Below are 57671 nucleotides of genomic sequence, written 5' to 3' on the forward strand. Positions count from 1 at the left end.
ACACATCTTGACCGTTCCGGACACCGCGCCCGGTGATCAGAGCCTTACCCGGAAAGGCTCAATGGGTCAGAGACTGCGACAGCGACGAGTCCAGGATCGACCGGGCCGACATCACCAAGGAACTCGGCGACGTCCTGTGGTACGTGGCGACCCTCGCCGCCTACCTCGACCTCTCACTGAACGACATCGCGACCGACAACCTGGCCAAGCTGGCCAGCCGCCAAAACCGCGGCGTACTCGGCGGCAGCGGCGACAACCGCTGACCCGGCCCGTCCACCGTACGGCCCGGGCGCGAGCCGTACGATCAGCGTATGGTCACCCGGCTGGCATGGGTCTCCGCGCACGAGGCACGCGGACACGACGAGGACGAACCGCTGGCCCTGCCGGCGCTGCGGCAGGCCGGCATCGCCGTCGACGAGGTGGTGTGGACCGACCCTGCGGTGCGGTGGGCCGACTACGACCGGGCCGTCCTGCGCTCGACCTGGGACTACCCGCAACGGCTCGGACAGTTCCTCACCTGGCTGGAAACCGTCGACCAGGTGACGGATCTGCGTAATCCGCTACCGATGCTGCGGTGGAACCTGGACAAGCACTACCTCGCCGACCTCGACCGGGCCGGCGTACCCGTCACACCGACCACGTTCGTGGAGCCGGGACACCGTCCACACTTCCCCGCTGGCGACTTCGTGGTGAAACCGGCCGTCGGCGCGGGAAGCCGGCACGTCGCCTCGTACCGGCCGGCGCAGCACGACGAAGCGTACGCCCACGTGCGCCGACTACACGCCACCGGCACCAGCGTGCTGGTCCAGCCACGACTCACCTCGGTGGCCGACGACGGAGAATGGCCCCTCGTCTTCTTCACCGGCAGGTACAGCCACGCCGCGAACAAACGGGTCGTGCTGCCCCACACCGACCCGGTCGACGACCTGTTCGCACCGGAAACCAGCACGCCACATGTCGCCGACCCGGAACTGATCGCCGTAGCTTGCAAGGCCGTCGACACCGTCACCGGCTCGTTCGGCGTCCCGCTCTACGCCCGGGTCGACCTCGTCCGCGACGACCACGGCCGGCCATGCGTGCTGGAACTGGAACTGGTGGAGCCCTCCCTGTTCCTGCCCCAGACCACACCGGCCGCGCTTGAGCGTTTCGTCGACGCCCTGCAGGCCGACTGACGCCCGCGTCACCCTCCGCCGCTGCCCAGCCACACGTTGTCGCCGATCCGGACCGGCTCCGCGGACTCCCACTTGTCCCGGCGTGCACCGGCCGCGAACGGATGCGTCGGCGTCAACAACTGCACGTTGCAGCCAATCTACACATCGTCACCGACGGTGATAGCCGCCGCGTCCAACCCCACCAGACCGAAGTTGACGAAGATACCCGCCCCGACGCCGATGTGAACGCCGTAGTCGACCCGCAGCGACATCTCGACCAGCTCCGGATCGTCGGCACGGTACCGGCACCAGCGACCATCCGTCCCGCATCAATCGCCCGTCACCGCCAGAGCCCACCAGCCGACCGTACGCCACACAGCCGGAACACAAACGGCGAAGCAGCCGAAGGCACACCTGCAGCCACCACCACGGCGGTACCCGCCAGGCCGGCAACTACACTTCGGCGGCGATGGACACCCCGCCGCCGGACACCGAAACCACGACCCGGCCCTGCGCACACTGCGGCGCACCCGTACCGCAACGGGCAGCCGCCGGCCGCCCCTTCCGGTACTGCCGCGACAACGACGGAGCCTGCCAACGCGCCTCCCGCGCCAACCGGATGCGCCGCCGCGATGCCCCCGGCCTCGCCGGCCAGATCGCCCGCAGCTGGGAACTCGTCGACCGCCTCGACCAGATGGTCGGCACCCTCACCGAGACACTGCACGCCGAACTCTCCCCGGCCGGCGTCGACCGACGCGTCGCCGAAGTCCGGGCCGAAGCCGCCGCCACCCTCGCCGCCGCCCAGGCCGAACGCGACGACGCGCGGCAGACAGCCGAAGCCGCCACGACAGCCGCAACCCAGGCACAACAGACTGCCGTGCAGGCCACCGCCCGAGCGGAAACCGCCGAGACGCGCGCCGAAACGGCGACCGCCGAAGTCGCGGCGGCCCGCCAGCAGGCCGCGCAGGCACGGACGGAACAGGCCGCCGCGCAACAACGGGCCGCCGCCGCCGACGCACTGCTGCGGCAGGCCGAACACGACCGCGACACCATCCGCGAACAACTGGAACAACTGACCCGGCAACGCGACGACGACCGACGCGTCATCGACGAACTCACCCGGGAGGCAGCAGCGGCCACCGCAGCAGCAGCCGACGCCAGCGACGCCGCGCGCACCGCCGACGACCACCGCCAGCAGGCCGACATCCGCGCCGACCGGGCCGACGCGCAAGCCGAGGCCGCCCGGGCAGACGCCGCCCAGGCGCACGCAGAAACTGCCGCCGCGCGCGAGGCGCTACACCAGGCGCGCGCCGACATCGACCAGTGGCAGCGGCGGGCCGATGCGGCGCAGCACGATATCCAGACCGCCCGCGCTGACGCCGACACCGCCCGCGCGGAGACCGCCGCCGCCGTCGCCCGCGCCGACCAAGCCCGACACACTGCGACAGAACTCGCCGCCGCGCTCGACACCGCCCGGGCCGAACGTGACAACGCCCAGGCCCGGGTCACGGAACTGTCCCGCCAAGTCAGCGACCTCGCCACGGCGCTGGCAGCGCTCAGCACCGCCCGCCGGCCGGTCGACAACCACCCGGCGGCGCCCGCACAGTGACCTACATCGCATCCACATCGTCACCGATGTGCCAGACTTCGTTAACGCCATGTTTCACCCCGGCGGCGACGGCGTCCGCGCACCGGTGACACGGCAGCAGCGAGCATCGGCCGGATACGCTCACACACGTCCGGACGCGGGGCCTGCCGCTACCAGGCAGCGCCCGTCGACAGCGGGAATCGCCCGCCCCGTACACATCGTTACACCTGAAGACCAGCACCACGACCGAGGGGATAGCCGATCATGGGCGAGCGCATGCTGCGCGGAAGCCGTCTGGGAGCAGTCAGCTACGAGTCCGACCGCAACACGGAACTCGCGCCGCGCCAGACCCGCGAGTACCTCTGCGCCAAAGGCCACCAGTTCGAGGTCCCATTCGCCGTCGACGCGGAGGTGCCGGTGACCTGGGAATGCAAGTTCGACGGCAGCGTCGCCCGGCTGGTCGACGGCAGCGAACCGGAGCAGAAGAAGGCCAAGCCGCCACGCACCCACTGGGACATGCTCCTGGAACGGCGGTCGATCGCCGAACTGGAGGACATCCTGGCCGAACGTCTGCAGGAGGTCCGTAACCGGCGCGGCGGCGTCTGACCACCCCGGCCCCGCCCGACCGGTCGGCTGACCAGACACCAACGCCCCTGACGCCGGATACGGCGTCAGGGGCGTTGTCGCGCTCCCGCACCCGGCGTGCCCACTCACCGCGGCGGATCGACAATCTCCCCTTCGATCGTCGGACCGGCCGCGGCACCCTGCTGCGCGGAACCGTCCGCAGACCCCGTCGGTGGCCGGTCCGACGCCGGCGGCGGCGGATACACCCGCACCCGGCGCGGCCCGAACATCTCCCCGGCCGCCGCCGACGACATCCGCCGCTCCGCAGCGACCTGAACCCGCCGCCGCACCACCCGCCGCACCTGCGGCACCGCCAACACACCACCGAACACGCCACTGACCAGCCCCGGCGTCGCCAACAACACACCGGCGACCAACCCGAGCAGACCGTCACTGACCTGCTCGCCGGGCGGGCGACCGGACTGCGCCGCCGCCCGGAAACTCCGCCAGGCACGCATCCCTTCCCGACGCAGCAGCGCCATACCCGCCAGGGAAGCGGCCAGCGCCAAGAGCAACGTCCACCCGTAGCCGATCTGATGGGCGATCAGCAGGAAAACGGCGACCTCCAGAACCAGACCAGCCGCCAAGGCCAACGGGATCAACCGCACTCCCCGGCGCATGTCACCTCCTGCGAACGTGGCGTCACGTCACCTGTCCAGGATGACACGCGCCGTCGTCACGGCCAGCGCGCCGAAGCCGTGTCGCGAGGCCGGCCGGTCAACCCGTCCCGGCGGGCCCGAACCCCCCAGACGGTCACCCGCCACAACGCCTCCCGCACGATCGACGCGCTCATCTTGCTCGCGCCCTGCTCGCGCTCCGTGAACGTGATCGGCACCTCGACGATGCGGAACCCCTCGCGGTGTGCCCGCCAGGTCAGCTCCACCTGGAACGAATAACCCTGCGACGACACACTCGCGTAGTCGACCTTGTCGAGCACCGCGATCCGGTACACCCGGTAACCACCGGTCGCGTCCCGCACCGGCATACCCAGCGCCAACCGCGTGTACAGGTTCGCCCCCTGCGACAGCACCCACCGGTGCCGGGGCCAGTTCACCACCTCACCGCCCGGCACCCACCGGGAACCGATCACCACGTCGGCGTCCCGTGCCGCGTCCAGCAGCTGCGGCAACTGCTCCGGAGCATGCGACCCGTCAGCGTCCATCTCGACCACCGCGTCGTAACCACGCTCCCGCGCCCAGCCGAACCCGGCGACGTAGGCCGCGCCGAGACCCTGCTTACCCGGCCGGTGCAGCACATGCACCCGGCCGTCGGCCGCAGCCAGCTCATCGGCGACCGCCCCGGTACCGTCCGGCGAGTTGTCGTCGGCGATCAGCACATCGACCTGGGGCACGGCGTCGCGGATCCGGGCGGTGATCAGACGTACGTTCTCCGCCTCGTTGTAGGTGGGAACGACCACCAGCACCCGACCGACACCCGGGTAGCCCTCCGGGCCACCGCCCGCCGACACCGCCTCGCTCACCGTACCTCCGTATCCGAACTGACCACCCGCCGCCGCAGCCACACCGCGGCGACGAGCACCACGCCGGCGAACACCACCAGCACCGCTTCGGGCCAGAACCCCATCCGAGTCGCAAGAGTACGCGTCGCCCCGAGCTCGAGCTCACTCACCACGGCGGCCGCCGTGTTGAACCGGGTCGGCTGCGACACCCGCCCATTCTGATCGACGAACGCTGATATGCCAACGGTCGACGCCATCAATCCGGCCCGACCATGCTCCACCGCCCGCAGCCGCACCATCGCCAACTGCTGCGCCGCCTCGGCCTCATTGAACGTCGCGTTGTTCGTCTGCACCGCCAACAGCTGCGCACCACCGGTCACCGTGTCGCGAACCAACCCGTCGTAGGCCACCTCGAAACAGATGACGCCGCTGACCGCCACCGGACCGACCCGCAGCACACCCGGCTGCGAACCGGCCACGAAATCGGCCCGGACCAGATCCACCTGATCGGTGACCATCCGCGCCAACCGCCGAAACGGAACATACTCCGCGAACGGCACCGGATGCCGCTTCACGTACACCTGCTCGACGGCGCCACCGGAACCCGGCTCCCACACCAGACTCACGTTGCGCACCTCCCCGGCACCAGGCCCGTACGCCAACGCCCCCACCAGGATCGGCACCCCGACAGCCGCCGCAGCCTCATCGATACTCGCCGCCGCCCGCGCGTCACGCATCGGATCCACGTCGCTGGCGTTCTCCGGCCACACCACCAGATCCGGCGCCGGCACCTCACCAGCCGCCACCCGCCGCGCCAACCCGACCGTGCCCTGCACATGGTTGTCCAACACGGCCCGTCGCTGAGCGTTGAAATCCAACCCCATCCGCGGCACGTTGCCCTGCACGACCGCCACCACCACCGAACCCGACGACCCGCCCCCCACCGGCACCAACCCACCCACCAGCAGCACCAGCACCGCCACCCCGGAACCCCCGGCCACCAGCGCCAAACCCCGCCACGAACGCCACGAACGCCACACCCCCGCCGCTACCGCCCCACCGGCCACCGCCACCACGAACGTCACCAACGGCCCCCCACCCACCGCCGCCCACGACAACACCGGCGAATCACCCTGGCTGAACGCCAACCGCCCCCACGGGAACCCACCGAACGGCGTCCGACCCCGCAACGCCTCCTGCCCCACCCACAACAACCCGGTCACCACCGGCCACAGCACGCCCCGGCGACGATCCACCACCGGAGACACGAACGCCGCCGACGCACCCAGCAACGCCAGGTAACCGGCCTGCAAGCCCGACAACAACACCCACGGCAAACTGCCCGTGTGCAGATTCGTCCAACTCAGCAACGGGGCGAAGAACACCAGCCCGGCCACGAACCCCAGACCCGCACCCGCCCGCAACCGACGCCGATGCACCGCCACCGACAACGCCGCCACCCCCACCGGGGCCGCCAACCACCAGCCGTACGGCGGAAAAGCCACCAACAGCGCCACACCCGACAGCACCGCCAGACCGATCGCCCACGGCAACCCCAACGGGCCGTCCACCGCCGCGAGCGCCACCGGCCGCGACCGCTCCGGCACCACCGCCGCATCCACCATCGCCACGTCGAGCCCCACCCGCCAGGCCACCACCCGCGGCAGCCACCGAACCGTCCGACGAAGGCTACCGGCAATCCCGCCCATCCGACGACGACAGCGACGGTCGGCGACGCACCGGCCGACAAACGAGAAATCGGGGCGCGGCCGATCGGCCGCGCCCCGCGCTCCCAGGCCCCTCCCCCGCCGATGCGGCAGGACGACCGTACGGTGACCTTCGGACCGGCCAACCGGGAACTGGCTGCCCCCGACGGACCGTTGTCTACTGGCCCCGCACGACCACCTGCCCGTACACCGGAAAGTCGCGGCCGGTTCGCGCCGCCTCGCCGACCCTCGCCCACTGGACCTGGCCGATGCGGACACCACCCGTGGCAATCCACGAGCGGCACAACCACACTGCGACAACAGTCGCTCGGCCAGCGGACGAAGAAACGAAGCGAACAACAGCCGCTTCCCGTGGTAGGACTCAAAGACGGTACGCGGGCCACCCCCGGTGCTGTCAACCCGGCCCAGGGACATCGACCACCGCCACCGGCGTGTCACCACCGGCGTGTCACCGGCCGCCCCGCTCACCCCACACCGGCCGCCCGATCCGCCGCCACGAAGATCTCCCGACCCCGCAGCACCGTCCGCAGACACCGCGGCAGCGGCGTCGGATCCGCCGGCCCGCGCAGCGCCGGATCCTCCGCCACCAGGACCGGCAGGCCGTCCGCCGACACACCCGCCGGCGTCTGCCACACCGCGAACGTCGCCGCCGCGCCCAGCGCCAACGCCCCCTCCTGCGCGGTCTGCACCACTCCCGGTGGCAACGCCCGCCAACCGCCCCTGGTGTGCGCGGCGAACGCCGACCGAACCGCCAACCGCGACGCCGGATTGAAATGCGAAACCGCGGCCCGCACAGCACCCCACGGATCCAGCGGCGTCACCGGCGAGTCCGAACCGAACGCCAACGTGACGCCCACCCCGTGCAACGCACCGAACGGATTCGACGCCAACGCCCGGTCCACGCCCAGCCGGGCCGCGTACATCTGACCCTCGCCACCCCACAACCGGTCGAACGCCGGCTGCACACTGGCCACCACCCCGAACTCGACGAACGCCCCGATCACCCGTTTGTCGACCAACTCGACGTGCTCCACCCGGTGCCGGCCGGCCCGCAGCCGGTCCACCCCGACCTCGCCGGCCGCCACCGCGAAGCCGTCCACGACCGCCGCCACCGCCGCGTCACCGATCGCATGGAACCCGCCCTGCACCCCCGACCGGACACAGTCCACCAGATGCGCCGCGACCTGACCGGCGTCCAGGAAACAACTGCCACGGCCGCCGCCGTCGACGTACGGCTGCGACAGGTACGCCGTCCGCGACCCCAACGCGCCGTCCGCGTACAGGTCACCACCGGCGGCCACCGCACCCAGCTCCCGTGCCCGGGCCGCGCCCAGAAACTCCCCCCAGTACCCGTACACCTCCGGCAGGCCGTCGCCCGACATCGCCAACACACCGACGAAGTCGGACTCCGACGACGTCTGCGGACCGCCGCACTCGTGCACCGCCGCGATACCCGCGCCGGCCGCCGCAGCCAACGCGGCCCGCTGCGCCGCCGCACGCTGCGCCGGCGTCAACGACCCGAACGCCAGCGCCCGCACCGCGTGATGGTCGTCCTCACGCACCCAACCCGGCGGATCGGAGCGCTCCGCCAGACCCGGCACCGCCGCCAGCATCTCCGACGACACCAGCGCCGAATGGATCGACGCCTGAGACAGGTACACCCGCCGTCGGCCCGACGCCGCCGACAACTGCCGCGCGTCCGGCGGCACCGGCCGCTGCCACGTCGACTCGTCCCACCCGTGCCCCAGCACCACCGCGTCCGGCGGCAGCCCCGCCGCGAAGCCGGCCACCCGGTCGACCAGCTCGGCCGGCGAACGCACCGACGACAGATCCAGGCCGGACAGCACCAGACCGGTGTCGGTCGCGTGCACGTGCGCGTCGACGAAGGCCGGGGTCACCAGCGCGCCGGCCAGGTCGACCACGACATCCGCCCGTGGCGCGTCCGCGTCCGTACCCAACCAGCCGATCCGGCCGCCACGCACCAGCAACGCCGTCGCTCCCGGCACCGCCGGGCAGTACAACCTGCCGTTCCGGTACAGCACCACGGGCAGCCCGGCCTCCGAACCCACCGTACGAGTCGTCATCAGCTCAGTCTGCTCCCCACCTGCGCAGGAGACGGCACCTGGCCACCAGAGCCACCGATTGACAACCGAATCACCACCTGGCACCTAGCAAGACCGGAAGACTTACGGCAGACTAGTCAACACACAGGAAATTATCCAGGAGTGCGGTACGCCCCACCGGACGCACCGAGCCAGGAGGACCGATGCCGCAACCCATCTCGGCAGACAGCCCCGGAACCACCCCGACGCTGCCCCAGCCGTACGATTACCAGCGCCGCGAACTCGTCGAACCCGACTGGACCCGACTACCCGGCTGGCGCGACGTCACCCCCGACCAGTGGCAGTCCGCCCAGTGGCAACGGGCCCACTGCGTCAAGACCGTCGCCCAACTGCACGCCGTCCTCGGCGACCTCGTCGACGACGGCTTCTACGCCGAACTCGGCGCCGATCAGAGCCGACACGCCACCATGTCCATGCTGGTCACCCCGCAAATGATCAACACGATGGTGCCGGGCGGCGCACCCGACGGCGACTCCCTGCGGGCCGACCCCATCCGGCGCTACATGCTCCCGCTGGCCAGCGACCGCCGGACCGACTGGCCGTCCCACCCGTACGCCAGCCGCGACTCCCTGCACGAACACGACATGTGGGTGGCGGAAGGACTGACCCACCGCTACCCGACCAAGGTCCTCGCCGAACTTCTCGCCACCTGCCCGCAGTACTGCGGGCACTGCACCCGGATGGACCTGGTCGGCAACTCCACCCCGACCATCGACAAACTCCGCCTGACCCTCAAGCCCACCAACCGCTACCAGACACACCTCGACTACCTGCGTGGACACCCCGGAGTTCGCGACGTCGTCGTCTCCGGCGGCGACGTGGCGAACCTCCCCTGGCGGCATCTCGAAAGCTACCTGCAGAGCCTGCTGGAGATCGACAGCATCCGGGACATCCGGCTCGCCACCAAAGCGCTCATGGGCCTACCCCAGCACTGGCTGCAGCCCGATGTCGTGGCCGGCCTGGAGCGCGTCGCCCGCACTGCCGCCAGCCGCGGCGTCAACCTCGCCATCCACACCCACGTCAACCACGTGCAGTCACTCACCCCGCTGGTCGCCCGGGCCGCCCAGACCGCGCTCGACGTTGGCATCCGCGACGTCCGCAACCAGGGGGTGCTGATGCGCGGGGTCAACGCCGACCTGCACAGCCTGCTCGACCTGTGCTTCGCGCTCCAGGGCGAAGCCGGGATCCTCCCGTACTACTTCTATCTCTGCGACATGATCCCCAACGCCGAGCACTGGCGGGTCCCGGTCTGGACCGCGCAGCAGCTGCAGCACGACCTGATGGGTTATCTACCGGGCTACGCCACCCCACGGATCGTGTGCGATGTGCCGCTGGTCGGCAAACGTTGGGTGCACATGCTCACCGAGTACGACCGCGAGCACGGCATCTCCTACTGGACCAAGAACTACCGCACCTCACTCGACGGCACCGACGACGACCTGCGACGGCGGTACCCGTACTACGACCCGATCGACACGCTGCCGGAATCCGGACAGCGGTGGTGGTCCCGGCAACGGACGACCACCACCGGCTGATCCGGCCCGCTGGTCGTCAGCCGCTGAACGCGTCCCGTACGTTGCGGCCGGCGTCCTTCGCGTGCTCCCCCGCGTCCTTGGTCCGGGCCTTGCTCGCCTCGGCGGCGCCCTCGGCCCGCATCTGCTCGTTGTCGGTCGCCGCGCCGTAGCGCTCCTTCGCCTGGCCCTTGAGCTCCTCGGCCTTGCTGCGTGCCTTGTCGGTCATGCCCATGGTCGATCACTCCTATCGCGGTACTGACCGGACGGTTTCCGTCCGTGCTTCCTGCATGCCCGGTGTCGTGGGCTTCAAACGGTACGGCGGTCAGCGTGATTGCTGGGTCGTTGAGGTACGGGATGGCGTCAGACTCAACGCCTAACGCATCCTAGGACAATAGGAAGAGAGACTTCCCGGCAGCCGAGCCGAGAGGACGCCAGGCGGCAGACTCAGACGAGTTTCGGCGGACGCGACTCATACGGGGTGGACAGCACCACCGTCGTCCGGGTGGTGACGTTCGCCGCCGTCCGGATTTCCTGCAACAGCCGTTCCAGATCCGCCGGGCTCGCCACCCGGACCAGCAACAGGTAGAAGTCCTCCCCCGCCACCGAATAGCAGGAGTCGATCTCCGGCAGATGCGACAGCCGTTCCGGGGCGTCGTCCGGCTGGGACGGGTCAAACGGCCGGATCGCGACGAACGCGCTCAACGGCAGCCCCACCGCCTCGTACGACACCCGGGCGGTGTAGCCGTTGACCACCCCACGCTGCTCCAGCCGGCGCACCCGCTGATGAACCGCCGACACCGACAGGCCCACCCGCTCGGCCAGCTCGGTGTACGACACCCGGCCGTCGGTGGTCAGCGCGGCGACGATAGCGCGATCGGTCTCTTCCACGGCGAGAAACCTACCGTCACCGGGCCAGTGCTCGGGAGATCACCACCCGCTGGATCTGGTTCGTCCCCTCCACGATCTGCAGCACCTTCGCCTCCCGCAGGTACCGCTCCACCGGATGGTCGGCCACGTAGCCGTACCCACCGAGCACCTGAACCGCGTCGACGGTGACCTTCATCGCGACGTCGGTGGCGAACAGTTTCGCCTTGGCCGCCTCGACGGCGTACGCCCGACCGGCGTCGCGCAACCTGGCCGCGGCCAGGGTCACCGCCCGAGCGGCCGACACCTGGGTGGCCATGTCCGCCAACAGGAACCCCAGCCCCTGCAGGTCGATGATCGGCCGGCCGAACTGCTCCCGCTGCCGGGCGTAACCGACCGCGTGGTCGAGCGCGGCCTGGGCCAGCCCGACCGCACAGGCGGCGATCCCCAGCCGGCCGGCGGCCAGCGCGGACATCGCCACACCGAAGCCGGAGCCCGCGGCACCGACCAGGTGGTCCGCCGGCACCCGGGCCTGGTCGAACACCAGCTGGGCGACCGGGGAGGAGCGCAGGCCCATGGTGCGCTCCGCCGGCTGCGGCAGCACGCCGGCGGTGCCGGCCGGGACGAACAGACACGAGACGCCCCGCGTTCCCGGTCCGCCGGTGCGGCAGAAGACGTTGTAGAAGTCGGCCACCGCCGCATGGGTGATCCACGCCTTCGTCCCGGTCACCACGTAGTCGTCGCCGTCACGAACCGCCCGGGTGGTCAGCGCCGCCGCGTCCGACCCGCCCTGCGGCTCGCTGAGGCAGTACGCACCCAGCAGCTCACCGCCGAGCATCTCCGGCAGCAGCTTCCGTTGCCGGTCGGTGCCGTACTCGGCCACCGGATAACACGACAACGTATGCACGCTGACCGCCTCGGCGACCGCCAACCAACGGCTGGCCAGCACCTCCAGCACCTGCAGATACACCTCGTAGGGCTGGCCCGCGCCGCCGTCGGACTCGGCGAACGGCAGGCCGAGCAGACCCGCCCGGCCGAGGGTGCGGACCACCTCCCGGGGGAACTCGGCCCGTACCTCGAATTCGGCGGCCCGGCCGGCCAGCTCCCGGTCGGCGAGCTCGGTGGCCAACTCGATCAGGTCGTATGCCTCGGGCGTGGGCAGGACTCGTTCGACGGTCATGGTGAGTGCGCTCCAGAGTGGTGAGCGGGCCGGCGCCGGCCCGCGGTGGCAGGCTGACGGTGCTGATCGACACCCAGCAAGCTTAACGTTCGTTTGGCTGCGTCCTGTTGTGGACCAGCCCCAGGACACAACCCACCACCGAGCGGGTCCGCGCGACATCGGTGAGCAGCGCGGTGTGGTCAATGACCTGATCCACCGCCCCCAGCACCGACAACGCCCGCAGCTCGCGGTCACCGATCGCCGACCACAGGGCCCGGGCGAACCTGGCCGCGTCGAGCACCAGGAACGGCCGGTCCCGGAACGGCCGTACCGTCGGCTCCACCGGCGCAGCCAGCGCGAGCTGGTTGGTCCGCACCGCCAGCAGCTCGTACGCCTGGCACAACCGTCGCTGCCGCACACTCCACCCGGTCGCCGACAACGCCGCGGCCAACGTCGCACACAGCCCGTCGTCGTCCGGCAGCCGGGCGAACGCGCTGCCCAGCCACTTGTGGTACGGCGGGTAGCAGCGGCCGACCAGCAACGCCAGCCGCATCAGGTCCCGCACGATCCGGGCGGTCATCACCGCGCCGCCGATCTCGTCGCCGACTTCCCCGCACCGGCCGACGAACGGCTCCTCGCTGGCCACCCGGGCCCAGGCGGCGGCCAGCACGTACCGCCAGATGTCCGGTGGGTACCAGGCGAGAACCGCACGGCGACCGGTAAGCCCACCGACCGGCCCGGCCGACCGGGTCACCACGTCCGGCAGGGCGTCGTGGAACACGTCCCCGGCGGTGAACTCGGCGAGCCGTTGGGTCGGGGTGGCGAGCCAGTCCAGCCGGCCCGGCCCGTCGGCCGGATCGAAGCCCAGCACCCGCTGGCACCAGGCAGACACGTCCGTCACCGTCACCCCGTGCCGGGCACCGTCGAGCGCCGGCACCCCCAAGGTGCGGTCGGCGTCCGGCGCGAACCTGGTCGGGAAGCCCAGAAAGGTCGCCGGCAGGTCCTCGGTGACGGCGGCGCACACCTGGTCGGCCAGGCCGGCGTCGGCGCAGTCGAGGAACACCTGCACCCGCGGGCCCCAGTCATGGTCGCGGGAGCGTTCCGTGTCGAACCCGAACAGCTCCGAACCGGTGTCCATCCGGGCCGCGGCGTAGCGCAGCCGGGGGAACCGAGCGGCGATCGCCGGCGCCACCACCGCGTGGTGAAACCGGCGGCTCAGCTCCAGGCCGGGCAGGAAGCTCATGTCGGCAGCCTGCCGCACCGGCCCGACGGCCGTGCCGGACAACCAGCGGTGTCACCGGGCTGTGCGAGGCTGTAGCGCGTGAACCGATCCGACTCTCTGCTGGCCGTCGACGCTCCGAGCCTGTACTTCCGGGCGTACTTCGGGGTGCCCGAGTCCGCCGCCCGCACCGCCGACGGCGAACCGGTCAACGCCGTACGCGGCTTCCTCGACATGCTGGCCGCGCTGATCACCCGGCGGCGGCCGGCGCGGCTGATCTGCGCCCTCGACCACGACTGGCGGCCCGCGTGGCGGGTGCGGTTGCTGCCGTCGTACAAGGCACACCGGGTCGCGCCCACCGGCGGGGAGATCGTCCCGGACACCCTGGTGCCGCAGCTGCCGGTACTGCGGGACGTGCTGTCCGCACTGGGGGTGCCGGCGGTCGGCGTGGCCGGCTATGAGGCCGACGACGTGCTCGGTACGCTCGCCACCCGCCAGGCCGGCCCGGTCGAGGTGGTCTCCGGCGACCGGGACCTGTTTCAGCTGGTCGACGACGACCACCCGGTCCGGCTGCTCTACGTCGGTCGGGGGGTGGCCAAGCTGGAGGACTGCGACGGCGCGGCCGTCGAGCAGCGCTTCGGCGTACCGCCCGCCGGGTACGCCGACTTCGCCGCACTGCGTGGCGACCCGAGCGACGGCCTGCCGGGAGTGCCGGGCGTCGGCGCCAAGACCGCCGCGCGGCTGCTGCAGCGGTACGGCGATCTTGCCGGGCTGGTCGCGGCACTGGACGACCAACGGTCCGGGTTCGCTCCCGGTCTGCGGGCCCGACTGGCGGCCGCCCGCGACTACCTGGCGGTCGCGCCGACCGTGGTACGGGTGGCCAGGGATCTCGATCTGGCGGTCGAACCGGTGCGGCTGCCCGCCGCACCGGCCGACCCCGACCGGTTGATGGAGCTGGCGGACCGGTGGAACCTCGCGGGTTCCTGCCGGCGGCTGGTCGACGCGATGGCACAGGGCGCCGGCGGGTCCGGCGGTGCGGACGCTAGCGGTCAGGCGTTGAACCCGTTGTAACCGCCTGACCGGCTCGACGCGTTCTGCTCACCGCTGGTGTTCGAGCCGCTGCGTAACGGGGTGAACCCATTCGGCCGGGCCGGGGTCGGTGGCTGTGGGGTACTACGCCGCTCGGCAATCCGCGCGTCGAGGTACGCCGCCGCCGCCCGGTCCTCCTCGGTCGGGGCGGACAGGACCGCGTACACCAGGCCGATCACCACGAGCAGCACCGCCACGCCGATCGGTACCAGCAGGGTTGCCGCAGTCGCCCCGTTGAGCACGCCGGTCGGCTCGTGCAGGTGCACCGACATCGCCGTCATGCCGGTGAAATGCATGCCGTTGACCGCGACACCCATCAGCAGCGCGGACCCGGTCATCGCCAGCGGCCGGCGGACCGTGACCGCCAGCCACAGCGCCACCGTTGCCGCGATCACCGCGATCACCACGGAGAGCGTCACTCGGCCCCGCGCGTAGTCGATGTCGCCGTTGAGCCGCATTGCGGCCATTCCGGTGTAGTGCATCGCGGCCACGCCCAGGCCGGTGATGACCCCGCCGAGCAGGATCTTCACCAGCGACGGCCGGCCGAAGCCGACCAGGAACAGCCCGAACGCGACTGCGGCGATCGCGATCACCGCGCTGGCGATGGTGATCGCGATGTCGTAGCGGATCTGGGTGCCGGCCACGCTGAAGCCGAGCATCGCCATGAAGTGCATGGTCCAGATGGCGGTGCCACCGATCGCGAACGCCGACAGCGAGAGCCACCAGGCCCGCCGGCCCGGGGTGTCCGACTCCCGGACCCGCACGGCGCAGATCAGTCCGAGAAACGAACCGAGCACCGACAACGCGTAACTCAGCGTTGGCGTAATGAAGCCATATTCAAAATGGTTGATATCTGCCATGTCCACCCCTTCGGCCCGAACCACAGGCTGGTACTCCCCGAACCGATGGTGAGCAGCGAAAAGGGTCTTCGCAAGCGATCGTTTGGTTGTTTCGTCGGGCCGTGTCGACATTGTGATGCACCACCGGTACCGGTGATCACGGCACGCTATTCGACCGTCAACCGACAGTCACCCCGCCGTCTGGTACGCCAGCACGCCGCGCTGCAGCGCGGACACCGCCTGCGCGGCCGTCCGCGCCAGCTGCGGCGACGCACCCCGGGCCTGGGCCAGCTGCCCGAGCATGTCGGCGACCTGCCGGGCCCACCGGACGAAGTCCCCGGCCGGCATCTCCCCGTCCAGGCTGTCCCCACTGGCCAGCACCTTGGCCAGCGGCTCGCCCCGGGCCCACCGGTAGATCGGCCAGACAAAGCCGAGATCCGGCTCCCGGGTCGACTCCAGGCCGGCGGCCGCCTCGTCGGCCTCCAGGCTGGCCCAGATCGCAGTGGTGGCGTCCACCGCCACAGCGACCGCCCCCCGCGGCAGCGCCGCCCGCTCGTCGACGTCACGGCGGGCCTCGTACACCACCACCGACACCGCGGCGGCCAGCTCCGCCGGCGCCAGACCGTCCCAGACACCTCGGCGCAGGCACTCGGCGACCAGCAGGTCGGTCTCCGTCCAGATCCGGGCCAGCATCCGCCCTGCGTCGGTCACCGTACCGTCGGATGTCAGGTAGCCGCGGTCGGTCAGCAGACCGCAGACCCGGTCGAAGGTCCGGGTCAACGATCCGGTCCGGCCCGCCACCCGGGCCCGCAGCTCGTCGGTGTCGCGGGCCAGCCGGTGCCGTCGTTCTGCCCAGCGGGCATGCTCCTCCCGGTCCGGACAGCTGTGGCAGGGGTGCCGACGCAGCTCGGCCCGCAACTGGGTGATCCGGTCGTCGTCCCGGTCACCGCGCGCACGCCCCCGGCGGCGTCCGCCGTGGCGACCCAGGCCCGTCCCGGCGACCGCCGCCGCCAGATCCCGCCGGGCCGCCGGTGACCGGTGGTTGAAATGCTTTGGCACCCGGATCCGGGTCAGCACTTCCGCGGGGACGGTGAAGTCGCCGACCGACACCCGGCCCGCCCACCGGTCCTGGGTCAGCACCAGCGGGCGGGGTTCGCCGAACCCGCCCGCCCCAGGGTCCAGCACCACAGCCAACCCGGCCCGCCGGCCCGACGGCACCCGGATGACGTCACCGACCCGCAGCCGCTCCAGCGAGTCGACCGCCGCGGTGCGCCGCTGCTGCTGACCCTGCCGGGCCAGCTCCCGCTCCCGGTCGGCGATCGCCACCCGCAGATCGAAGTACGCGTCGAAATCGCCGAGGTCGCAGCGCGTCTCGACGCCGTACGCCTCGATGGTTTCGGTGTTGCGCTGCGCCTGCCGGGCCAGGCCGACCACCGACCGGTCCGCCTGGAACTGGGCGAAGGACGACTCGAGCAGTTCCCGGGCGGCGTTGAAGCCGACGGTGCCGACCAGGTTGACCGCCATGTTGTAGGACGGTCGGAAACTCGACCGCAGCGGGTAGGTCCGGGTCGAGGCGAGCCCGGCGACGTGCCGTGGATCGACCTCCGGCGACCAGACCACCACCGCGTGGCCCTCCACGTCGATGCCGCGCCGGCCGGCCCGCCCGGTCAGCTGGGTGTACTCGCCCGGGGTCAGGTCGACGTGCGCCTCCCCGTTGAACTTGACCAGCCGCTCCAGCACCACGCAGCGGGCCGGCATGTTGATCCCCAACGCCAGCGTCTCGGTGGCGAACACGGCCTTGATCAGGCCTCGGACGAACAGGTCCTCGACGACCTCCTTGAAGGCCGGCAGCATGCCGGCGTGGTGCGCGGCGAGACCGCGTTCCAGCCCGTCCAGCCAGCCCCAGTAGCCGAGCACCGACAGGTCCTCGGCCGGCAGGCTGGACAGCCGCGCCTCCACCAGCCGACGGATCTCGGCGCGCTCGTCCGGGGTGGTCAGCCGCAGACCGGCGGCCAGGCACTGGGCGACGGCGGCGTCGCACCCGGCCCGGCTGAACACGAACAGGATCGCCGGCAGCAGACCTTCCCGCTCGAGGCGTTCGATCACGTCCGCCCGCAGCGGGGGACGCCAGCGCGGGCCGCGACCACCGGACCGGCCCCAGCCTGGCCCGTGGGTACGGCCGTCACCGAGTTCCAGCCGGCGCAGCATCTCCCGGCTGTAGCGCAGCAACTCCGGATGCACGTCATGCTTACGGGCCGCGTCAGCGTCGTGGAACAGGTCGAACATCCGCCGCCCCACCAGCATGTGCTGCCACAGCGGGACAGGGCGGTGCTCGCTGACCACCACCTCGGTCTCGCCACGGACGGTGACCAGCCAGTCGGCGAACTCCTCGGCGTTGGACACCGTCGCGGACAGCGACACCAGGGTGACCGACGACGGCAGGTGGATGATCACCTCCTCCCAGACCGCTCCCCGGAACCGGTCGGCGAGGTAGTGCACCTCGTCCATCACCACGTACGCCAGGCCGTCCAGAGTGGCCGAGCCGGCGTACAGCATGTTGCGCAGCACCTCGGTGGTCATCACCACCACGGGCGCGTCGCCGTTGATCGCGTTGTCCCCGGTCAGCAGCCCCACCTGGGCGGCGCCGTACCGACCGACCAAGTCGTGGTACTTCTGGTTGGACAGTGCCTTGATCGGGGTGGTGTAGAAGCACTTACGCGGCGGGCCGCCGGCCGACGCGGCACCGGCGCGCAGCGCCAGGTGGACCGCGAACTCGCCGACCACCGTCTTACCCGCCCCGGTCGGCGCGCAGACCAGCACCCCGCTACCCCGTTCCAGGGCCTGGCAGGCGGCCCGCTGGAAGTCGTCCAGGTCGAAACCGAGATCGAGGGCGAACTCCCCGAGCGCGGGAAAGGCGGCGGCCTGCGCGGCCCGGCGGCGCGCTGCGGCGTACCGCTCGGCGGGGCTCGACATACCGCAAGATTAATCGCAGCCGGCCGGCAGTGTCCCGGTCAGGGCCCTCGTCACTCGCGGGCGCCGCCGGTCGGGCGGCGGCGCCACTCGGGTTAGGGCAACCTACCGGGCCGCCGAGCCGGCTCGATAAGGTGCAGGCGTGCCGGATCATCCCGAACGCCCCCGCCCCGACGTATCCGCCGGTCCCGGGCACGAACCGGCCGACCGGCCACGACGCCGCCCAATCGAGGCGGTCCTGTTCGACTTCCACGGCACCCTCGCCCAGGTCGAGGACCCGGTCCGCTGGGTCACCCAGGGTGCCGAGGCGTGCGGGGTGGCCCTGGACCGGGGGCGGGCTACCGTCCTCGCCGACCGGCTGCTGACCGCCGGCCGGGCAGGCGGGCCACTGCCCACCCGGGTCCCCCCGCAACTGGCCGAGGTGTGGGCCGACCGCGACCTGTATCCGCAGGCGCACCGGGCCGCGTACACCGGGCTGGCCGCGACGGTCGACAGCGGGGTGGACGGCCTGGCCGAGGCCCTCTATCAGCGGCTGCTCGGCCCGGACGGGTGGCTGCCGTACGCGGACACCGCCGCGACGTTGCGGGCCCTGCACGCCGCCGGGGTGCCGGTCGCCGTGGTCAGCAACATCGGCTTCGACATCCGTCCGCACTTCACCGCCTGGGGCCTGGCCGACCTGATCGGCGCCTGGGCGTTGTCCTACGAGGTGGGCCGCTGCAAACCCGACCCGGCGATCTTCCTGCGGGCCTGCGGGATGCTGCGGGTCGATCCGGAGCGGACCCTGATGGTGGGCGACACGCCGGCCGACGCGGGCGCCGTACGGGCCGGCTGCGCGGCGCTGGTGCTGCCGGCGGCCGACCCGGGCCGGGCCAACGGACTCGCGGCCGTGCTCGACCTGGCCACCGGCGAGCCGGACCGGTGATCACCGCAGCAGCCGCAGTGCTCCCGGCACGGCGGTGACGGTCACCGGCAGCGGCCCGAGCCGTTCGCCGTCGGCGTAGCAGACCAGGTCCGGCGCCTCGATCGTCACCTGGCGGGCCCGGAGACTGCGCACCATCGGGTGGTCGACGTGACTGCCCCTTCGGACCTGCGGTTTGATCCGGATCAGCGTACGGCGGGAGACCGGCCCGGCCACCACCACGTCGAGCAGACCGTCGGTCGGGTCGGCCGCTGGGCAGATCCGCATCCCGCCGCCGTAGCTGGCGCAGTTGCCGACCGCGACCAGGACCGCGTCGAGCTCGTCCGGCTCGCCGTCGCACATCATGCGGTAACGGCTCGGCCGCAGCCGTGCCAGCTCGACCAGGATCGCCAGATCGTAGCGGCGCGGCCCAGCCGGCCAGGGCATTCGATTGGCCCGCTCGTTGACGACCGCGTCGAACCCGGCGGCCAGCACCGCGCCGAACCACCGGTCCGGCCGGCCCGGTGCGGACACCCGGGCCAGGTCGACGGGCCGGCTCCGACCGGCGGCCAAGGCGGCGGCGATCACCGCCGCCGCACGGGCCGGATCGGCCGGGAAACCGGTGCCGGCGGCGAAGTCGTTGCCGGTGCCGGTCGGCACCGGACCCAGCGGGATGTCGGTGCCGGCGAGCGCCTGCAGGGCAAGGTGCACGGTGCCGTCGCCGCCGAGGGTCACCAGTGCGGCCGCGCCGCCGGCCACCGCGGCCCGGCAGGCGCTCGCTGCCTGGTCGGCGGCGACGGCGGTGAGCAGCCGCACCGGCCGACCGGTCGCCGCCAGCAGGTCACGGACCAGCGGCAGGACGGCCGAGTGCCGGCCACGGCCGGCACTCGGGTTCGTCAGCACCGCGACCGCGCCGGGCACGACGGCGGACGGACCGCCGGCCGGACCGGTCACGTCATGTCGTCGTAGCGACGCTCGATCGGCAACGGTTTCGGCACCGGCTGGGTCGGCACGACCGGGGTGACCGTCTCGGTGCGGTCGGCGACCGACACCGGCTGCGGGTCGTCGTCCAGCGGTGACGCCTCGTCGTCGTCCAACCCGGCGTAGACCTCCTTGCCGCGGCCACGACGCTTGTCGTTGAGGAAAGCCACCCCGACCGCGACGAAGTACAACAGCGCCAGACACAACGCCAGCAGGGTCATCCCGAACGGACCCGGGTCCGGACTGGCGATCGCAGCGAACGCGAAGCAGACGAAGACCACCGCACGCCACCAGCTGAGCAGACGTCGCCCGCTGACCACGCCGGTGAAATTGAGCATCAGCAGCACCAGCGGGAACTCGAACGCGACCCCGAACAGCAGGATCATCGTGGTCACGAACGAGATGTACCGGGTCACCTCGAGCTGGGTGGACACCCCGGTGACACCGGCCTCGAGCAGGAACGCCAGCCCCTTGTCGACGACGAAGTAGGCCAGCGCCGCGCCGGCGACGAACAACGGCGCGGCGATCGAGACGAAGACGTACGCCCACTTGCGCTCGTGCCGGTGCAGGCCGGGCGCGATGAACGCCCAGAGCTGGTAGAGCCAGACGGGTCCGGCGACGATCAGGCCGAGCCAGAGCGCCAGCTTCAGCTTCAGGACGAGGCCGGCAGCCGGGGACAGCTGCAGGAATTCCCGGCAGGTGCCGTCTGCGGTTGTCTCGCCTGTGCCGGGCAACTCGCAGTACGGCTGCTTGAGCAGCTGGTACACCGGATCGGCGAGGAAGTAACCGACGATCAGCCCGACGACGATGGCCAGCGAGGCCCAGAACAGTCGGGTACGCAGCTCACGGAAGTGCTCGATCAGGGTCATCGAGCCGTCGGAGGCACGGTCGAACTTGCTCGGACCGCGCCGACGCAGGGCGAAGCCCACGGCAGGAGACCTTTCCGGTCAGTTGGCGTCGCGGACGCGCTGCGGCTGATCGGCCGTCGGGGCCGGCGGTGGCTGGTAGCCCGGCTGGTGCACGCTGGTCGGCTCGATCACCGGCTCGGCCTGGTACGGCGCACGGCCGTGCTGAGCGTCGGCCTTCTCGGCGAGGTCCTTGTCGTCGTCGGCGAGGCTCTTCGTCTCGGCCTTGATGATCCGCAGGGATCGGCCGAGCGACCGCGCCGCGTCCGGCAGCCGCTTGGCGCCAAAGAGCAGGATCAGCACGACCACAAGTACGGCGATGTGCCACGGCTTCAGGGCATGCATGGCATAGCTCCAGTCGGTGCGTCGGTGGTGACGAGCCCATCGTACGTGCGTTCGCCGGGTCCGCCACCTGCCAGACCGGGTCAATCTGGCGGGGTTCGGTGGAGTCTCAACCACGATCAACTGACTCGTCAACCACGGACGGCGCAACGCTGACCGGCGCTTCGCAGGCACTGGACGAACAGGCCAGGCCGGCGTGACCGGCTGGTCAGCCGCAGCCGTCCGGCCGGTCCCCGGGCCGTCCGGGCCGTGGACCCGTGGCCGCCAGGCTTTGCTCCAGCTTCGCCAGCCGCAGCTGCAACTGCTCGGCCTGCGCAGCCAACGCCTCCGCTTCGTCCTGGCGGCGCTGCAGGGCGAGCGCGGCACGGCGCAGCGCCGGCAACCGGGTCAGCACCGGACGGACCGCCGCGACGAGCACCAACAGCGCGCATCCCAGCACGGCGAGAACGATCCAGGTCAGCACCTGAGCAGACTAGCCGCTAGCGGACAGGTCCGCAGCCGGTGCACCACCGGGAACGGCGTACGCGGCAAGCGCGGCGGACGCGGCCGCGTGCACCTGCGCGACCAACTGCGCCGGAGCGACCACCGTGACGTCGGGGCCCAGCCCGAGGACGAACCGGCGGGCCCAGGCCAGGTCGGTGACCCGCATGGTGACCAGCCACTCGCCGTTCGGTTCGACCCGGACGTCCTCGCACGGGTAGTACTCGGTGATCCACCGGCCGCACCGGCCGACCCGCAGAACCACCAACGGTAGGCCCGGCGTCGGTTGGAACGCGGCCTCCCGGGGCTCGTGCCGACCGGCCTGCGGCGGTACGGCGGCCGGCTGGTCCAGCTCGACCAGGGCGTCGACCCGGTCGGCCCGGAACAGCCGGACCGCCTCGGCCCGCCGGCACCAGGCCTCCAGGTAGCCCCGACCGCCGATCATGAGCACCCGGATCGGGTCGACGACCCGATCCGTGGTTTCGTCGCGGGCCGCCGTGTAGTAGGTGATCCGCACCGCCCGGCCGCTCTGTGCCGCCGACCGCAGCCGGTCCAACCGGGCCGTGTCAGCGGGCAGGCGTACCGCCACCGGGGCACCGGCCGACTCGCCCGCCGCGTCCTCAATTTTGGCCAGCGCACGCTCCACAGCGTCCCGGTTGGCCAGCCCCGGCGTCTCGGCCAGCATCCGCAGCGCCACCACCAGGGCGAGGGCCTCGTCCGGCGTCAGCCGCAACGGTCGGTCGATGCCGGCGTCGTAGGTGATCGTCACCCGGTCGCCATCGAACGCCATGTCGATCAGGTCGCCCGGACCGTAGCCGGGCAGCCCGCACACCCACAGCAGCTCTAGGTCCTCCCGCAGTTGACGCGCGCTGGTGCCCAGGTCGGCGGCGGCTTGGGCGATCTCCACGCCCGGCCGGGCCAGCAGGTAGGGCACCAGGTTGAGCAACCGGGCGAGCCGGTCGGCGGAGGCCCGCGAGCCGGTCGGTCGGGACGTGGTCACCCTCGCACCTCCGCACCGGCCGGCTGGTGCGCCACCACGATCTCCTTCAGCCGCTGGATCACCAGCTCGCGCAGCTCCGGCGGATCGAGCACCCGCACGTCGGCGCCGTACCTGGCCAGCTGGCCGGCGAGCGCCTCCGGCTCGGCGTAGCGCAGGGTCAGCTGGTCTCCATCGGGGCCCGGGACGCAGGACTCCGCACCGCGCCGCAGGCCGGCAGCCCGGCCCGGCCCGGCCAGCACGGTAGCCACGCCGGTACGTTCGACCGGGTCCGACCAGCGGGCGACGTGACTGATCAGGTCGACGCCGGTCGGCGGGGAAAAACTGGCGGCCCGACCGGTGAGCCGCACCGCGCCCACCACCCGGGACAGGCGGAAGCAGCGGGTAGCCTCGCGGTCCTGGTCGTGGCCGACCACGTACCAGCGGCCCCGCCAGCAGACTACCCCCCAGGGCTGCAGCCGCCGCCGGGTGGGGGTGTCGCCGCTCGGCACCCGGTAGTCGAAGGTCACCGGACGCCGGTCACGGGCCGCGGCGGTCAACGCGGCGAACGCCGGGTCGACCGTGACCACCGGTTCCACCCCGAGGGTGGCCTGCGGATCCACGTCGATGCCGGCGGCCCGCAACTTGGCCAGTCCGGACGAGGCGGCGGCGGCCAGCCCGGCATGCTGCCACAGCCGGGCGGCGATGCCGACCGCGGCGGCCTCCTCCGGCTCCAGCGGAATCTCCGGCAGCGCGTACTCGCGGTGGGCGATCCGGTAGCCCGGTTCGCTGTCGAAGGCGCTGGCCGCGCCGGTCTCCAGCGGCACGCCGAGGTCGCGCAGCTCCGCCTTGTCCCGCTCGAACTTGCGCTGGAACGCCTCGTGGTCACGGACGTCGGACGGATCGTGTTCGTAGCCGGGTACGGTCGCGGCGATCTGCGCGGCGGTCAGGAAGCGCCGCGTCGACAACAGGCAGATCACGAGATTGACCAGGCGTTCGGTCCGGTTGCGGGACACGGCACGACGCTAGCAGTGTCGGCGGTGCAGCGACCGCCCCGCCCGGCCGCTGCACGGGGGCGCAGGTTAGCGTGCCCGGCATGGTGCGATGGCGTGACGGCATGGTCACCGCGGTCCGGCGGCGGTGGCGTGGGGCGGTCGAACTGGACGTCGCCGTCGACGGGGAGCCGGTGCGCGCGGTGGCCTATCCGGCGCTGGTCGGCGAACCCGAACCCGGCGACCGGGTGCTGCTGAACGTCTCGGCACTGCTGATGGGGCTCGGCACCGGCGGGTACGCCCTGGTGGTGGCGGTGCCGGACCGGCTGCCGCCGGACCCGCCGGGCGGGCGGGACCGCTCCGACGGGCATCTGGTGAAGGCCCGGTACACCCCGCTGCAGGCGATCGTGTGCGGGGTCGACGAGGAGGCGTCACCGCACCGGCAGGTGCTGGTTGACGCCGAGGACCTGGCCGGGATGCCGGTGGTCACCGCCGACCTGCACTCGGCGCTGCCGGCGATCGTCGCCGGCGTCCTCGCCGACCGGCCTCGGCTGCGGGTCGGGTACGTGATGACCGACGGCGGGGCGCTGCCCGCTGGCTTCTCCCGGACCCTCGACGGGCTGTCCGCAACGCTGGCCGGCACGGTCACCGTGGGCCAGTGCTTCGGCGGCGATCTGGAGGCCGCCACCGTGCACAGCGGGCTGCTGGCGGCCCGGCACGTGCTGGCCGCCGACGTGGCGGTGGTCTGCCAGGGTCCGGGCAACCTCGGCACCGGCACCAGATGGGGTTTCTCCGGCGTCGGGGTGGGCGAGGCGGTCAACGCCGCCGCCGTACTCGGCGGGCAGCCGGTCGGCGCGCTGCGCATCTCCGCCGACGACCCTCGGCCGCGCCACCGCGGCCTGTCGCACCACAGCAGCACCGCGTACGGGCGGGTGGCGCTCGCTCCGGCGGACCTGGTGGTCCCGGCGGACCTGCCGGCGGAGATCGCCGACGACGTGGCGACCGCGTTGGGTCAACTGGTGGCGCCGACCGGCCGGCACCGTGCGGTACGGGTCGCCACCGACGGTCTCGACGCGGCGTTGCGGGCCAGCCCGGTGCCGCTGCGGACCATGGGCCGGGACCTGGCCGGCGACCACGCCTACTTCCTGGCCGGCGCGGCCGCCGGCCGGCACGCGGCGGCGCTCGCCAGCGGTGACGGCTGACCCGGCGGCACCGGCTCAGCTGACGATGATCAGGACCACCCAGGCAGCCAGGATGAGCGCCAACCCCGTGGCGAGCACCCAGGTGGGCACGGTGTACTCGCCGCGCCGGTTGCGGGCGATCTCTGCGGCGATCTTGTTGCGCCGCCGCTCGAGCCAGGTCTCGGTCCGGGGAAACGGACTCGGCCGGCCGGTGGCGGACGGCGGCGGCGGCGGCGGCGCGGGATCGTCGCGGGTGGGGTCAACCATCGTCCGTGAGCCTACCGTCACATGCTCGCAATCAGCCGCTCCACCCGCTCGTCGTAGGCCCGGAACGGGTCCTTGCACAGCACGGTGCGCTGCGCCTGGTCGTTCAGCTTGAGGTGGACCCAGTCGACGGTGAAGTCCCGCCGCTTCTCCTGGGCGTGCCGGATGAACTCCCCACGCAGCCGGGCCCGGGTGGTCTGCGGCGGGGTCTCCTTGGCCTCGAAGATTTCCGGGTCGGTGGCCACCCGGTCGACCTGGCCGCGCCGCTCCAGCAGCGCGTACAGCCCGCGGCCGCGGCGCAGGTCGTGGTACGCCAGATCCATCTGGGCGACCCGCGGATGGGACAGCGGCAGATCGTGCTTGCGCTGATAGCGCTCGATCAGCTTCAACTTGGTCACCCAGTCAATCTCCCGGGCGACCGGGTCCAGGTCGCCGGTCTCGACCGCCCGCAGTGCCCTGCCCCACAGCTCGACGACCCGTTTGGCGGTCTGGTCGCCGCCCCGGCGTTCGACGAACTCCGTCGCCCGGGCCAGGTACTCCTGCTGAATCTCCAGCGCGCTGACCTCCTTGTTGGAGGCTAGGCGGATCTTGCGCCGGCCGGTGATGTCGTGGGAGACCTCGCGGATCGCCCGGATCGGGTTCTCCAACGACAGGTCCCGCATGACGACGCCGGCTTCGATCATCCGCAGCACGATGTCCGCGCTGCCGACCTTGAGCAGCGTGGTCACCTCGTTCATGTTGGAGTCGCCGACGATGACGTGCAGCCGGCGGTACCGCTCGGCGTCGGCGTGCGGTTCGTCGCGGGTGTTGATGATCGGCCGGGACCGGGTAGTCGCCGAGGAGACGCCCTCCCAGATGTGCTCGGCCCGCTGGGACAGACAGTAGACCGCCCCGCGCGGTGTCTGCAGCACCTTGCCTGCACCGCAGATGAGCTGCCGGGTGACCAGGAACGGGATGAGCACGTCCGCCAGCCGACCGAACTCGCCGTGCCGGGAGACGAGATAGTTCTCGTGGCAGCCGTACGAGTTGCCGGCCGAGTCGGTGTTGTTCTTGAACAGGTAGATCTCGCCGGCGATGCCCTCGTCGTGCAGCCGCTTTTCGGCATCCACCAGCAGCCCTTCGAGGATCCGCTCGCCTGCCCGGTCGTGCGCCACCAGGTCGGTGACCGAGTCACACTCCGGCGTGGCGTACTCCGGGTGGGATCCGACGTCGAGGTAGAGCCGGGCCCCGTTGCGGAGGAAGACGTTGCTGGACCGCCCCCAGGAGACCACCCGGCGGAACAGGTAGCGCGCCACCTCGTCCGGCGACAGCCGCCGCTGGCCGCGGTAGGTGCAGGTGACACCGTACTCGGTTTCGAGCCCGAAGATTCGCCGTTCCATGACCAGACATTAGCCGCCCCGAGGGCTCCGTGGTCAGTCTCGGGCGACCTGTCAGACGAACTACGCCCGACAGGTCGCTTTCGCGCAGAGTTATTGGCCAGATGCGTACGGCGACTCGCCGGCGGTGAGCCGGGCGACGAACTCCCGACAACGGCCGTAATCGGGCAACAGGCCGTCGGCGCGGGCCTGGGCCAGTGTCGGGGCCGCGTCGTCGCGGGCGGACAGCTGTGGCGCGGCGACCGGCCAGTCGATGGCCAGGTCGGCGTCAAGAGGATGCACGCCGTGCTCGGCGCGCGGGTTGTAGGTGGTCGAGCAGAGATAGTTCAGGGTGGCGTCGTCGGACATCGCGCAGAACCCGTGACCGAGTCCTTCGCTGAGGTAGACCGCGCGGCGGTCCACGTCGTCTAGCCGCACCGCCGTCCATCGGCCGAACGTCGGTGAACCGACCCGCAGGTCGACGACCACGTCGACCACCGCGCCCCGTACGCAGCTGATGTACTTGGCCTGGCCAGGCGGCACATCGGCGAAGTGGATGCCCCGAACGACGCCGCGCGCCGAGACCGACAAATTGCCCTGGGCCAGCCGCAGCGGGTGCCCGACCGCCCCGGCCAGGTGGTCGAAGCGGTACCATTCCAGGAACAGCCCACGTGGGTCACCGTGCTGCTGCGGGGTGACCTCCCAGGCGCCCTCGACCTCGAGTTCCCGAATCTTCATCACGCCTCCTCAGCCGGTACGGCGTCGGACAACCGGTGGTCGTGGCGCTCCTCGAGCAGGCTTAACAGGTAGTCGCCGTAACCGCTCTTGGTCAGCGGCTCGGCGAGGGCACGCAGCTGACCGTCGTCGATCAGTCCGGCGCGCCAGGCGGACTCCTCGATGCAGCCGATCTTCATGCCTTGGCGTTCCTCGATCACCCGGACGAACTCAGCGGCCTGCATCATCGAATTGAACGTGCCGGTGTCCAGCCAGGCCGTCCCTCGGTCCAGCACGGTCACCGACAGCTGACCGGCCCGGCGGTACGCCTCGTTGACCGCAGTGATCTCCAGTTCGCCGCGGTCACTCGGTTTCAGCCCTGCGGCGATCTCCACCACCTGGTTGTCGTAGAAGTACAGTCCGGGCACCGCGTAGCGCGACCGAGGCTGCTTCGGCTTCTCCTCGATCGACAGGACCCGGCCGGCGGCGTCGAAGTCGACCACGCCGTACGCCTCGGGGTTGGCCACCGGATAGGCGAAGATCAGGCCGCCGGTCAGGTCGGCGTGGTCGGACAACTTCCGGCCCAGACCGATGCCGTGGAAGATGTTGTCGCCCAGGATCAGCGCGACGGACTCATCGCCGATGAAGTCCGCGCCGAGCACGAACGCCTGGGCGATGCCCTCCGGCCGGGGCTGCGCCCGGTAGCTCAGCCGCAGACCGAACTGCGCGCCGTCACCGAGCAGTCGCCGGAACTGCGGTTGATCCTCCGGTGTGGTCACAACCAGGATCTCCTGGATGCCGGACATGATCAGGGTGGCGAGCGGGTAGTAGATCATCGGCTTGTCGAAGATCGGCATGAGCTGTTTCGACACAGCGCGAGTGATCGGCCAGAGCCGAGATCCGGTACCGCCGGCGAGTAGGATTCCACGCACGGCGGGAGCCTACCGGCCTGAACACCCACAGCAACCGTCAACGGGCTGCCTGTACGGGCCGGTCGCGGATGTCGGACCCTTCGTCCGACACCTGCTGGGCCGGTCGTGCACCAGTCCATTACCGGTCCCGGCGGGCACATCGTCGGATAGCCGTCACCGGCGATGCCCGGTCGACGGTACCGGTGTCCCGTAGACTCCCGAACCTGTGAGAGTCCTCGTCACCGGCGGTGCCGGCTTCATCGGTTCCGAATTCGTCCGGATGCTGCTCACCGATCCGAACGCCCCGGTCAGTCCGGCTACGGTAACCGTGCTGGACAAGTTGACCTATTCCGGCAATCTCGCCAATCTGGCCCCGGTCCGCGACGACCCACGGCTGACCTTCGTCCAGGCGGACATCTGCGACGCCGACGCCGTCGACCGGGCACTCGCCGGACACGACATGGTGGTGCACTTCGCCGCCGAGTCGCACGTCGACCGGTCGATCACCGGTGCTGCGGAGTTCGTGACCACCAACGTGGTGGGCACCCAGACCCTGCTCGACGCGGCGCTGCGCCACGGGGCGGACCGGTTCGTGCACGTCTCGACCGACGAGGTGTACGGGTCGATCGACGAAGGGTCATGGACCGAGGACTGGCCGTTGTCGCCGAACTCGCCGTACTCCGCGTCCAAGGCCGGCTCCGACCTGCTGGCCCTGGCCTACCACCGGACACACGGCATGGACGTCGTGGTGACTCGCTGCTCCAACAACTACGGGCCGTACCAGTTCCCGGAGAAGGTCATCCCGCTGTTCGTCACCAACCTGCTGGACGGCGGTACGGTGCCGCTGTACGGCGACGGCGGCAACATCCGGGACTGGCTGCACGTGCGGGACCACTGCGTGGGCATCGCGCTGGTCGCCGCCGGCGGGCGCGCCGGCGAGGTGTACCACATCGGCGGCGGGACCGAACTGACCAACAAGGAGCTCACCGCCCGGCTGCTGGACGCATGTGGGGTGGGATGGGAACGGGTCGTCCCGGTCACCGACCGCAAGGGGCACGACCGGCGCTACTCGCTGGACATCGGCAAGATCTCCCGTGAACTGGGCTACACCCCGAGTGTCACGCTGGACGAAGGACTGGCCGGCACGGTCCGCTGGTACCGGGAGAACCGGTCCTGGTGGGAGCCGCTGAAGAAGCCCGTGGCGTCGTGACCGCCGCCGACCGGTGGCTGGTCACCGGTGCCGGTGGGATGCTGGGGCGGGATCTGCTGGCCGCGTTGGCCGACCACCGGGACACCCGGTCGGTGACCGCGCTGACCCGTACCGATCTGGACATCACCGACCCGGTGGCGGTCGCTGCCGCAGTCGACGGGCACCAGCTGGTGATCAACGCCGCAGCGTGGACCGACGTGGACGGCGCGGAGGAGGCAGAGGACGCCGCCACCGCCGTCAACGGCACCGCCGTGGCGCATCTGGCCCAGGCGTGCGCCGACCGTGGGGCGCACCTGGTGCACGTCTCCACCGACTACGTGTTTGCCGGTGACGGCACCTCCCCGTACCCGGAGGATGCCCCGACCTCGCCGGTCAACGGCTACGGCCGCAGCAAGCTCGTCGGCGAGCAGGCCGTCGCCCGACTACTGCCGCAGCGCGGCTACGTGGTGCGGACCGCGTGGCTCTACGGAGCGCACGGACCGAACTTCGTCACGACCATGCTGCGGCTGGCCGGTGAGCGCGAACACCTCGACGTCGTCGACGACCAGCATGGTCAGCCGACCTGGTCGTACGCCCTCGCCGGACAGCTCGTCGCGCTGGCCGGGGCGGCGGTCGCCGGCACGGCCCCCGCCGGGATCTACCACGGTACGGCGAGCGGGCAGACGAGCTGGTGTGGGCTGGCCCGGGAGGCGTTCGCACTGCGCGGCCTCGACCCGACGCGGATCCGCCCCACCACCAGTGCCAACTTCCGCCGGCCCGCCGCCCGGCCGGCGTACTCGGTGCTCGGACATCGGCGTTGGGCGCTCGCCGGGCTACCGGTCATGGCAGACTGGCGGAGCATGCTCTCCACCGCGTTGCGCGACCCGGCGTTCGGCGGCTGACCTCCACGGGCCACCGGACCAGCCGGCAGGACAGGCACGCCGCGCCAGAGGCGGCCCGGATTTCCCAGGCCCAGGAGAGAAACCGACATGTCGGAAATAAACCCTGAATCCAGTACGCCGTCCGACCTGCCCCGGGTCAGTGCCGTCGTGCTGGCCTGGGGCGCGGAACCGCTGCTGCGCCGATCGGTGGAAGCCCTGCTCGCCTCGGTGAAGATCGACGTCGACGTGGTGTTGGTCGACAACGGATGCACCACCGACGATGTCACCGTGCTGCGGGAGGTACCCGGCGTCACGGTGGTCGGCGACGGCAGCAACGTCGGCTTCTCCGCCGGCTGCAACATCGGCGTGGCCGCTGCCGACGGCGAGTACGTGGCGCTGGTCAACGGCGACGCGGTGGTCGAGCCGACCACCCTCGCCCGGCTGGTGGAGGAGCTCACCGACCCAAGCATCGGCATCGCCGCCGGCGCGGTGCGCCTGGCCGACGAGCCGGACCTGCTCAATTCTCGCGGCAACGAGGTGCACGTGCTCGGGTTGAGTTGGATCGGCGGATTCCGCGAGCGGGAGACCCGCACCGAGCCGACCGAGACCGCCGGCGCGATGGGCGCCTGCCTGGTGACCCGGCGGGCGCACTGGGACCGGCTGAAGGGGTTCGACCCGCACTACTTCGCCTACCACGAGGACGCGGACCTGTCGATCAGAACCTGGCGGGTCGGTCTGCGAGTGGTCAACGTACCGGACGCGGTAGCGCTGCACCGCTACGAGTTCAGCCGCAACAGCTTCAAGTTCTACCTTGTCGAACGCAATCGGGTGATGTTCGTGGCCACGACATGGGGCGCCCGGTCGCTGGTGCTGCTCGGCCCGCCGTTGCTGGCCCTGGAGTTGGCGATGCTGGCGCTGGCGGCCCGGCAGGGTTGGCTGGCCGACAAGCTTCGCGGCTATCGGTGGCTGTGGCAGCATCGGGACCATCTGCGGCGACGTCGGGCGCGGCTGCAGGCCGAGCGAACCGTCCCGGACCGGGTGTGGATGCGGGTCCTCACCGATCGGCTGGACACCCCGCTGATCAACCCGCCGGGCAGGACGGTGTTCAACGCCGTGCTGTCCGCGTACTGGCGGACGGTGCGGCGCTGGGTGTGACGCACCGGGCCGAGACGCGGCCCTGGCGCGGCACACCTCGCGCCCGGTCAGTCCTGTTCGGTGGTGCCGGAGTCGCCGGCAGGGTCCTCCAGGTCGGCGGAGGCAGCCGAGGAGGTCGGCTTCTCCGGCGTCGACTCGGGCACCCGGGGACCACCGGACCCGCCCGCTTCTGCTGACGAGGGCTCGTCCGCCGAGGCGGCGGCACCGCCGTCGAGCAGTGCGGTCAACGCGGCACCGGTGATCCGACGGAAGGTCCGGCCACGGCGGCGGCGGTCGAGCACCGCCACCTCCAGCTGGTCGGCGGCGATGCTGCGGGTCGCGCCGTTCTCGCCGCCCACTTCGGCCAGGGCCCGCACCGCGAGCCCGACGGCGTCGGACAGCGACATGTCGGGACGATGGTCGGTCCGCAGCACACCGGCGATCGTCTCGGCATGGCCGCCCATCGCCATCCACCCCGGCTCGTCGGTGACTGAGCCGTCGTAGGTCAGCCGGTAGATCTCGTCAGCGGCCGGCTCCAGCCCGACCTCGGCGACGCAGATCTCCACCTCGAACGGCTTCGACTGCTCGGTGAAGATCGACCCAAGGGTCTGCGCGAACGCGTTGGCCAGCGCCCGCCCGGTCACGTCGCGACGGTCGTAGCTGAGGCCGTTCAGGTCGGCCATCCGCACCCCCGCCCGGCGCAGATTCTCGAACTCGTTGTACCGGCCGACGGCGGCGAACCCGATCCGGTCGTAGATCTCGCTCACCTTGTGCAGGGCGCTGGACAGGTTCTCGGCGACGAACAGCACACCGCCCTCGAAGCTCAGCACCAGCGCGCTACGGCCCCGGGCGATGCCCTTGCGGGCAAGCTCGGAACGGTCCCGCATGATCTGCTCGGGCGAGGCGTAGAACTGCATTGCCACGGCGGCGGCTCTCCTTCGACCAGGTGGTAACGACTACAGCGGACGAGACAAGTCGGCGTTCGCGGGTTCAGCCGCCCGGATTCTCGGTACGCGCGGCGACGACCGCCTCGGTGATCTGGGCCAACTCGGCGTCGGTGAGCCGGTGGGTGCCGACCGCCGTCGCGGTCATCACCACCGGGAAGATCCGGCGGGTGAGGTCCGGGCCGCCGGTGGCGGTGTCGTCGTCGGCGGCGTCGTACAGCGCCTCCACTGCGAGGCGGACCGCGTCGGCGCTGCTCAACCCGGAACGGTACCGCTTCTTCAAGGCCGCTTTCGCGAACAGCGATCCGGAGCCGATCGCGTCGAAACCGGTGGTCTCGTACGGACCGCCGGTGACGTCGAAGCTGAAGATTCGGCCGGCCCCGGCCGGATCGGTGGCGGCCAGGTCGAACCCGGCGAACAGCGGCACCACGGCCAGCCCTTGCAGCGCGGCACCGAGGTTGTTGCGGATCATCGACGCGAGGCGGTTCGCCTTACCGTCCAGGGAAAGGACGGCGCCCTCCATCTTCTCGTAATGTTCCAGCTCGACCTGGAACAGCCGCATCAGCTCGATGCCGGTGCCGGCGGTGCCGGCGATGCCGATCAACGAGTAGGCGTCAGCGGGATGCACCTTCTCGATGTCCCGGTTGGCGATCAGGTTGCCCATCGTCGCCCGGCGGTCACCAGCCATCACCACGCCTTCGGCGGTGACGAGCGTGACGATCGTCGTGGCGTGCGGACCGACGTCCGCGGACAGCCCGGGCGGCAGTGGGCGGCGCCCCGGCAGCAGATCCGGTGCGGCCGACGCCAGGAACTGGGTGAAGGAAAACGTTCCCGCGTTGATGAACACGTCCGGAGAGCGTCCGGCTGGATCGAATCCCGCTGCCACGTGGTCCCTCTCTGCAGAACGTGATCGCCTGACCGGGCCGCCGTGCCGGCACGGTGCCGGTCGAGGCCACCGGTGTGTTGGAGCAGACTAGCGTGCGCACCCGCTGGGTGCGATCTTCACCGCCGGCGAGCTACTCGCCGCCCTTCTGAACGTAGCCGCGGACGAACTCCTCAGCGTTCTCTTCGAGCACCGAGTCGATCTCGTCGAGCAGGTCATCGACGTCCTCGGTGATCTCGGCGTGCCGCTGCGCGGCCTCCGGATCCGTCTCGGTGACCGTCTCGTCGACTTCCTCGGCCCGGCGGGACTTGCCGGACTGGGACTGACCGCCGCTGTCACGGGTAGCCATCAGGTGCCTCCTCCACACGATCGCCTAGGTGAAACTTACCTCGCGGTGGCGACGGAACCGGCCCGCGTCGGCCACGTTCGCGCCGAGCGAACCTGGCCGGCTCAATCGCCGGTGAGCACCTCCAGCAGGTCCTTGGCGCTGGCGCACCGGTCGAACAGGTCGCCCACGTGGGCCTGGGTCCCCCGCTCCGGCTCCATCATCGGCACCCGGACCAGCGACTCCCGGCCCACGTCGAAGATGACCGAGTCCCAGCTGGCGGCGACCACCTCGGAGGCGTACTGCGCCAGGCACCGGCCGCGGAAGTAGGCCCGGGTGTCCGGTGGCGGCTCGACCATCGCGGCGCGGGTGGCGCTGTCGTCGAGCAGGGTACGCATCGCTCCCCGACCCACCAGGCGGTGGTAGAGGCCCTTCTCCGGCCTGACGTCGGCGTACTGCAGGTCGACCAGCTGCAGTTTCGGCGAGGCCCAGGAGAGCCCTTCCCGCTCCCGGTAGCCGTCGAGCAGCCGCAGTTTCGCGACCCAGTCCAGCTCCTGCGCGCAGGACATCACATCCCGTCCCAGCCGGTCGAGCACGTCCTCCCAGCGGTCCAGCACGTCAGCCGTGGCCTCGTCGAGGTCGGTGCCGTACCGATCGTCGACGAACGCCCTGACCCGTTCGTAGAACGCCCACTGCAGATCGAGCGCGGTGAGCCGGCGGCCGTCGCGCAGCCGCATCAGATGCGCCAGGGACGGATCGTGGCTCACCGCCTTGAGCTCGGCCACCGGGTCGGCGATGCCCAGATCGGCGCCGAGCGCCTTCTCCTCGATCATGGTCAGGATCAACGAGGTGGTGCCGAGCTTCAGGTAGGTGGAGATCTCCGAGAGGTTGGCGTCGCCGATGATCACGTGCAGCCGGCGGTACTTGTCGGCGTCGGCGTGCGGTTCGTCCCGGGTGTTGATGATCGGCCGCTTCAGCGTCGTCTCCAGGCCCACCTCGACCTCGAAGAAGTCGGCCCGCTGGGAGATCTGGAACCCCGCCTGGGAGCCGTCCTGGCCGATACCGACCCGGCCCGCCCCGCAGACGATCTGCCGGGTGACGAAGAACGGCGTCAGGTACGCCACGATGTCGGCGAACGGCGTCTGCCGACGCATCAGGTAGTTCTCGTGGGCGCCGTAGCTGGCGCCCTTGTTGTCGGTGTTGTTCTTGTAGAGCTGAATGGGGTGCGAACCGGGGATGGTCGCCGCGCGGCGGGCCGCCTCCGCCATCACCCGCTCCCCCGCCTTGTCCCACCGGACCAGGTCCAGCGGGTTGGTGACCTCGGGGGTGGAGTACTCGGGGTGGGCGTGGTCGACGTAGAGCCGGGCGCCGTTGGTGAGGATCACGTTGGCCAGGCCCAGATCCTCGTCGGCGAGGGCCTCCGCCGGGTCGTAGGCCGCCCCCGAGTAGGTGAAGCCCCGGGCGTCACGCAGCGGCGACTCCTCCTCGTAGTCCCACCGGGCCCGACCTCCCCGGTTCAGCTCGGGTCGGGCGCCGTAGGCGTTGACCACCTGGGAGGAAGTGACCATCGGGTTGGCTCCGGGCTGGCCAGGCACGGAGATCCCGTACTCCACCTCGGTGCCCATGATCCGCCGCACACTCATGCCGTTACCTCATCGCTTCCGTCGGCGCCCGTCATGTCGAGCGTAGTCCGCGCACCGACGGAACCGGACGTTGGCGTGTCCGTGTGGTCACGCGGGGGCACGTCGGACACCGGTCCCGCGGCGCGCACGGACCGCGGCGCGGAGCCGGTGTCCCGCACCCCGAGGCGGGGTGCGGGACACCGGGCCGTGGTCAGAGGTACTGCCCGGTGTTGCTGGCCGTCTCGATCGACCGGCCGGCCTCCGCGCCCTTGCCGCCGGAGACGAGGGTACGGATGTAGACGATCCGCTCCCCTTTCTTGCCGGAGATCCGGGCCCAGTCGTCCGGGTTTGTGGTGTTGGGCAGGTCCTCGTTCTCCCGGAACTCGTCGACGCACGCGTCGAGCAGGTGCTGCAACCGCAGACCCTTGCGCCCGGAGGTGAGGAACTCCTTGATTGCCATCTTCTTGCCCCGGTCGACGATGTTCTGAATCATCGCGCCGGAGTTGAAGTCCTTGAAGTACAGGACCTCCTTGTCCCCGTTGGCGTAGGTCACCTCGAGGAACCGGTTCTCGTCGGTCTCCGAGTACATCCGCAGCACCACGGCATCGATCATGGCTGCCACCGTGGCCTGCGGATCGTCGCCGTGCTCGGTGAGGTCGTCCGGGTGCAGCGGCAGCCCGGTGAGGATGTACTTGGAGAAGATATCCTTGGCCGCCTCGGCGTCCGGACGCTCAATCTTGATCTTGACGTCCAGCCGACCGGGCCGCAGGATCGCCGGATCGATCATGTCCTCCCGGTTGGAGGCACCGATCACGATCACGTTCTCCAGGCCCTCGACCCCGTCGATCTCGCTCAGCAGCTGCGGAACGATGGTGTTCTCCACGTCCGAGGAGACACCGGAACCGCGGGTCCGGAAGACCGAGTCCATCTCATCGAAGAACACGATCACCGGAGTACCCTCGCCGGCCTTCTCCCGGGCCCGCTGGAAGATCAGCCGGATGTGCCGCTCGGTCTCACCGACGTACTTGTTGAGCAGCTCAGGGCCCTTGATGTTGAGGAAGTAGCTGGTGTGCTTCTCCTCACCCCGCCGCTCAGCGATCTTCTTGGCCAGGGAGTTGGCCACCGCCTTGGCGATCAGGGTCTTGCCGCACCCGGGCGGACCGTAGAGCAGGATGCCCTTCGGTGGGCGCAGGTGGTGCTCACGGAACAGCTCCGCGTGCAGGAACGGCAGCTCGACCGCGTCCCTGATTTGCTCGATCTGGGCGTGCAGGCCGCCGATGTCGGTGTAGTCGACGTCCGGCACCTCCTCCAGCACCAGCTCCTCGACCTCGCTCTTCGGGATCCGCTCGTAGGCGTACGCCGACCGCGGCTCGATCATCAGCGAGTCGCCGGCCCGCAGCGCGCTGCCGACCAGCGTCTGCGCCAGGTGCACCACCCGCTCCTCGTCGGCGTGCGAGATGACCAGAGCACGGTCACTCGGCTCGCCGGTCGGGTTGTCGAGGAGTTCCTTGAGCATCACCACCTCACCGACCCGCTCGTACCCGAACGCGTCGACCACGTTGAGCGCGTCGTTGAGCAGAACCTCCTGGCCGCGTTGGAGCTCGTCGGCGTCCAACGAGGGGGAGAGCGCCACCCGCAGCTTCCGGCCACCGGTGAAGACATCCACCGTGCCATCCGCGTGTCGGGCCAGGAAGACGCCGTACCCGCTGGGCGGTTGCGCCAGCCGGTCGATCTCCTCCTTGAGCGTGACGATCTGGGCCCGGGCTTCCTTGAGGGTCGCCACGAGCCGTTCGTTGTTCTCGGTCAGTCGGGCCAGCTGCGCCTGCGCTGCCGCCAGCCGTTCCTCGAGCTGCCGGACGTGTCGGGGGCTTTCGGTCAACTTGCGCCGCACCAGAGCGAGTTCCTCTTGAAGAAACGCGACCTGGGTGGAGAGATCGTGGGCCTCCTTCTCCCACCGTGCGGCGCGCGAATCCGCGTCGTCGCTGCGTGCCACGTCCCACCTCCCCGGGGGCTAAAACGTACTGCCCTAACACTAGCCGTTTGCCGGACGTTTCGAACCCACGCAACACAGTCGTCCCACAACCTTGATCGCTCGGGCACGTCACAAGCGGCCGACGGACGCCTGGCCGGCCGGTCCCACGGCGTGTCGGGTACCGTCGGGACGCGAGGACGGGCACGACTCAGGGAGGTGCGCGGTGACGACCCCGACCGAGACCCGGTCCCCCGGAGAGCCGGGCGAAACGGCATCAACCGACACGGAGCTGCAGGTCTGGGTCGACCAGGACCTCTGCACCGGGGACGGGCTGTGCGTGCAGTACGCCCGGGACGTCTTCGAGTTCGACATCGACGGACTCGCCTACGTCAAGGACGCCTCCGGCGAACTGCAGGTCGCCGAGGGCGCCCGGGTCGCAGTCCCCGAACGGCTGCGGCTCGACGTGATCGACGCGGCCAAGGACTGTCCCGGCGAGTGCATCCACGTGGTCCGCGCGGACGACCAGACCGAGGTCAGCGGACCGGACGCCGGTTAGCCGCCCGGTCTACCTGGTACGGGCCTGCTGCCCGCCGGGACGGCCACCTGCCCTGCGATGCGTGGCCCACGTCACAGTAACGGACGGCCCACCACCGAGGCGACCACCCGGGCGAACTCCTCGAGCCGCGCGATCTGCCCCGAACCACCGTCGTCGAGCGTCTTGCCGAACCGCAGCGCGTCGTGCCGGGGGCCGAGAGGCTCCTCCGGTTGCGTCTCGTCCTGCGAACTGAGCAGCAGGTAGACGTCGACGCTGTCCACCCGGATCTGCCCGGTCGGCGTACGGGTCAGCCGGCGGCGGCAGCCGACCTCGGTGACCGTGGACAACGGCACTACCCGCAGCGACGACGTCATCGACCCGACCGGCCCGTCCCCCGGCGGGACGTCCTCACCGTGCCACAGGACCATCCGGCTGCCGTCGCAGATCGCCACCTCCTGCCAGACTCCGTTGACCTCGTTGACGAACCGCTCGAGGGTGAAGGCGAGAACCTCGGCACCCGCCAGCACCCCACCGAGCGCCTCCAGCGCGACGTCCGGATCCCGCAGGTACGCCCGGCTGGCCGCGTCCAGCTCCGGATAGGGCGACCAGTCGGGGAAGACCGCCGGCAACTCGCCACCACCGAACGCGGGCCGGCTCATGCCGGACCCGTCCCGGCCCCCGTGCCCAGCGACACCGCCGGCCCTTCGGCCCCGTCGGGTGACGCCGGGCCGGCGGCGTCGGACGGCACCGGCGCACCGGCGCGGTCCCGACGGCGCGCCGCGTACGCCTCCGCTCCCTTGCTCGGCTTGCGCCGCCGCGGCGGCGCGCTGACCCCCGGAGCCAGCCGGCGGGCCGACACCAGGAACGCGGTATGCCCGATCATCCGGTGGTCGGGCCGCACCGCCAGCCCGTCGACATGCCAGTCCCGCACCAGCGACTCCCACGCCCGGGGTTCGGTGAACCCGCCGTCGGCGCGCAACGCCTCGACCAGTTCGCTCAGCTGCGGCGTGGTGGCGACGTAGCCGACGAAGACCCCGCCGGGCAGCAACGCCCGAGCCACCAGGTCCAGCACCTCCCACGGCGTCAACATGTCCAGGATGATCCGGTCGAAGCCGACCTCCGGACAGGATGCGACATCACCGACGTGCAGCCGCCACGCCGGGTGCGGGCCACCGAAGAACGCCTGCACGTTCGTCCGAGCCACCTCGGCGAAGTCCGCCCGGGCCTCGTACGAGTGCACCTCACCGTCGGTGCCGACGGCGCGCAGCAGCGAACAGGTCAGCGCGCCCGACCCGGCACCGGCCTCCAGCACCCGGGCACCCGGGAACACGTCACCCATCGCTACGATCTGCGCGGCGTCCTTCGGATAGATCACCTGGGCCCCGCGCGGCATGCTCAGCACGTAGTCGGCCAGCAGTGGACGCAGCGCGAGGTACGCGGTACCGCCGGCCGACGTCACCACGCTGCCTTCGGGCAGGCCGATCAGCTCGTCGTGCGCCAGGGCACCGCGATGGGTATGGAACGACCGGCCGGCAGCGAGCGTGACGGTGTGCATCCGCCCCTTCGGGTCGGTCAGCTGCACCCGGTCGCCCGGCTGGAAGGGGCCACGCCGGGTGGAGATCGGCGTGGTACTGACGTCGCCGGATGCGACGGCGGTCGGCGGAGGGGTCACGGGCTCATCTTTCGGTTCGGTTCCAACAACTGCGCCAGATCGGCGACGTGCAGTACGCCGATCACGTCCTCGCCCCGGGTCACCAGGTACTGCGCGCCCGGATGTTCCTGCACGGTACGGACCACCTGCTCGCCGGTGAGGTCGACCGGGATCCGGCGTACCCCGTCGATACCGCGCGCGACGGTGTCGACCGCCACCCACGGGCGGCGCTCCGGCGGGACCGCCGCGGCCGCGGCCCGGTCCACCAGCGCGACCAACCGGCCGACCGAGTCCGTCACCGCCAGGGCCGGCTCCCGGCCCCCACCCGGCTGCGCCGGGTGGGGGCCGGCGACCCGACGCTGCGCCTCGGCCAACGGTGTGCCGCTCGGCACCGGAAAGACCGGCTGGGCGAGCTTCGCCAGGTTGACCAACGGGAACCGGCGGCCGATGCGCGCGACCCGGATCGACTGGCCGGCACCCTGCCAGAGGGTGAACGCCACCAGCAGCATGAAGATCAGCCCGAACGGGGACAGGATACCGGCCACCGTGAGCAGCACGACCAGGCCGGCGGTGCCCGCCGCCACGGCCCGACCGACCCAACCGGCGGCCTCGGTGCCGACGTGGCGGTCCCTGGTCACCGCCCAGACCGCGGCACGCAGCGCGCGCCCGCCGTCGAGGGGCAGCCCCGGCAACGCGTTGAACACCGCCACCAGCAGGTTCGCCGCCGCCAACTGGAACGCCAACTGGTCGATCAACGTACGGTCCGGCAGCAGCACGGTGGCCACCACCGCGACCAGTCCCAGGACCAGCGACACCGCCGGACCGGCCAGCGACACCAGCAGGTCGACCTTGGGGGTCGGGGCGTCCCGGTCCATTTCGGTGTAGCCGCCGAGCATCTCCAGGGTGATCCCGCGAACGCCGATGCCGTACCGGCGGGCGGTCAACGCGTGACCCAACTCGTGCAGCAGCACCGAACCGAGCAGACAGACCACGAAGCCCAGGCCGACCGCGTACCGGGCCGGCTGTGGCACGTCCAGCTGGGTGCGGACGAACTCGCCGTACAGCACGGTGACCAGGATCGCCAGGAACAGCACCGAGGTGTGGAGGTGCACCGGGAAGCCGAGCACCCGGCCGAGGCTGATCCCCGGCCGCCGGTCAGGGCGCCGGTCGGGGCGTTTCGCGGTGTCCTCCATCGGGTTGATGCTACGGAACGCCGTACCGCCCGGCGCGCACGGTTTGTCGCCGAGCCGCCGGCCGGGTTGTCACACCAGTGCCATACCCTGCCTGCCATGACGGCGGAAACGGTACGCGCAGTGACAACCGGTCCGGAGATCGCGCCCGACGTCGGACCGCCCCGGCTGGCCACCTTGTCGCCGTCTCGGGCGGCCGACTTCAAGACCTGCCCGCTGCTGTACCGGTTCCGCAGCATCGACCGGCTACCCGAGCGGACCACCGTCGACCAGGCCCGGGGCACCCTGGTCCACGCCGTCCTGGAACGGTTGTTCGATCTGCCGGCCGACCAGCGCATCCCGGCCGCGGCCGCCGCCCTGGTCGCCCCGCAGTGGCAACGGCTGCTGGACACCGACCCGACGCTGGCCGACGTCGTCTCCACCGGACCGGCGGAACCGGCGTCCGACGAGCCGGCGCCCCGCCCGGAACTGGACGAGTTCCTGGCCGCCGCGCGGCACCTGCTCGACGGCTACTTCACCGTCGAGGATCCTCGCCGGCTGGAACCGGCCGAACGGGAGAGCCTGGTCAACGCGGTGGTCGACGGACAGCTGCTGATCCGCGGCTACATCGACCGGCTGGACGTCTCCCCCGGCGGGGACCTGCGGGTGGTCGACTACAAGACCGGCGGTGCCCCGCGCGAGGCGTTCGAGTCCCGGGCACTGTTCCAGCTGAAGTTCTACGCCCTGGTGCTGTGGCGCACCCGCGGCGTCGTCCCCCGGGTGCTCCGGCTGCTGTACCTGCGCGACTGCGAGGTCTGCGACTACACGCCAGACGCCGAGGAGCTGCAGCGGTTCGAACGCACCGTCCTGGCGCTTTGGCGGGCAATCCTGCAGGCCACCGAGAGCCGGGACTTCCGCCCCAAACAGAGCCGGCTCTGCGACTGGTGCAGCTACCAGACGTACTGCCCGGTGTACGGCGGGACCCCGCCGCCCTTCCCCGACCTGGCGCAGGACCTGGTCTCCTCCTGAGGGAGGAGACCAGGTCCTGCGCCGTGGTGGGCGCGACGCCACCGCCGTACCGGATACCGTCGCGGCATGGAGCCCACCGAGCCGGACCGGTCCACCGGACCACACCAGTCCTGGTGGTGGCGGTGGTGGGGTAGGGCCCGGAGCACCGGCACGACCGGTTCGGTACCGTCGGTGCTGGCCCGCGACGGTCTGCTCGCCGCCGCGGTCGTCCTGGTCGATCTGGCCCTGCACGGGCTCGGCCCGGCCGGCCAGCCGAGGCCCGAGTCAGACCTCGGCTGGCCGGCCGTCGTCGGCTGGAGCCTGATCGTGGCAGCGCCGATCGCGGTACGTCGGGTCGTCGTCTGGCCGGCCGTGCTGGCCAGCGCCGCGATGGTGGCAGTCCCGCTGCTGACCGGCCACGAGCCGGCGAGTATGGCGCTCGCACTGGTGATCCTGACCTACACCGCGGCCTGCTGGCTGGCGCTACGCCCGGCGGTCGCCGCCGCCGCCGTACTGTGGCTGCCGGTGCTGACCGTCAACGCGGTGCTGCCGCAGGGCACCGAACTGCCGGGAATCTCCCGGATGTACCTGCTGTTCGTCAACGGGCTGACCATGCTGGTCGCCTTCTTCATCGGGCGGACCGTGCACGCCCGCCGGTCGGCGACGCGGACGCTGGCCGAACGCGCCCGGGTAGCCGAGGAGAACCAGCGGGCCGCTGCGGACCAGGCGGTCGCCGACGAACGGCGACGGATCGCCCGGGAGCTGCACGACGTCGTCGCCCACCACGTCAGCGTGATGGGGGTGCTGGCCACCGGTGCCCGTCGGGTACTGCACCGCGACCCGGCCGCCGCCGACGAGGCGCTCGGCACCATCGCCGACACCAGCCGCAGCACGTTACGGGAGATGCGTCGGCTGCTCGACGTCCTGCGCACCGACGCCGAACCGGCCGACGCCGAGCTCACCCCGCAGCCAGGGCTCGGCGGCATCGAGTCCCTGGTCGAGCAGATCCGCGAGGCCGGTCTGCCGGTGACCCTGCGAATCGACGGGGTACCCGGGGACCTGGATCCCGGTGTGACCCTGACCCTCTACCGGATCGTCCAGGAGGCGCTCACCAACGCGCTCAAGCACGCCGGAGCGGCAACCGCCGAGGTACGGCTCAGCTTCGGCGTCTACTGGCTGATCGTCGAGGTCTTCGACACCGGCCGCGGGCCCGGTCCGGACCACGGCCGGGTCGGGCACGGTCTGGTCGGAATGCGGGAGCGGGTGGCCCTGTACGGTGGCACGCTGCGGACCGGCCCGCGCCCGGGCGGTGGCTTCCGCATCTACGCCAAGCTGCCGATGGAGCAGCTGGGGGCGGCTACCCGACAAGGAGCACCGTGAGCGAACCCGGCATCGCCGCGCCGTCCACCACCCGTCCGGTGCGGATCCTGCTCGCCGACGACCAACCGCTGCTGCGCACCGGGTTCCGGATGGTCCTCGGCGCCGAGGACGACCTGGACATCGTCGGCGATGCGGCGGACGGAGCGGAAGCCGTCGATTTGGCCCGCCGGCTGCTGCCCGACGTCGTGCTGATGGACATCCGGATGCCCCGGATGGACGGGGTGGCGGCGACCCAGGCGATCGTCGACGCCCGGCTGCCGGTCCGGGTCCTCATCCTCACCACCTTCGACCTCGACGAGTACGTGGTGGGGGCGCTGCGCGCCGGTGCCAGCGGTTTCCTGGCCAAGGACGTGCCCGCCGAGGACCTGGTGGCAGCCATCCGGACAGTGGCGGTCGGTGAGGCCGTGGTGGCCCCCCGGATCCTGCGCCGGCTGTTGGACAAGTTCGCGCTCACCCTGCCCGACCCGGACGCGGCACCACCGAAGGCGCTGGACGTGCTCACCGAACGGGAACGTGAAGTGCTCATCCAGATGGCCCGAGGGCTGTCCAACGCCGAGATCGCCACCACCCTGTCGGTCAGCGAAACCACCATCAAGACCCACGTCGGACACGTGCTGACCAAACTCCGGCTGCGGGACCGGGTCCAGGCCGTGGTGCTGGCGTACGAGTCCGGCCTGGTCCGCCCTGGCGGATGAGTCCGGCCCGTCGCGATCATCCTCAGGTCGGAGATGCGCCCCCCCGTCGTGGACGGAGTGGTGAACCGTTCCCGGGCAGGACCCAGTCACAGCGCCCGGAACATACCGTTGGCGACAGACAACAACGGTAGGAGCCTCCGACGTGACAACGACGACAGCGACCGAACCGGCTGCCCGGGCAGCCGACGTGTGGAAGGTGTACGGCACCGGCGAAGCCCGGGTGATCGCCCTGCACGGCGTCACCCTCGACCTGGAACCCGCCCGCTTCACCGCCATCATGGGGCCGTCCGGCTCCGGTAAATCCACCCTGATGCACTGCCTCGCCGGGCTCGACACCGTCACCCGCGGCACCATCACCATCGGCGACACCACAATCACCGGACTGAACGACACCGGACTGACCAGACTCCGCCGGGACAAACTCGGCTTCATCTTCCAGCAGTTCAACCTCCTCCCCACGCTCACCGCCGAGGAGAACATTCTGCTGCCCATGGCGATCGCCGGCCGCAAACCCGACCCGGCCTGGTTCGACACCGTGATCGACACCGTCGGCCTGCGTGACCGCCTACACCACCGACCCACCGAGCTGTCCGGCGGCCAGCAGCAGCGGGTCGCCTGCGCCCGCGCCCTCGTCGCCCGCCCGGACGTTGTCTTCGCCGACGAGCCAACCGGCAACCTCGACTCCCGCGCCGGCGCCGACGTTCTCGGGTTCCTGCGCAACTCGGTACGCGACCACCAGCAGACCATCGTCATGGTCACCCACGACCCGGTCGCCGCCTCCTACTCAGACCGCGTCGTCTTCCTCGCCGACGGCCGGATCGTCGACGAGCTACAGCAGCCGACCGCCGAGGCGGTCCTCGACCGGCTGAAGGGCCTCGACGTCGCGGCGATCGAGCAGGAGCAGGCCTGATGCTGCGCGCCACGTTGAAGAGTCTGCTCTCCCGCAAGCTGCGACTTGTGCTGTCCGGGGTGGCGATCATCCTCGGGGTGCTGTTCGTTTCCAGCGCCACGGTGCTCACCGACAGCTTGAGCAGCCGCTTCGAACGGCTCTTCCAGACCGTCAACGCGGACGTCGCCGTACAGGTGCAGGCGGCCGATACGGGCGGTCAGCAGGCGGAGCCGCCGCTGCTGACCGACGCTGACCTGGATCGCATCGCCGCTGTCAACGGGGTGGCGTCGGTGACCGGTGACGCCAGTTCGACCGGGGTGATCCCGTTCCGGGCCGCCGACGGCAAGGCGGTGCCGAGCCAGGCACCGCAGCTGGGCATCGGCCTGACCGCCGCCGGCGACGACGCGCTGCTCCAGGTCGCCGAGGGACGCACGCCCAGCGCCGACGACGAGGTCGCGGTGACCCGGTTGACCGCCGAGCAGGCCGGCGTCACGGTCGGCGACCGGATCCGGGTGTACGTCTCCAGCGCCTACCAGGCCAGCGAGTACGACGTGGTGGGCCTGCTGGAGTACAGCGGGGGCAGGTCCACCCTCGGCGGCGAGACACTGGTCGCCTTCACCGTGCCACAGGCACAGCAGTTGTTCTACGGCCAGACCGGGGTGTTCGGCGCGGCACAGTTGACCGCCGACCCCGGCGTCACCGACGACGAGCTCAAGCGGCTGGTGGCCGACGGGCTGCCGGCCGGGTTCGAGGCGGTGACCGGCGCGGAGCTCGCCGACGAGCAGGCGTCCCAGTTCACCCAGCTGCTGACCTTCGTCAACTGGTTCTTCCTCGGGTTCGCGCTGATCGCGTTGCTGGTCGGCATGTTCCTGATCTTCAACACGTTCAACATCCTGGTCGCGCAGCGGTCCCGCGAGCTGGCCCTGCTCCGGGCACTCGGCGCCAGCTGGGCCCAGGTCACCTCGGCGGTGCTGATCGAGGCGCTGGTCGTCGGCGTGATCGCGGCCACCCTCGGCCTGGCCGCCGGTATCGGCGTCGCCGCCGGCCTGCAGTTCCTGGCAGTCGAGGCGCTGTCGCTGCCCGCTGGCGGGCTGATCGTCTCACCAGTCGCGATCCTGGCGTCCTACCTGGTCGGCGTATTGATGACCATGGTCGCGGCGTTGATTCCGGCGATCCGTGCCTCGGCGGTCCCACCGGTGGCCGCGATGCGGGACGTGGTCCGCCCGGACCGGCCGCTGACCGGGCTCACCATCACCGGTGGGGTGGTCACCGCGCTCGGCGCGGGACTGCTGTCCGTGGGTCTGATCGGTGTCTCCGGGCTGACCGCCGTAGCGCTCGGCGGTGGGGTGCTGCTGTCGATCATCGGCGTGGCGCTGCTGTCGCCCGCCCTCACCCGTCCGGTGGCCGGTGCCGTCGGACGCCTGATCAGCTGGGGTACGGCGACCGGTCTCGGCCGCCGCAACACGCTGCGCAACCCGCGGCGTACCGCTGTCACCGCCGCCGCTCTGATGATCGGGGTGACCCTGGTCAGCACCATCGCGGTGATCGGGTCGTCGTTGAAGGCGACCACCACCGACCTGGTGGAGAACGGCCTCGGGGCCGAGATCATCATCTTGACCAACGGCCAGCAACTGCCGACCGGGCGGGAGGGCTTCGACCCCGCACGCCTCGACCAGGTAGCCGAGATCGACGGCGTGACCGGCACCGTCGCGTACCACCTCGCGATACTGACCGCCGACGGCCGCCCCAACCAGCTCATCTCTGCCACCGACCTGTCACAGGCCGGCTCGATGTTCGCCTTCGAGACCGTACAGGGCCGCCTCGACGCCGGCGACGGCGAGACGGTGGTTGACGTGAACACCGCGGAGTCCAACGGCTGGACGGTCGGCGACGACATCGTCATCGACATGCCACGTGGCGGCGGACGGACCTACGAACTCGTCGGCGTCTACCGCACCGCGCTCACCGCCGGGCTGATCCTGCCCGAGTCCCAGGTGCAGTACCTCGCCGGGCCGCTGGCCTACCAGGGGTTCGTCGCCACCACCCCGGACGCCGACGTGCAGCGGATCGTCGCCGAGACCGAGGCGCTGATGGCCGACTACCCGTTGGTGACGGTCGGCGACCGCAGCAGCTTCGTCGAGCAGCAGAACCAGCTGGTCGACATCCTGCTCAGCATCTTCTACGTACTGCTGGCCCTCGCCGTACTGGTGGCCTTCATCGGGATCGTCAACACCCTGGTGCTGAGCATCCACGAACGTACCCGGGAACTCGGGCTGCTACGCGCGGTGGGGATGAGCCGACGCCAGGTCCGCCGGATGGTCCGCGTCGAGTCACTGCTGATGGCGGTCTTCGGTTGTCTGCTCGGCGTGGCGTTGGGCGTGGCGCTCGGACTGGCCGCGTCGTTCGCGATGCGCAGCCAGGACGTGCTGTCTGTGGTCAGTGTGCCGGTCGGCCAACTCGTCGGGTTCGTCGTTGCCGCCGCGCTGGCCGGCGTGGTCGCCGCCTGGTGGCCGTCCTGGCGGGCGTCCCGGTTGAACGTACTGCAGGCGATCTCGCACGAGTGACCGCCAGGCGGTTGACGGGCAGCCCGCTCCGGGCAGCCCGTCAACCGGCCGCCAGGGGCAGATCAGCCCGGTACGCGGCAAGCAGCGCGGTCAGATCGGCCACGGTCACGTCGCACAGGCTCGCCCGTACCTGGACCCGGTCCGGCACCGGAAACACCGCCTCGGCCGGCACCGCGAGCACCGCCGCCCCGGCGGCGTGCGCGCTGGCCACCCCGGCCGGGGAATCCTCGACCGCCACACAGTCCACCGCCGACACGCCGAGGGCGGCCGCAGCGGCCAGGTACGGGGCCGGATCGGGTTTGGTCGCCGGCACCTCGTCTCCGCAGCACACCACGTCGAAGTTGTGCCGCCCGATGGTGTGCAGTGCCACGTCCACCAGAGCACGCTCGGTCGAGGTGACCAGCGCGGTGCGGAGGCCGGCCGTCCGTACCGCGCGGACCAGCTCGAACGCGCCCGGCCGGGCCGGGACGCCGGCGCTGAACAGGGCGGTGACCCGTCGGGTCAGCCAGGCAGCGCCGGTCGCCGGGTCCCGCCACGGCTGGCCCAGGTCCTCATGCAGCAGCCCCATCGTGGTGGCCATGTCCGAACCCACCATCGCCAACCGAGCCTCGGCGGACAGTTGCCCGCCGTAGTGCACGGCCAGCTCCCGCAGGGCCACGTCCCAGAGCTTCTCGCTGTCGATCAACGTGCCGTCCATGTCGAACAGGACGGCGGCGGGTGGCAGAGTATTCAGCGGAACCTCCCTGGTCCGGGCACGACATGCGTCCCACGATCCTGCCTGATCACAGCGCTGTCGCCCAGCCGGCGACGGCGCAGCGCAGGCTGCCGGCCGGCGACGGTCAGGTCAGGTCACACCCGGCCAGCGACCGGTCGTACCCGTTGAAGAAGGCCGTGATCCGCTGGTCGGCGGTGCCGTGCGAGCCCTCCTCGAACCACGGCTGGTCGGGATCGTCCGCCACGGTCGCCAGACCGCGTTGAAACTCCTCCAGGTCACCGTCGTCGAGCTGCAGCGTGCCGTCGCGTACCGAGTCGCCGAGGTAGGCCCCGGCCAGACAGTCGGCGGCCAGTTCCCGCTGGATGCTGAACCGGTAATCCAGGTCCAGGCGAACCTGAATTCCGTGCGCGTATTCATGGCCGATGAGGTAGAACAGAAACGAGTCGCCGACCGTCTGGAACACGTCGAATGCCCAGTTCGCGTCGTAGGCGATGAACTCGGACCCACTTGTCAGGCAGTAGACCGCGTTGTTACGCGGAATGAGCTGGTCGCCGCAGCTCAATTCGCCGTCGCGCTGGTAGGCGATGGCCTGCCCGATCGGCTCGAACGACGCGCCGAACCCGGCGAACCGCTGCGACCAGTACTGGTCGGCGAGAGCTTCGGCACCCGCGATGTCCTGCTCGAACTCCTCGACCGTGTCGGTGCCGTCGAGTGAACCGTCGGCGCCCGCTCCGGTGGCACCGCCTCCAGGCACCGCCGGCTGGTTGGGTTCACCCGGCCCGTCGTCGGGCAGCGGCACCGCGGCGCAGGCCGCCGCCGCGACGACGGCGGCACACAACGCCACCAGCTGAAACCGGCTGCGGACACGGTCGCCGGGCTGGCGCATACCGGCCTCCTCGCTCACTTGTCGGACGGCGACGCGTTGCCGTCCGCGGTCCATGCTGCCCCAGTTGCGCAATACGTACGGCGGCGGTGCGCGGATCAGGCCGCCGGTGGAGCCGGCGCGGCCACCGGGCCGGGTCGTCGATCGGCACGTAGGCTGACAGGGTGAGGCACGACAACTACCCCGCACCCAGACGTCGACGAGTAGTCGCAACGACCGCGCACGCGCTGCCAGGTCGCAATGACGGCGAGGAGGCTCGGTGACCGAGTTCGACGGTCTGCCGGTGCTGCGGTCACCGGTGGCAATCGCCGCGTTCGAAGGCTGGAACGACGCCGCAGACGCCTCCACTGCGGCCGTCGAGCACCTGCAGGAGGTCTGGCAGGCCCGAGAAATCGCCGCGCTGGACCCGGAGGACTTCTACGACTTCCAGGTCAGCCGGCCGACCATCACCGGCTCCAGCGGCGACGCGCGCCGCATCGAATGGCCGACGACCCGGTTCATGGTGGCCAGCCCGGAAGGCACCGACCGGGACGTGGTACTGATCCACGGGATCGAACCGAGCATGCGCTGGCGCACCTTCTGTGAACAGGTCCTGGAGCTGTGCCACAGCCTGGAGGTCAACCGGGTGGTGCTGCTCGGCGCTCTACTCGCCGACGTGCCGTACACCCGGCCGCTGCCGATCAGCGGGACCGCCTCGGAGAAGGAGGCGGCGCAGCGGCTCCAGCTCGTCCCGACCCGGTACGACGGTCCCACCGGGATCGTCGGAGTACTGCAGGACGCCTGTGCCCACGCGGAGGTGGACGCGGTCTCGTTCTGGGTGCACGTGCCGCACTACGCCAACAACCCACCCTGCCCGAAGGCGACACTGGCGCTGCTGCACCGAGTGGAGGACGTGCTCGACCTGCCGGTGCCGATGGCCGACATGGCCGAGGAGGCGGCGAAGTGGGAGGCCCGGGTGCGGGCCACCGCCGAGCAGGACGCCGAGCTGGGCGAATACGTTCGCGAGTTGGAGGAACGGGTCGGCGATGCTGGTATCCAGCCGCTGACCGGTGACGAGATCGCCCAGGAGTTCGAGAAGTACCTGCGCCGCAGGGGCGGGTCGGCCGGCCCGACAGCCGGTTCGTGGTGACCGGCCGGACGGATACCCGACCTGGATCTATCGGCTAACTGACAGCTCCGTCAGTCGGACGGCTCTTTACCGGAAAATGTCCGGATGCTAACCCCCACCCCTCTTATGCGTCTGGTGACCGGTTTCTGGAGCTTCAAGACCCTGGCCGCCGCCGTCGAGCTGAACCTGTTCACCAGGCTCGCCGGCGGCCGGACCATCACCGTCGGGCAACTGTGCGACGAGTACGGGCTGGCTGAGCGCCCGGCGGATACCCTGCTCGCCGCCTGCGCCTCGCTCGGACTGCTCACCAAGCAACCCGGCTCCAACAGCTACCGCAACGCGCCGATCGCCGAGGAGTTCCTGGTAGCCGACCGTCCCTACTACTTCGGCGGTCAGATTCGCTACTGCGACGAACGCACCTACCTACCGTGGCACCGCATCGGTGAGGCGTTGCGTACCGACCGGCCACTGACCTGGGATCCGGACACCCAGGAGTCGCTCTTCGCCGACGTGGACCCGCGGATCCGGAACCTGTTCCTGGAGGCGATGTACGCCGCGTCGATCTTCACGGCCCGCGCGCTGGGCGACGCCTACGATTTCAGCGCCCACCACCGGCTACTCGACCTGGGCGGCGGGTCGGGCGCGTATCCCATCGAGCTGTGCCGGCGCTACCCGCATCTGCGGGCGAGCGTCTACGACGTGCCACACGTCGTGCCGGTCGCTGCGGAGAAGGCCGCCGCCGCAGGTCTGGCCGACCGGATCGACACCGTCGCCGGTGACTTCTTCGCCGACGAGAAGCTCCCGCAGGGATATGACACCATCCTGCTCAGCATGATCCTGCACGACTGGAACGAAGCGACCAACCGGGCGCTGCTGGCCCGCTGCCACGACGCACTGCCGTCCGGCGGCACGATCGTCGTCTGCGAGCTACTGCTCAACCCCGAACGCACCGGTCCGCCCGAGGCCGCCCTGATGGGGATGAACATGCTGGTAGAGACGGAGGGCGGGCGCAACTACTCGGAGACCGAGTACGCCGACTGGCTGGCCGATGCCGGTTTCGGTTCCATCCGTACCGTCGTCTTCGACGCCCCCGGTGCGAACGGTGCGCTGATCGCCCGCAAGCGGTGACTGCCGCCGGGCGCTGATCCGGCGCGGGACGGCCGGGTCGGCTGCTTGTTACTGACAGTTTCGATGGTGCGGCTTCGTCGGTAGTCGGGCTGGACACACCGTGTTTTGTGTCCTAGGATGCTAGGTATCTCGTCGGGAAGGACGGTCAGTTCACAGATGCAGGTCAATCCTGGAGCCGCCGAGGTTCCACACCGCCAGATCGCCGATCTGATCCGGGAACGGATTCGACGCGGTGAGTGGGCACCCGGCGAACGGCTACCCGCCATCCCCGCGCTCGCCGAGATGTACGGCGTGGCCAAGCAGACCGCGCAGCGTACCGTCGATCAGCTCCGCGTCGAAGGACTGCTGATCACCAAGCCGGGCTCCGGCACCTTCGTACGGGGCACCCGACGCCGGCTCAACCGACTCGCTCGCGGCCGGTACGGCGGACACCGTGGATACCACGCCGACCTGGCGGCACGCTACCGCCAGCAACTGACCGAGGTCGGCCCGGCCCCGGCGGTGCCCGAGGTGGCCGACGCCTTCGGCGTCACCGATGGTACCGAGCTAATCGTCCGCCGCCACCTGGTCCGCACCGAGGACTCACCGGTCGAGGTGGGAGCATCCTGGTTCCGGATGGCCGACGCCGCCGGCACCAGTCTGGAGCGGGCCGAACCGTTCGGCCGGCCCACATACCAGGAGGCCGAGGAGGTGACTGGTCGGCGGTACGTCTGGGCGCGCGACGTACTCAGCGCCCGCCAGCCCAGCCGGCAGGAGGCGCAGCTGCTCCGGATCCGTCCGGACACCCCGGTGCTACATCTGCTGCACGTGGCCTACGACGGCGACCGGCGGCCGATCGAGGTGGCCCAGGCGACCTGGCCCGGCCCGGTGACCACCTTGACCGAGGAGTATCGGGTGCCGGCACCCATGCCTGATCCGGACCCGGATCCCGGTCTCGTACTCGGCTGACCCGGCACTTCTTTCGCCTTACTTTGTTTTGCATTCAAACTATTGACAAAGAAAATCGAGGCATGTGAATCTCTGGACGGGACTGCCGCGAGGGGTCGCGCGGCATGGCGGGACCGGGCTACCCACCATCCGATCCGGCGGGAACGCCTGTCCCGGCGAACCCGCCACCGCCGTCCAACCTCTGTCCGGGAGCAGACATGCCTTCCCTCACCGCCACTCTATGGGCACCGCTGTGCCGGGTGCTCACCGTCGCGGCAGCCGCCGCACTGCTGTGCACCACCGCGCTCGCCGACGTGGCCACCGCCCACGGATCATCGATCGATCCGCCGTCGCGCAACTACGGGTGCTACGAGCGCTGGGCCAATGACTTCCAGAACCCCGCGATGGCCACCGAGGACCCGATGTGCTGGCAGGCCTGGCAGGCGGACTCCACCGCCATGTGGAACTGGAACAGCCTCTACATCGACGGGGTCAACGGCCAGCATCAGGCCCACATCCCCGACGGCCAACTGTGCAGCGCTGGCAACACCGGCGGGGTCCGGTACGCCGCACTGGACGAACCCGGCAACTGGCGAGCCGCCGACGTCGGCACGAACTTCACCGTCACCTACCACGACCAGGCGCTGCACGGCGCCGACTACCACCTGGTGTACGTGACCCGGCAGGGATTCAACCCGCTCACCCAGCGGCTGCGCTGGAGCGACCTGGAGCTGGTCCGGACCACCGACGGCGCGGACCCCGGTGAGGGCACCCGGACCAGCAACCCCAACCTCAACGGCGTGTCGGTCGACATCCCGGTCAGCGCACCCGGCCGGACCGGACGGCACCTCGTCTACCTGATCTGGAAGGCCAGCCACGCTGACCAGACCTACTACTTCTGCAGCGACGTAAACTTCGGCGGCACCGGCGTGTCCCCGCCGCCCACCACGCCGGCCCCGACCACCGCACCGCCCACCCCGGCGCCCACGACCGCATCACCGACCACCGCACCACCGACCACCCCGGCGCCAGGCGGCTGCACCGCGACCTTCTCCGTCGTCGCCAGCTGGCAGGGCGGCTTCCAGGCCGAGGTGCGGGTGACTGCCGGCGGAACGCCGATCAGCCGCTGGACGGTGAGCTGGACGAACCCCAGTGGGCAGCAGGTGACCCAGGCCTGGAACGCCACGATCAACAGCACCGGTTCGACCGTCACCGCCACCAACGTCGGTTACAACGGCAGCATCGGATCCGGGGCATCCACCAGCTTCGGTCTGATCGGTTCGGCCACCGGAACCCCCGTCGCACCGACCCTGACCTGCACACCGAACTAATTCGAGCACTGGTCGGGTTCGACGGCGGCGCCGGACCCGACCAGTGCTCCGGCGCGGGTGCGGTCGGCCGGGTCAGTCACGCAGGCGCACCCCGAGCAGGGCATCGCAGGTCTCGGCCATCAACGCCGGGGCCTGCGGGTCCACTCCGGTACCGGCGAGCGCGTGGTCGGCCCACTCGTCGATCAGGGCCAACGCACCCGGCGTGTCGAGATCGTCGGCCAGCCGGCCCCGGACCCCGGCGAGCAGCTCTGCGCCGGACGGTCCGGCAGCGGACCGGGCGGCCTCGCGCCACCGGTGCCAGCGTTGCTGACCGGTTTTGAGCGTATCGTCGGTCCACTGGCGATCAGCCCGGTAGTGCCCGGAGATCAGCGCCAGCCGCAGAGCCATCGGCGGTACCCCGTCGCCCCGCAGCCGGGAGACGAAGACCAGGTTGCCCCGGGACTTGGACATCTTCTCCCCGTTGAGGCCGATCATGCCGGCGTGCGCGTAGTGGGCGGCGAACGGGCCGGTGCCGGTCAGCACCTCCGCGTGCGCGGCGGAACACTCGTGATGGGGGAACAGCAGGTCGTTGCCGCCGCCCTGGACGTCGATCCGGTCACCCAGCAGACCCAGCGCGATCACCGCGCACTCGATGTGCCAGCCCGGTCGGCCGGGGCCCAGGGGACCGCCGTCCCAGGCCGGCTCACCGTCGCGGGCACCGCGCCACAGCAGCGGATCCAGCGGGTCACGTTTACCCGGACGCTGCGGATCACCACCCCGCTCGGCGGCAAAGACCAGCATCTGCTCCCGGGACAGGTTCGACTCGTAGCCGAACCGCGGCGCGGCGGCCACGTCGAAGTACACGTCACCGGTGCCATCGGCCAGCCGATAGCCGGCGCCGCGGTCGAGCAGGACGCCGACCCGCTCGGCGATGGCCGGAATCGACTCCACCGCACCCACGTAATGGTCCGGCGGAATGATCCGCAACGCCTCCATGTCCTCCCGGAACAGCGCGGTCTCCCGCATCGCGAGGACCACCCAGTCCTCCCCGTCGCGGGCCGCCCGCTCCAGCAGCGGATCATCGACATCGGTAACGTTCTGCACGTACCGCACCCGGTGCCCCGCGTCCCGCCACATCCGCTGCACCAGATCGAACGCGAGCATGGTCGCGGCGTGCCCGAGATGGGTGGCGTCATACGGGGTGATCCCGCAGACGTACATCGTCGCCGGGTCGACCGGCCGGGTCGGTGCCACCGCCCGCCGAGCGGAGTCGAACAACGCCAACGGCACACCGGCGCCGGGCAGCTGGGGCACCTCGTGACCGGTCCAAGAGTCCATGGCGCCACCTTATCCAGCGGTGCCGGCAGCGCCGGAGAACGGCAGATGAATCACATCGGCGGCCAAGGGATCGCGCTACGTGTCGCCGGCGGCGACGGAAACCGCCCGGCCTCGATCAGCCCGTCGACCCGCCCGGCCAGTTGGGTAACCTCGGCCTGGGTGAGCAGCGACGCCAACTGCCCGCCCAGCGTCGCGTCGACTGCCGTACGCAGCTGACGCAACGCCGACCCGGCCTCCGGCGGCAACGGGCGCCCGGACCAGCCCCACAAGACCGTACGCAGCTTGTCGTCGACGTGGAAGCACAAGCCGTGGTCGACGCCGTACACCTCGTTGTCCGGTCCGGCCAGCACGTGCCCGCCCTTGCGGTCGGCGTTGTTGACCACGATGTCCAACACCGCGAGCCGGGCCAGCTGCGGATCATCGGCATGCGCCAGAGCGTACGGCTTCCCGTCGGTGTCCCGGGCCGCCGCCACCGGCAGCCAGTCGGCCGGCACCTGGTCGGCCGCGACGAAGTCGACCAGCGGCACGGAACCATCCGGCTCGTCGATCCACAGCTGGCAGGCGCCCGGACCGATCGGACCGTCACGCAACACCGTAGGCGGCACCAACGGCCACCCGAGCGCCTGCGCCACCAAATGGGCGGCGACCTCCCGGCCAGCCAGGGTGCCGTCCGGAAAGTCCCACAGTGGGCGTTCCCCGCGAACTGGTTTGTACACGCACCGGATCGCCGTCCCGTCGGCCTCGATGACGGCCCGCAACGTCGTGTTCGATGCGTCGATCAACTGGCCTTCGAGCCGCATCGCGCCGGTATGGAGCAGTCGCAGCACGGTGGCGTCCCGGTCCACCGCCGGCTGCCGGCCGATCTCCCTCACTTCAGCGGTGATAGCCGTTGTGCCGCGGGCAGAGGTGGCCGCGCGGGTCCAGCGGTTGACCACAGAGCGGACAGGGTGGACGCCCGGCGGCCACCACCCGGCGTGCCCGGTCGATGAAGCCGCGGGCCGCCGCCGGGGTCAGCCGGACCCGGAGCCGGTCCAGACTGGCGTCGACCTCGTCGTCAGTGTCGTCGTCATCGTCGTCGAGCAGGCCGTCGTCGTCGCCGGCTTCGAGCCCGGTTTCCGGCTCACCGGCGGCTATGGCCTCGATGACAACGGTGGTGGTGTCCACGTCGAAGGCCAAGCCGAGCGTGCCGACCCGGAACTCCTCGTCGACCGGCGTTTCCAGCGGTTCGTTGTCCGACTGCCCGGTCGGTAGTTCCGGCACATCGACACCGAACCGTCGCTGCGCCTCGGCCAGCAGCTCCTCGAGCTTTTCGGCCAGCAGCGACACCTGGACCTTCTCCAGGGCAACGCTGACCACGCGACCGCCACCCCGGGCCTGCAGGAAGAACATCCGCTCCCCCGGCGGTCCGACGGTCCCCGCAACGAACCGCTCCGGCGGCTCGAAGGCATGCACCTGGTGGGTCATGTCATCGACCCTATCGGGCGGCCGGGTCGATCCGGTAACGCACCGACCCGATTGACCGGTACGCTCACTGCCGGTCACGTCCGCCGGTACCGGAGCCGCCGCCGACGGCGGCGTCGGAATCGGCCGACCCACCCCGACGCCGTGGCCGACGCCGCTTCGCCGGCACCAGCCCGGCCACCTCACCACCGGTGTCGTTGAGCCGCACCAGGAACGGCCGAGTCGTCGTGTACCGGATCACCGTCAACGAGGCCGGATCGGCCACGATCCGCTGGAACAGGTCAAGGTGCAGGCCGAGCGCGTCGGCCACGATGGCTTTGATCACATCGCCGTGGGTGCAGGCCAGCCAGAGAGCGTCGGGCCCGCGTTCGGCGTCGACCACACCGTTCCAGTGCCGCACCGCAGCCACCGCGCGGGCCGCCACGGCGGCCAGCGCCTCCCCACCGGGGAACACCGCAGCGCTCGGATGCTCCTGCACGACCCGCCACAGCGGCTGTTTCACCAGTGACCGCAGCGACTGGCCCTCCCACTCGCCGTACCCACACTCGATCAACCTGTCGTCGATCACCGGGGTCGCCCCGGGGACGGCCAGCTCCACGGTCTGCCGGCAGCGGATCAGCGGGCTGCTGACCACCTGTGCCCACGGCACCCCGGCCAGCCGGGCACCGACCGCCCGGGCCTGTGCCTGGCCGGTCTCGTCGAGCTCGACCGGCTGCCGGCCGGCCAGGCCGCCCTCAGCGTTGGCGGTCGTCCGACCATGTCGCAGGAGTACCAACGTCGCCACCGGACCAGCCTACGGGGGGCGGCCTGGCCGGCCGGCAGCCGACCCGGTCACAGCGGTCGGGTCTGGTCGGGTCCGGTCAGGTGGCCGAGATGGTTCCGGTGACCAGTAGCGCCATCACCAGGGAACCGAGCGCCACCCGGTAGAGCACGAAGGCGTACAGGGTGTGATGCGCGACATAGCGCAGCAACCAGGCGATCGCCGCGTAGCCGACCACGAACGCGATGGCGGTCGCCACCACCATCTGGGCCGCCGTCGGCGCCCGGCCCTGCGGGTCGAACACGTCGGGCAGGCTGAACAGCCCGGACATCACCACCGCAGGGATGGCCAGCAAGAAGGAGAACCGCGCGGCCGCCTCCCGGGTGAGGTTCAACAGCAGTCCAGCGGTCAGCGTGCCACCGGACCGGGAGACGCCCGGGATGAGCGCCATCGCCTGGGCGAACCCCATGATCACGCCATCCCGCAGAGTCAACCGCTGCAGGGTACGGGTCTGCCGGCCGAGGTACTCCGCGACGGCGAGGATCAGCGCGAACACGATCAGCACGGTCGCGGTGATCCACAGGTTACGCAGACCGTCGCGGATCTGATCCTTGAACAGCAGGCCGATCACCCCGATCGGGATCGACCCGACGATGACGTACCAGCCCATCCGGTAGTCCGGCTCGCCGCGTACCGAGGGATTCCAGATGCCGACGACCCAGGTCCGGGTGATCCGCCAGATGTCCTTGGCGAAGTAGAGCAGCACCGCGGCCTCGGTGCCCAACTGGGTCACGGCGGTAAACGAGGCGCCTGCGTCCGCCTCGAAGAACAACGCCGAGGTGATCCGCAGATGTGCCGACGAGCTGATCGGCAGG

Annotated in this window: 56 protein-coding genes (1 of these 56 running past the window's edge); 21 read left to right on the forward strand and 35 right to left on the reverse strand. The window is 70.9% G+C overall.

The features are described from left to right. Positions 1-32 precede the first annotated feature (32 nt). The 4 genes from ACFHWS_RS18130 (at position 33) to ACFHWS_RS18145 (ending at position 3345) form a co-directional block, all read left to right on the forward strand. Positions 33-263: a MazG nucleotide pyrophosphohydrolase domain-containing protein gene (locus ACFHWS_RS18130; protein ID WP_416568617.1), complete on the forward strand. Its 231-nt coding sequence runs from the start codon at positions 33-35 to the stop codon at positions 261-263. A gap of 48 nt (positions 264-311) precedes the next feature. After that, positions 312-1172 carry an ATP-grasp domain-containing protein gene (locus ACFHWS_RS18135; protein WP_416555843.1) on the forward strand — a complete coding sequence of 287 codons (861 nt, stop codon included), beginning with the start codon at positions 312-314 and terminating at the stop codon, positions 1170-1172. A 448-nt stretch (positions 1173-1620) separates the two neighbouring features. Then, positions 1621-2760 carry a serine/threonine protein kinase gene (locus tag ACFHWS_RS18140; RefSeq protein ID WP_416555842.1) on the forward strand — a complete coding sequence of 380 codons (1140 nt, stop codon included), beginning with the start codon at positions 1621-1623 and terminating at the stop codon, positions 2758-2760. A 243-nt stretch (positions 2761-3003) separates the two neighbouring features. Then, positions 3004-3345, forward strand: coding sequence for an RNA polymerase-binding protein RbpA (locus ACFHWS_RS18145; RefSeq protein ID WP_123601539.1), 342 nt, complete (start codon positions 3004-3006; stop codon positions 3343-3345). Positions 3346-3449: 104 nt separating this feature from the next. Here ACFHWS_RS18145 and ACFHWS_RS18150 read toward each other — a convergent pair whose 3' ends face one another. The 4 genes from ACFHWS_RS18150 to ACFHWS_RS18165 all read right to left on the reverse strand — a co-directional run bounded on the left by ACFHWS_RS18150 (position 3450) and on the right by ACFHWS_RS18165 (position 8633). Then, complete coding sequence (locus ACFHWS_RS18150) at positions 3450-3983, reverse strand: FxsA family protein (protein WP_416568618.1); 534 nt, start codon at positions 3981-3983, stop codon at positions 3450-3452. A gap of 56 nt (positions 3984-4039) precedes the next feature. Continuing rightward, on the reverse strand, positions 4040-4843 hold the full coding sequence (locus ACFHWS_RS18155) for a polyprenol monophosphomannose synthase (protein WP_416568619.1): 804 nt from the start codon (positions 4841-4843) through the stop codon (positions 4040-4042). Continuing rightward, positions 4840-6447 carry an apolipoprotein N-acyltransferase gene (gene lnt / locus ACFHWS_RS18160; RefSeq protein WP_416555875.1) on the reverse strand — a complete coding sequence of 536 codons (1608 nt, stop codon included), beginning with the start codon at positions 6445-6447 and terminating at the stop codon, positions 4840-4842. The genes ACFHWS_RS18155 and lnt overlap by 4 nt, the downstream gene beginning before the upstream one ends. A 566-nt stretch (positions 6448-7013) precedes the next feature. After that, a complete protein-coding gene (locus ACFHWS_RS18165) occupies positions 7014-8633 on the reverse strand; it encodes an amidohydrolase (protein WP_416568620.1) in 1620 nt (539 codons plus the stop codon). 182 nt (positions 8634-8815) lie between these two features. Between ACFHWS_RS18165 and ACFHWS_RS18170 the strand changes: the two genes are divergently transcribed. Further along, positions 8816-10207 (forward strand): KamA family radical SAM protein, encoded by a 1392-nt coding sequence (locus ACFHWS_RS18170; RefSeq protein WP_416568621.1) that lies wholly within the window; start codon positions 8816-8818, stop codon positions 10205-10207. Between the two features lie 16 nt (positions 10208-10223). On the opposite strand, the gene ACFHWS_RS18175 is transcribed toward ACFHWS_RS18170, so the two are convergent. The 4 genes from ACFHWS_RS18175 to ACFHWS_RS18190 all read right to left on the reverse strand — a co-directional run bounded on the left by ACFHWS_RS18175 (position 10224) and on the right by ACFHWS_RS18190 (position 13452). Further along, positions 10224-10412 (reverse strand): CsbD family protein, encoded by a 189-nt coding sequence (locus tag ACFHWS_RS18175; RefSeq protein WP_416555837.1) that lies wholly within the window; start codon positions 10410-10412, stop codon positions 10224-10226. Positions 10413-10630: 218 nt separating this feature from the next. Next, positions 10631-11074, reverse strand: a complete 444-nt coding sequence (locus tag ACFHWS_RS18180; RefSeq protein WP_416555836.1) for an Lrp/AsnC family transcriptional regulator — start codon at positions 11072-11074, stop codon at positions 10631-10633. A 16-nt stretch (positions 11075-11090) separates the two neighbouring features. Continuing rightward, positions 11091-12230: an acyl-CoA dehydrogenase family protein gene (locus ACFHWS_RS18185; protein WP_416555835.1), complete on the reverse strand. Its 1140-nt coding sequence runs from the start codon at positions 12228-12230 to the stop codon at positions 11091-11093. 82 nt (positions 12231-12312) lie between these two features. After that, positions 12313-13452, reverse strand: coding sequence for a DUF4037 domain-containing protein (locus tag ACFHWS_RS18190; protein WP_416555834.1), 1140 nt, complete (start codon positions 13450-13452; stop codon positions 12313-12315). 78 nt (positions 13453-13530) lie between these two features. Here ACFHWS_RS18190 and ACFHWS_RS18195 point away from each other — a divergent pair, with 78 nt between their 5' ends. Beyond that, entirely contained in the window at positions 13531-14499 is a 969-nt protein-coding gene (locus ACFHWS_RS18195; protein WP_416555833.1) for a 5'-3' exonuclease, read from the forward strand. Here the strand turns inward: ACFHWS_RS18195 and ACFHWS_RS18200 are convergent. Beyond that, positions 14478-15377 (reverse strand): MHYT domain-containing protein, encoded by a 900-nt coding sequence (locus ACFHWS_RS18200; RefSeq protein WP_416568622.1) that lies wholly within the window; start codon positions 15375-15377, stop codon positions 14478-14480. The genes ACFHWS_RS18195 and ACFHWS_RS18200 overlap by 22 nt on opposite strands. A 168-nt stretch (positions 15378-15545) precedes the next feature. Then, a complete protein-coding gene (locus ACFHWS_RS18205) occupies positions 15546-18329 on the reverse strand; it encodes a DEAD/DEAH box helicase (protein WP_416555831.1) in 2784 nt (927 codons plus the stop codon). 223 nt (positions 18330-18552) lie between these two features. Here ACFHWS_RS18205 and ACFHWS_RS18210 point away from each other — a divergent pair, with 223 nt between their 5' ends. Further along, on the forward strand, positions 18553-19248 hold the full coding sequence (locus tag ACFHWS_RS18210; RefSeq protein WP_416555874.1) for an HAD family hydrolase: 696 nt from the start codon (positions 18553-18555) through the stop codon (positions 19246-19248). Here ACFHWS_RS18210 and ACFHWS_RS18215 read toward each other — a convergent pair whose 3' ends face one another. The 6 genes from ACFHWS_RS18215 to ACFHWS_RS18240 form a co-directional block, all read right to left on the reverse strand. Next, positions 19249-20178 carry a diacylglycerol kinase family protein gene (locus ACFHWS_RS18215; protein ID WP_416555830.1) on the reverse strand — a complete coding sequence of 310 codons (930 nt, stop codon included), beginning with the start codon at positions 20176-20178 and terminating at the stop codon, positions 19249-19251. Continuing rightward, on the reverse strand, positions 20175-21134 hold the full coding sequence (gene tatC, locus ACFHWS_RS18220; RefSeq protein WP_416555829.1) for a twin-arginine translocase subunit TatC: 960 nt from the start codon (positions 21132-21134) through the stop codon (positions 20175-20177). The genes ACFHWS_RS18215 and tatC overlap by 4 nt, the downstream gene beginning before the upstream one ends. 18 nt (positions 21135-21152) lie before the next feature. After that, positions 21153-21455: a Sec-independent protein translocase subunit TatA gene (gene tatA / locus ACFHWS_RS18225; RefSeq protein WP_416555828.1), complete on the reverse strand. Its 303-nt coding sequence runs from the start codon at positions 21453-21455 to the stop codon at positions 21153-21155. Positions 21456-21660: 205 nt separating this feature from the next. Next, on the reverse strand, positions 21661-21915 hold the full coding sequence (locus ACFHWS_RS18230) for a hypothetical protein (protein WP_416555827.1): 255 nt from the start codon (positions 21913-21915) through the stop codon (positions 21661-21663). A 9-nt stretch (positions 21916-21924) separates the two neighbouring features. Beyond that, the gene (locus ACFHWS_RS18235; protein ID WP_416555826.1) at positions 21925-22932 is read right to left on the reverse strand and encodes a helix-turn-helix transcriptional regulator; all 1008 of its coding nucleotides are present in this window, start codon (positions 22930-22932) and stop codon (positions 21925-21927) included. After that, positions 22929-23924: a helix-turn-helix transcriptional regulator gene (locus tag ACFHWS_RS18240; RefSeq protein WP_416555825.1), complete on the reverse strand. Its 996-nt coding sequence runs from the start codon at positions 23922-23924 to the stop codon at positions 22929-22931. The genes ACFHWS_RS18235 and ACFHWS_RS18240 overlap by 4 nt, the downstream gene beginning before the upstream one ends. An 80-nt stretch (positions 23925-24004) precedes the next feature. Between ACFHWS_RS18240 and ACFHWS_RS18245 the strand changes: the two genes are divergently transcribed. Then, the gene (locus ACFHWS_RS18245) at positions 24005-25102 is read left to right on the forward strand and encodes a DUF3866 family protein (RefSeq protein WP_416555824.1); all 1098 of its coding nucleotides are present in this window, start codon (positions 24005-24007) and stop codon (positions 25100-25102) included. Positions 25103-25117: 15 nt separating this feature from the next. Here ACFHWS_RS18245 and ACFHWS_RS18250 read toward each other — a convergent pair whose 3' ends face one another. From ACFHWS_RS18250 to rfbA, 4 genes are all read right to left on the reverse strand, one after another. Then, positions 25118-25348 (reverse strand): hypothetical protein, encoded by a 231-nt coding sequence (locus tag ACFHWS_RS18250; RefSeq protein WP_416568623.1) that lies wholly within the window; start codon positions 25346-25348, stop codon positions 25118-25120. A 17-nt stretch (positions 25349-25365) separates the two neighbouring features. Then, a complete protein-coding gene (gene pafA, locus ACFHWS_RS18255) occupies positions 25366-26724 on the reverse strand; it encodes a Pup--protein ligase (protein WP_123601522.1) in 1359 nt (452 codons plus the stop codon). A gap of 90 nt (positions 26725-26814) precedes the next feature. Continuing rightward, entirely contained in the window at positions 26815-27438 is a 624-nt protein-coding gene (locus tag ACFHWS_RS18260; RefSeq protein ID WP_416555822.1) for a dTDP-4-dehydrorhamnose 3,5-epimerase family protein, read from the reverse strand. Continuing rightward, positions 27438-28346: a glucose-1-phosphate thymidylyltransferase RfbA gene (gene rfbA, locus ACFHWS_RS18265; RefSeq protein ID WP_416555821.1), complete on the reverse strand. Its 909-nt coding sequence runs from the start codon at positions 28344-28346 to the stop codon at positions 27438-27440. Before rfbA ends, ACFHWS_RS18260 begins: the two co-directional genes overlap by 1 nt. Positions 28347-28551: 205 nt before the next feature. On the opposite strand from rfbA, the gene rfbB reads away from it, so the two are divergent. The 3 genes from rfbB to ACFHWS_RS18280 all read left to right on the forward strand — a co-directional run bounded on the left by rfbB (position 28552) and on the right by ACFHWS_RS18280 (position 31550). After that, positions 28552-29535 (forward strand): dTDP-glucose 4,6-dehydratase, encoded by a 984-nt coding sequence (rfbB, locus tag ACFHWS_RS18270; protein WP_416555820.1) that lies wholly within the window; start codon positions 28552-28554, stop codon positions 29533-29535. Next, positions 29532-30416: a dTDP-4-dehydrorhamnose reductase gene (rfbD, locus tag ACFHWS_RS18275; protein ID WP_416555819.1), complete on the forward strand. Its 885-nt coding sequence runs from the start codon at positions 29532-29534 to the stop codon at positions 30414-30416. Before rfbB ends, rfbD begins: the two co-directional genes overlap by 4 nt. 87 nt (positions 30417-30503) lie before the next feature. Then, positions 30504-31550 (forward strand): glycosyltransferase family 2 protein, encoded by a 1047-nt coding sequence (locus ACFHWS_RS18280; RefSeq protein WP_416555818.1) that lies wholly within the window; start codon positions 30504-30506, stop codon positions 31548-31550. 47 nt (positions 31551-31597) lie between these two features. Here the strand turns inward: ACFHWS_RS18280 and prcA are convergent, their stop codons facing one another. The 5 genes from prcA to arc form a co-directional block, all read right to left on the reverse strand. Then, on the reverse strand, positions 31598-32452 hold the full coding sequence (gene prcA / locus ACFHWS_RS18285; RefSeq protein WP_416555817.1) for a proteasome subunit alpha: 855 nt from the start codon (positions 32450-32452) through the stop codon (positions 31598-31600). Positions 32453-32519: 67 nt separating this feature from the next. Continuing rightward, positions 32520-33359 (reverse strand): proteasome subunit beta, encoded by an 840-nt coding sequence (prcB, locus tag ACFHWS_RS18290; protein ID WP_416568624.1) that lies wholly within the window; start codon positions 33357-33359, stop codon positions 32520-32522. A gap of 130 nt (positions 33360-33489) precedes the next feature. Next, on the reverse strand, positions 33490-33705 hold the full coding sequence (locus ACFHWS_RS18295; RefSeq protein ID WP_123601515.1) for a ubiquitin-like protein Pup: 216 nt from the start codon (positions 33703-33705) through the stop codon (positions 33490-33492). A gap of 101 nt (positions 33706-33806) precedes the next feature. After that, positions 33807-35324: a depupylase/deamidase Dop gene (gene dop / locus ACFHWS_RS18300; RefSeq protein WP_416555815.1), complete on the reverse strand. Its 1518-nt coding sequence runs from the start codon at positions 35322-35324 to the stop codon at positions 33807-33809. A 190-nt stretch (positions 35325-35514) separates the two neighbouring features. Then, positions 35515-37296, reverse strand: coding sequence for a proteasome ATPase (arc, locus tag ACFHWS_RS18305; protein WP_123601513.1), 1782 nt, complete (start codon positions 37294-37296; stop codon positions 35515-35517). 268 nt (positions 37297-37564) lie between these two features. Between arc and ACFHWS_RS18310 the strand changes: the two genes are divergently transcribed. Further along, a complete protein-coding gene (locus tag ACFHWS_RS18310) occupies positions 37565-37831 on the forward strand; it encodes a ferredoxin (RefSeq protein ID WP_416555873.1) in 267 nt (88 codons plus the stop codon). Positions 37832-37902: 71 nt separating this feature from the next. On the opposite strand, the gene ACFHWS_RS18315 is transcribed toward ACFHWS_RS18310, so the two are convergent. Genes ACFHWS_RS18315 through ACFHWS_RS18325 form a run of 3 tightly spaced genes read right to left on the reverse strand, consistent with a single transcriptional unit; the run spans position 37903 to position 40588 of the window. Further along, entirely contained in the window at positions 37903-38469 is a 567-nt protein-coding gene (locus ACFHWS_RS18315; protein ID WP_416555814.1) for a hypothetical protein, read from the reverse strand. Next, complete coding sequence (locus tag ACFHWS_RS18320; protein WP_416555813.1) at positions 38466-39482, reverse strand: tRNA (adenine-N1)-methyltransferase; 1017 nt, start codon at positions 39480-39482, stop codon at positions 38466-38468. The genes ACFHWS_RS18315 and ACFHWS_RS18320 overlap by 4 nt, the downstream gene beginning before the upstream one ends. Further along, a complete protein-coding gene (locus tag ACFHWS_RS18325) occupies positions 39479-40588 on the reverse strand; it encodes a site-2 protease family protein (RefSeq protein ID WP_416555872.1) in 1110 nt (369 codons plus the stop codon). The genes ACFHWS_RS18320 and ACFHWS_RS18325 overlap by 4 nt, the downstream gene beginning before the upstream one ends. A 186-nt stretch (positions 40589-40774) precedes the next feature. On the opposite strand from ACFHWS_RS18325, the gene ACFHWS_RS18330 reads away from it, so the two are divergent. The 5 genes from ACFHWS_RS18330 to ACFHWS_RS18350 all read left to right on the forward strand — a co-directional run bounded on the left by ACFHWS_RS18330 (position 40775) and on the right by ACFHWS_RS18350 (position 47166). Continuing rightward, on the forward strand, positions 40775-41659 hold the full coding sequence (locus tag ACFHWS_RS18330) for a PD-(D/E)XK nuclease family protein (RefSeq protein WP_416555871.1): 885 nt from the start codon (positions 40775-40777) through the stop codon (positions 41657-41659). Positions 41660-41725: 66 nt separating this feature from the next. Continuing rightward, a complete protein-coding gene (locus tag ACFHWS_RS18335) occupies positions 41726-43018 on the forward strand; it encodes a sensor histidine kinase (protein ID WP_416555812.1) in 1293 nt (430 codons plus the stop codon). Continuing rightward, on the forward strand, positions 43015-43713 hold the full coding sequence (locus ACFHWS_RS18340) for a response regulator (protein WP_416568625.1): 699 nt from the start codon (positions 43015-43017) through the stop codon (positions 43711-43713). Before ACFHWS_RS18335 ends, ACFHWS_RS18340 begins: the two co-directional genes overlap by 4 nt. Before the next feature lie 142 nt (positions 43714-43855). Continuing rightward, positions 43856-44623, forward strand: a complete 768-nt coding sequence (locus tag ACFHWS_RS18345) for an ABC transporter ATP-binding protein (RefSeq protein WP_416555810.1) — start codon at positions 43856-43858, stop codon at positions 44621-44623. Continuing rightward, entirely contained in the window at positions 44623-47166 is a 2544-nt protein-coding gene (locus ACFHWS_RS18350; protein ID WP_416568626.1) for an ABC transporter permease, read from the forward strand. Before ACFHWS_RS18345 ends, ACFHWS_RS18350 begins: the two co-directional genes overlap by 1 nt. A gap of 40 nt (positions 47167-47206) precedes the next feature. Here ACFHWS_RS18350 and ACFHWS_RS18355 read toward each other — a convergent pair whose 3' ends face one another. Both ACFHWS_RS18355 and ACFHWS_RS18360 read right to left on the reverse strand, forming a co-directional pair. Continuing rightward, positions 47207-47899, reverse strand: coding sequence for an HAD family hydrolase (locus tag ACFHWS_RS18355; RefSeq protein WP_416555870.1), 693 nt, complete (start codon positions 47897-47899; stop codon positions 47207-47209). Between the two features lie 106 nt (positions 47900-48005). Continuing rightward, a complete protein-coding gene (locus tag ACFHWS_RS18360) occupies positions 48006-48767 on the reverse strand; it encodes a neutral zinc metallopeptidase (RefSeq protein ID WP_416555808.1) in 762 nt (253 codons plus the stop codon). A gap of 256 nt (positions 48768-49023) precedes the next feature. Between ACFHWS_RS18360 and ACFHWS_RS18365 the strand changes: the two genes are divergently transcribed. From ACFHWS_RS18365 to ACFHWS_RS18380, 4 genes are all read left to right on the forward strand, one after another. Continuing rightward, positions 49024-49893, forward strand: a complete 870-nt coding sequence (locus tag ACFHWS_RS18365; RefSeq protein ID WP_416555807.1) for a PAC2 family protein — start codon at positions 49024-49026, stop codon at positions 49891-49893. Positions 49894-49977: 84 nt separating this feature from the next. Next, positions 49978-51000 (forward strand): methyltransferase, encoded by a 1023-nt coding sequence (locus tag ACFHWS_RS18370; protein WP_416555806.1) that lies wholly within the window; start codon positions 49978-49980, stop codon positions 50998-51000. Positions 51001-51156: 156 nt separating this feature from the next. Then, positions 51157-51948, forward strand: coding sequence for a GntR family transcriptional regulator (locus tag ACFHWS_RS18375; protein ID WP_416555805.1), 792 nt, complete (start codon positions 51157-51159; stop codon positions 51946-51948). A gap of 197 nt (positions 51949-52145) precedes the next feature. Continuing rightward, positions 52146-53258 carry a lytic polysaccharide monooxygenase auxiliary activity family 9 protein gene (locus ACFHWS_RS18380; protein ID WP_416555804.1) on the forward strand — a complete coding sequence of 371 codons (1113 nt, stop codon included), beginning with the start codon at positions 52146-52148 and terminating at the stop codon, positions 53256-53258. 72 nt (positions 53259-53330) lie between these two features. Here the strand turns inward: ACFHWS_RS18380 and mshC are convergent, their stop codons facing one another. From mshC to ACFHWS_RS18405, 5 genes are all read right to left on the reverse strand, one after another. Continuing rightward, positions 53331-54575: a cysteine--1-D-myo-inosityl 2-amino-2-deoxy-alpha-D-glucopyranoside ligase gene (mshC, locus tag ACFHWS_RS18385; RefSeq protein ID WP_416568627.1), complete on the reverse strand. Its 1245-nt coding sequence runs from the start codon at positions 54573-54575 to the stop codon at positions 53331-53333. 50 nt (positions 54576-54625) lie between these two features. Further along, on the reverse strand, positions 54626-55375 hold the full coding sequence (locus ACFHWS_RS18390) for an SCO1664 family protein (protein WP_416555869.1): 750 nt from the start codon (positions 55373-55375) through the stop codon (positions 54626-54628). A 73-nt stretch (positions 55376-55448) separates the two neighbouring features. Continuing rightward, the gene (locus ACFHWS_RS18395) at positions 55449-56039 is read right to left on the reverse strand and encodes a DUF3090 domain-containing protein (RefSeq protein WP_278169007.1); all 591 of its coding nucleotides are present in this window, start codon (positions 56037-56039) and stop codon (positions 55449-55451) included. A 64-nt stretch (positions 56040-56103) separates the two neighbouring features. Next, complete coding sequence (locus ACFHWS_RS18400) at positions 56104-56820, reverse strand: MSMEG_4193 family putative phosphomutase (RefSeq protein WP_416555802.1); 717 nt, start codon at positions 56818-56820, stop codon at positions 56104-56106. A 76-nt stretch (positions 56821-56896) separates the two neighbouring features. Next, positions 56897-57671, reverse strand: the 3' portion of a protein-coding gene (locus ACFHWS_RS18405) for an undecaprenyl-diphosphate phosphatase (RefSeq protein WP_278169005.1). 53 nt of this gene lie beyond the right edge of the window; the window shows 775 of its 828 coding nt (coding positions 54-828); its start codon lies beyond the right edge, outside the window; its stop codon occupies positions 56897-56899.

It is taken from the genome of Micromonospora sp. LOL_013 (assembly GCF_048060315.1).
Taxonomy (GTDB): domain Bacteria; phylum Actinomycetota; class Actinomycetes; order Mycobacteriales; family Micromonosporaceae; genus Micromonospora_E.

Coding starts and splice junctions, on each gene's coding strand:
- ACFHWS_RS18135 (WP_416555843.1), top strand. CDS start 312: ATGGTCACCCGGCTGGCATGGGTCTCCGCGCACGAGGCACGCGGACAC.
- ACFHWS_RS18145 (WP_123601539.1), top strand. CDS start 3,004: ATGGGCGAGCGCATGCTGCGCGGAAGCCGTCTGGGAGCAGTCAGCTAC.
- ACFHWS_RS18250 (WP_416568623.1), bottom strand. CDS start 25,348: ATGGTTGACCCCACCCGCGACGATCCCGCGCCGCCGCCGCCGCCGCCG.
- ACFHWS_RS18245 (WP_416555824.1), top strand. CDS start 24,005: ATGGTGCGATGGCGTGACGGCATGGTCACCGCGGTCCGGCGGCGGTGG.
- pafA (WP_123601522.1), bottom strand. CDS start 26,724: ATGGAACGGCGAATCTTCGGGCTCGAAACCGAGTACGGTGTCACCTGC.
- ACFHWS_RS18360 (WP_416555808.1), bottom strand. CDS start 48,767: ATGCGCCAGCCCGGCGACCGTGTCCGCAGCCGGTTTCAGCTGGTGGCG.
- ACFHWS_RS18260 (WP_416555822.1), bottom strand. CDS start 27,438: ATGAAGATTCGGGAACTCGAGGTCGAGGGCGCCTGGGAGGTCACCCCG.
- ACFHWS_RS18390 (WP_416555869.1), bottom strand. CDS start 55,375: ATGCGGCTCGAAGGCCAGTTGATCGACGCATCGAACACGACGTTGCGG.
- ACFHWS_RS18170 (WP_416568621.1), top strand. CDS start 8,816: ATGCCGCAACCCATCTCGGCAGACAGCCCCGGAACCACCCCGACGCTG.
- ACFHWS_RS18190 (WP_416555834.1), bottom strand. CDS start 13,452: ATGAGCTTCCTGCCCGGCCTGGAGCTGAGCCGCCGGTTTCACCACGCG.
- ACFHWS_RS18140 (WP_416555842.1), top strand. CDS start 1,621: ATGGACACCCCGCCGCCGGACACCGAAACCACGACCCGGCCCTGCGCA.
- ACFHWS_RS18350 (WP_416568626.1), top strand. CDS start 44,623: ATGCTGCGCGCCACGTTGAAGAGTCTGCTCTCCCGCAAGCTGCGACTT.
- ACFHWS_RS18370 (WP_416555806.1), top strand. CDS start 49,978: ATGCTAACCCCCACCCCTCTTATGCGTCTGGTGACCGGTTTCTGGAGC.
- tatA (WP_416555828.1), bottom strand. CDS start 21,455: ATGCATGCCCTGAAGCCGTGGCACATCGCCGTACTTGTGGTCGTGCTG.
- ACFHWS_RS18335 (WP_416555812.1), top strand. CDS start 41,726: ATGGAGCCCACCGAGCCGGACCGGTCCACCGGACCACACCAGTCCTGG.
- ACFHWS_RS18205 (WP_416555831.1), bottom strand. CDS start 18,329: ATGTCGAGCCCCGCCGAGCGGTACGCCGCAGCGCGCCGCCGGGCCGCG.
- ACFHWS_RS18150 (WP_416568618.1), bottom strand. CDS start 3,983: ATGCGCCGGGGAGTGCGGTTGATCCCGTTGGCCTTGGCGGCTGGTCTG.
- ACFHWS_RS18185 (WP_416555835.1), bottom strand. CDS start 12,230: ATGACCGTCGAACGAGTCCTGCCCACGCCCGAGGCATACGACCTGATC.
- lnt (WP_416555875.1), bottom strand. CDS start 6,447: ATGGTGGATGCGGCGGTGGTGCCGGAGCGGTCGCGGCCGGTGGCGCTC.
- mshC (WP_416568627.1), bottom strand. CDS start 54,575: ATGGACTCTTGGACCGGTCACGAGGTGCCCCAGCTGCCCGGCGCCGGT.
- ACFHWS_RS18315 (WP_416555814.1), bottom strand. CDS start 38,469: ATGAGCCGGCCCGCGTTCGGTGGTGGCGAGTTGCCGGCGGTCTTCCCC.
- ACFHWS_RS18200 (WP_416568622.1), bottom strand. CDS start 15,377: ATGGCAGATATCAACCATTTTGAATATGGCTTCATTACGCCAACGCTG.
- ACFHWS_RS18175 (WP_416555837.1), bottom strand. CDS start 10,412: ATGACCGACAAGGCACGCAGCAAGGCCGAGGAGCTCAAGGGCCAGGCG.
- dop (WP_416555815.1), bottom strand. CDS start 35,324: ATGAGTGTGCGGCGGATCATGGGCACCGAGGTGGAGTACGGGATCTCC.
- ACFHWS_RS18380 (WP_416555804.1), top strand. CDS start 52,146: ATGCCTTCCCTCACCGCCACTCTATGGGCACCGCTGTGCCGGGTGCTC.
- ACFHWS_RS18280 (WP_416555818.1), top strand. CDS start 30,504: ATGTCGGAAATAAACCCTGAATCCAGTACGCCGTCCGACCTGCCCCGG.
- ACFHWS_RS18375 (WP_416555805.1), top strand. CDS start 51,157: ATGCAGGTCAATCCTGGAGCCGCCGAGGTTCCACACCGCCAGATCGCC.
- ACFHWS_RS18165 (WP_416568620.1), bottom strand. CDS start 8,633: ATGACGACTCGTACGGTGGGTTCGGAGGCCGGGCTGCCCGTGGTGCTG.
- ACFHWS_RS18295 (WP_123601515.1), bottom strand. CDS start 33,705: ATGGCTACCCGTGACAGCGGCGGTCAGTCCCAGTCCGGCAAGTCCCGC.
- ACFHWS_RS18395 (WP_278169007.1), bottom strand. CDS start 56,039: ATGACCCACCAGGTGCATGCCTTCGAGCCGCCGGAGCGGTTCGTTGCG.